The following is a 45,470-nucleotide window of genomic DNA, read 5'->3' on the forward strand; positions in this document are numbered from 1 at the left end:
ATGTCACCGCTCTTGGCGGCCCAGCCGAGCAGCGCGCCCAGGACGAGGCCGAGCAGGATCTGGGCCCAGAAGGGGACCTTGGGTATGCGGGAGGTTCTGGAGGCCTTGGGGGCCGGGGACGTCGTGGAAGACGGCGTGGACAACGGACACACTCCGGGGACAGTCAGAAGTCAAGGGGAAAGACGGCGAAAAGCGCCAGGAGGTCCGTGGGTGCTGGATCTCCGGCCGCTGCGGTGCGGACGCTTCAGCGACGGCAACAGGCCGCGGACATGCAGCGGCACAGATCGACATGCAGGCGCGCCACGAGCGGAACGCTCATGGGGAACGGGTGCGCGGCTGCTGACTTCATGTCGAACACGTTAACACTTGAACTTTGGGTTCCCCAAAGAAAATCTTTGGGACCCTGCGGGCCGGAGGGGCCGGATAGGCGCGGCGCCCCGTGGTGGAGCGGAAACTCCACCACGGGGCGCGCGGTGTATGTGAGGCGTCTGACAGATCATTTACGCCGGTTGCGGGCCGATGCGGCCCTGGAGGCCTGTCGGCCGGCGGGCTAGAGCAGCCCGTCCTCCTGGCTGCGGTTGGCCGCCAGCCGGTTCTTCTGCTGCTCGACCTTGCCCACGATCTGCTGGGACATCGCGTCGCGCTGCTTGCGCAGCAGGACGAAGCTGAGCGGCGCGGAGATCACGATCGCCAGCAGCAGCATCCACACGAGGTTGGAGTTGCCCACGCCCAGCGGGATGACGCGGAAGAAGGCGAGCACCCAGACGACCGCGAAGCAGGCGACGAAGACACCCAGGCGGTAAGCGGTGTAGCGGAGTGTGGCGTGCTTCTGGCTACTCACGGAGGGGACCTTCTTCTCAACGGCAACCGAAAGGGGTCACCGTCCAGTCAAGCACAGCTCCATACACGATCTTCTTGCCCCCTACGCCAGCGACCGCCACAGGGTGATGTCATCGCGGAAGTCGTCGGCGGCGACCCTGATGGCGCCGGGAACCCTGCCCACTTCCTTGTAGCCGCAGCGCTCGTAGAACTGCGCGGCGCCGGTCCCGCCCCGGCAGGTGAGCCGGATGCCCTCGACGCCGTCCAGGCGACGGGCGAGAGAGTCGACCGCGCCCATCAGCGCCCGGCCCGTGCCCTGTCCCTGGAGCGAGGGGTGCACCATGACCGCGTACACCCACACCCAGTGCTGCATCAGGCGGTGCGGGTTGAGGTGGACGAAGGCCATCGCCTGCGGTGTCCCGTCAACGTCCCGGCCGACGATCAGGTGGGCGCGCTCCTCGGCCATCACCACCAGGTGCCGGATCAGCTCGGGGCGTATCTCCTCCCGGGTGACGGGCGGCACGAAGCCGACGGCGCCGCCGGCGTTGGCCACGTCGGCCCACAACGAGCAGATACCGCCGCGGAGTTCAGGGGTGACAGAAGGGTCCAGGTCGAAGCGGATGCTCATGACCTGGACCCTAGTGCGTACCACTGACAGTCAGCCGGTGACTGCCGTCACACCCTTCTTCACACCCGCATCGGCTGCGGCGACTCGCGGCGCTCCGCGTCCGGGCCCGGGTACTCGCGGATGATCTCGTAGCGGGTGTTGCGCTCGACGGGGCGGAAGCCCGCGTCGCGGATCAGGTCGAGCAGGTCCTCGCGGCCCAGCTTGTTGGGGGTGCCGTAGTTGTCGGCGTCGTGCGTGATCTTGTACTCGACGACCGAGCCGTCCATGTCGTCCGCGCCGTGCTGGAGCGCCAGCTGGGCGGTCTGCACGCCGTGCATCACCCAGAAGACCTTCACGTGCGGGACGTTGTCGAACAGCAGGCGCGAGACCGCGAAGGTCTTCAGGGCCTCGGCGCCGGTGGCCATGGTCGTCCGCGCCTGGAGGCGGTTGCGGACCTTGCCGTCCTTCACGTCCACGAAGTCGTGCTGGTAGCGCAGCGGGATGAAGACCTGGAAGCCATTGGTCTCGTCCTGCAGCTCCCGCAGGCGCAGCACGTGGTCCACGCGGTGGCGCGGCTCCTCGATGTGCCCGTACAGCATCGTGCACGGGGTCTTCAGACCCTTCTCGTGCGCGAGGCGGTGGATGCGCGACCAGTCCTCCCAGTGGGTGTCGTGGTCGACGATGTGCTGCCTGACCTCCCAGTCGAAGATCTCCGCGCCGCCGCCGGTCAGCGACTCCAGACCGGCGTCGATCAGCTCGTCCAGGATCTCGGAGGCCGGCAGCCCGGAGATCTTCTCGAAGTGCTGGATCTCGGTGGCGGTGAAGCACTTCAAGGAGACGTTCGGCAGCGCCTCCTTGAGCGCGCGCAGCGAGCGGGGGTAGTAGCGCCAGGGCAGCGTGGGGTGCAGACCGTTGACGATGTGCAGCTCGGTGAGGTTCTCGTTCTCCATCGCCTTGGCGAGGCGGACGGCCTCCTCGATGCGCATCGTGTACGCGTCCTTCTCCCCCGGCTTGCGCTGGAAGGAGCAGTACGCGCACGAGGCCGTGCACACGTTGGTCATGTTCAGGTGGCGGTTGACGTTGAAGTGGACGACATCGCCGTTCTTGCGGGTGCGCACCTCGTGTGCGAGTCCGCCCAGCCAGGCCAGGTCGTCGGACTCGTACAGCGCGATGCCGTCCTCGCGGCTCAGGCGCTCACCGGAGCGGACCTTGTCCTCCAGCTCACGCTTGAAGCCCACATCCTTCACAGATGCAGTCATCCGGCCGCCTCCCATATCTCTTCCAAAACGCCGGGTTCGAGCGTACTCCCCCGCCTTCGGCGCACGTGGGGCCCCCATGGCCCCGCCGTGCCCCGGCCGCTACATCTCCTCGGGCAGCTCCCCGACGCGGTTCTCCCACTTGGTGGAGAGCACGATGGTGGTCCGCGTACGGGAGACGCCCTTGGTGCCGGACAGGCGGCGGATGGTGCGCTCCAGCCCGTCCACGTCGCCGACCCTGACCTTGAGCATGTAGGAGTCGTCGCCGGCGATGAACCAGCAGTCCTCGATCTCGGCGAGGTCGCGCAGGCGGCGCGCGACGTCCTCGTGGTCGGCCGCGTCCGAGAGCGAGATGCCGACCAGGGCGGTGACGCCCAGACCGAGGGACGTGGCGTCCACGGTCGCGCGATAGCCGGTGATCACGCCGGCCGCCTCCAGGCGGTTGATCCGGTCCGTGACGCTGGGCCCGGACAGGCCGACGAGCCGGCCGAGCTCCGCGTACGAGGCCCTGCCGTTCTCCCGCAGAGCCTGGATGAGCTGCCTATCCACCGCGTCCATGCGCCGTTGACCTTTCATTCATTCTGCAATCCGGACGTTTACATGTAGAATCTAAGGCATGCAGGGCTTCACAGCCTGCATTTCTTTCAGACGATCAAAGACGATCTTTCACAGGAGCTGTCACCGTGTACTCGATCGAGATGGCCTACGCCCGCATGCGCGAGCTGCAGGACCTGGCCAATCGTTCTCGTGCTCACAAGCCCGCCACCCCGGAGCCCAAGCGCCGTTTCGGCCGCAACGCCTCCGCCAAGAAGCGCTAGTACGGCGGGCGCAGGCGCCCGGTCGACCCGTACTCCTCGGTGGCGCCACCCCCGGCTAGCTCTGGGAGGTGCCCCCACCGAGCACCCCCTCCCACCGCCGGTACAGCCCGTGCGGCACCTGAGCCGCATCGAGCACCCGGCCCGCGACGAAGTCCACCAGATCCTGGATGTGCGTCGCTCCCGCGTAGAACGCCGGTGAGGCGGGCAGCACGATCGCGCCCGCCTCATCCAGTGCCACCAAGTGCTTGAGGGTCTGCCCGTTCAGCGGCGTCTCGCGCACGGCCACCACCAGCTTGCGCCGCTCCTTGAGCGTCACGCTCGCCGTGCGCTGCAAGAGGTCCTTGGACAGCCCCAGCGCCACCCCGGCCACACACGCCGTACTGGCCGGCACGATCAGCATCCCCTTGACCGGGTACGAGCCCGACGACGGCCCCGCCGCCAGGTCACCGGCCGCCCAGTGCCGTACGTCCGCCAGATCCTCCTGACGTACGGGAAAGGTCTCCGGCTTGCCGTCCGCGCCGCGCGCCAGCCACTCCCGCAGGTCCTCGCGCCAGTGCGCGTCGCGGTAGGAGATGCCCGTCTCGTCCAGCAGCGTCAGCCGGGAGGCCCGGCTGACCACCAGGTCCACCGCCTCCCCCGCCGCCAGCAGCCCGCGCAGTACGGACGCGGCGTACGGCGTACCGGACGCACCGGAGACCCCCACGACCCAAGGGCGTCTGGCGCCCGGACCCTGGCGGATGGCGGAATGGGTGTCGTTGTGCTGCGGCTCCACAGGTTCGAGCCTATCCGGCGGAACCACCCGGCCCTTCACGGCCGTTTCACCCAGTGACTGTGCGACGAGGGGACCCGACATGCTGACGCGCGCCAAGCCCGCCGCCCTCCTGATGCTGGGATGGGTCGCCCTGCTGTGGGTCCTGGAGGGCATCGACCAGGCGTCCGGCAACGCCCTGGACACCTTCGGCATCCAGCCGCGCGAGCCGTCCGAACTCCTCGACGTGGTCCCGGCCGCCTTCATGCACTTCGGCTTCGACCACCTGGCGGCCAACTCCCTGCCGCTGCTGGTGCTCGGCTTCCTGGCCGCCCTGCGCAGCGGGCTGCGCCGTTTCACCGGCGCGGCGCTGCTGATCATCCTCGTCAGCGGCCTGGGCGTCTGGCTGACCTCGCCCGAGGGCAGCAACACCGCGGGCGCCTCCGGTGTCGTCTTCGGCCTCTTCGGCTATCTGCTCGTACGCGGCTTCATCGACCGCAAGCTCGCCGACATCGTCCTGGGTGTGCTGGTCGCCGCGGTCTACGGCTCGATCGTGTGGGGCGCGCTGCCCACCGACAGCGGTGTGAGCTGGCAGGGGCATCTGTTCGGGCTGATCGGCGGGGTGCTGGCGGCCTTCGTGCTGCGGCAGCGCGCACCCGCGCGCGTAGCTCCCGGCAGCCCTGTCAGCCCCATCCCGTAATCTCGGCCTGCGCCGGTCAGGCCGGCGCGTTCCGCACGTGACAACAACGGGGTGAGCAGGACATGAGCAACCACCACACGCCCGGATACGGACCCGGCTACGGCCCCGGGCCCGGACCCCACTACGGCTACGGCTACGAGTCGCAGCTGCCGGGGCCCTCCAGGACCTCCGCGATGTGGTGCCACCTGGGCGCGCTGCTGACCATCACGGCCGGCAACGGCCTGTGCTGCCTGGGCATGCTCGGCGGCTGGATCGCCCCGCTGTGCATACGCGGCGGCCGCAACCAGCACGACCCCTATGTGCGCCACCACGCCACCCAGGCCCTGAACTTCGGCATCACCCAGGCCATCATGGCGGTGCTCGGCATCCTGCTGTACTTCGGCTCGGCCCTCACCTTCGCGGCCGTGGCCACTTCGGCGCAGCTCAAGGGCGCGGGCATGGCCGTCCCGGTGCTGACGGTGATCGTGATGTTCTCCGCGTACTTCGTCACCAGCTTCGTCTTCGCCGTGATCGGCACGGTCAAGGCCAACCGCGGCGAGATGTGGTCCTACCCGCGGCTGATCGCCTGGCCGCTGAGCAAGGGCTGAGGTGGGGCACAGCCCCCAGGTACCGACAAAATTCGCTGGCCAGCACAACCTTCTCTCTCCCACCCTGGTCCCCTCTAGGCGCACCCGTATCACCCATGCGCCGGACCGAACCAGGAGTACGCCATCACTACCAAGCGCAAGACGCTGGCCGCCGCCGGCTGCGTGGCCCTGATAACGGCCGCGACCGTCGCCTGCGACCCCGTCGAGAAGTTCAGCGCCGGAACCAAGATCCAGCGCGGTTTCGAGAAGCTGGGCGAGCAGAAGGCGCTGACCGTCGACATCAACATCGCCGCGGACGAGGGCCAGATCTGGGCCGCGCTGAAGGACACCGAGGACTTCGACCGGCGCGCCGCCAAGCTCCTGGCCGGCATGAAGGTCTCCTACACGGTCGCCCCCGGCAAGACGGTCGGCGACCTCTTCAAGAACCCGGGCGACAACCCGTACGTACCGGCCGCCTTCAAGATCGCCGCGGACGGCGGCAAGGCCCTGATCGAGATACGGACCGACGGCAAGAAGCTCTACCAGCGCATGGACTTCAAGGCCATGCAGCAGCTGTCGGGCTCCTCCGGCGGCCCGGCCGGCCCCATGGGCGACCCCGACAAGCTCAAGAGCCCGCTCAAGGAGATGTTCAAGGGCGACTGGTACGCCTACGACATCAAGACCTTCGAGAAGTTCGCCGAGGAGCAGGGCGGCGACCGGACCCCGCCCGGCGGCTCCTCCCAGCTCGACGCCAAGAGCCAGCAGCAGCTGATGAAAACCTTCGAGAAGGCGATCATCGAGAACGCCGACTTCAAGGACACGGGCCGGGTCAACGGCGTCGACCACGTCAGCGCCGTCATCCCCGCCAAGAAGGCCGTCGAGGACCTCGCCGCGGGTCTGAAGCCGCTGATGAAGGACAAGAACTCGCCCTTCAAGTCGCTGGACCTCAAGCGCGGCAGCGCAGGCGTCCCGGACAAGAACGTCAGCCTCGACTTCTCCATCAGGGACGGCGTGGTCTCCGCGCTGACCGTGGACGTCGCCCAGCTCGCGGGCAAGGAGGCCAAGATCCGCGGCAAGCTGCCGGTGACCTTCGGCTTCAAGGGCGGCGCCGCCTCCGTCGACGTCCCCTCGGGGGTCAAGGAGATCAAGCCCGAGGAGCTGCGGCAGGCCCTCGTCCAGGGGTCCGGCCCCGAGAAGGAGGAGGCTTCCCGGGACGGCGGCCGGGGCGGCACGTACACCTCGGCGGACGCCGAGCGGGACATCAAGGAGCTGGAGCAGTTCCAGCGCGAGAACCCCTCCGCGGAGATGGCGGAGACCCTCAAGAGCCTGCGCGAGTCGCAGCGCAAGCTCAAGGAGCTGGAGAACGGGCGCATCCCGGCCTGACGCGCACCGGCCCGTACGGCAAAGGGGCGGCGGCACCACACGGTGCCGCCGCCCCTTCTCGCGCCGTCAGCGCGAGGCCGGACGGTTCAGACGGTCAGTCCCCGCACCAGCAGGTCCAGCAGCGCGCACACGAACAGCGCGATGCCGATGAAGCTGTTGACCTGGAAGAAGGCGCGGTTGAGCCGGGTCAGGTCGTGCGGGCGCACGAGGGTGTGCTCGTACAGGAAGGCACCTGCCACGATCACCAGGCCGACCCAGAAGAAGGCACCGGCGCCGGTGGCCAGCGCGTACCAGACGAACAGGGCCGTGGTGACGGCGTGGCAGCCGCGCGCGCCCCAGATGGCGGCCGGGATCCCGAAGCGGGCCGGGACGGAGCGGACGCCGATCTCGCGGTCGGTGTCCACGTCCTGGCAGGCGTAGATCAGGTCGAAGCCGCCGATCCACACACCGACCGCGAGCCCGAGGATCACCGCGTCCCAGGACCAGGAGCCGGAGATGGCGATCCACGCGCCGACCGGGCCCATGGCCTGTGCGAGGCCCAGGATGGCCTGCGGGAAGTTGGTGAACCGCTTGCCGTACGGATAGACCACCATCGGGATCACGGCGATCGGCGCGAGCGCCAGGCACAGCGGGTTGAGCAGCGCGGCGGAGCCGAGGAAGACGACGAGCGCGATGAGCGCGCCGGTCCACGCCGAGCGCACCGACACGGCGCCGGTGACCAGCTCGCGGTGGGCGGTGCGCGGGTTGCGGGCGTCGATCTCGCGGTCGATGATCCGGTTCGCGGCCATGGCGAAGGTGCGCAGGCCGACCATGCAGACGGTGACCAGCAGCAGACGGCCCCAGTGGATGTTCTTGTCCCACTGGTACATCGCGGTCAGCGAGGCGATGTAGGCGAAGGGCAGCGCGAAGACCGAGTGCTCGATCATCACCAGGCGCAGGAAGGCCCTCACCTTGCCGGGCGGCGCGGGTTCGGGGCCGAAGAGGTCGGGGGTAGCTGAATCGGCGCTCATCTAAAGCCCGTACTCCGGAGCACCCCCGCTGAGGCGGGGACAACCCGAACCCGCACCGCTTCCCATATTGGGCTCGCAACTCACAGCCCGTACTCCTTCCAACGCCTGGTCACTCGTTCGGATGTCTCCGGGTCGGACTCGACCATGTTCGGCCAGCCGCCGTCCCGGGTGTAGCCCTCCTCGGGCAGCTTCCTCGTCGCGTCGATACCCATCTTCCCGCCCCAGAACTGCTGGTAGGAGGCGTGGTCGAGGTGGTCGACGGGACCCTCGACGACGGTCACGTCGCGGGCGTAGTCGACATTGCCCAGCGCCCGCCAGGAGACCTCGTGGAGGTTGTGCACATCGCAGTCGGCGTCGACGACCACGATCAGCTTGGTCAGCGACATCATGTGCGCGCCCCAGATGGCGTGCATCACCTTCTGCGCGTGCTTGGGGTACTTCTTGTCGATCGCGACGATCGCGCAGTTGTGGAAGCCGCCCGACTCGGGGAGGTGGTAGTCCACGATGTCCGGCACGATGATCTTGAGCAGCGGCAGGAAGAACCGCTCCGTGGCGCGGCCCAGCGGACCGTCCTCGGTCGGCGGGCGGCCCACCACGATCGACTGGAGCAGCGGCCGCCGCCGCATCGTCACGCAGTCGATCTTCAGCGCGGGGAACGGCTCCTGCGGGGTGTAGAAGCCGGTGTGGTCGCCGAAGGGGCCCTCGGGCAGCATCTCGCCCGGCTCCAGCCAGCCCTCGATGACGACCTCGGCGTTGGCCGGGACCTGCAGCGGCACGGTCTTGCAGTCGACCATCTCGATCCGCTTGCCCTGGATGAAGCCCGCGAAGAGGTATTCGTCGATGTCACCGGGCAGCGGGGCGGTGGAGGCGTACGTCACGGCCGGCGGGCAGCCGAAGGCGATGGCGACGGGCAGCTTCTCGCCGCGCTTGGCCGCGACCTGGTAGTGGTTGCGGCTGTCCTTGTGGATCTGCCAGTGCATGCCGATGGTGCGCTTGTCGTGACGCTGCAGGCGGTACAGGCCGAGGTTGCGCACGCCCGTCTCCGGGTGCTTGGTGTGCGTCAGGCCCAGGTTGAAGAACGAGCCGCCGTCCTCGGGCCAGGTGAACAGCGCCGGCAGCTTGTCGAGGTCGACGTCGTCGCCGGTGAGGACGACCTCCTGCACGGGCGCGTCCTTGACCTTCTTCGGCGGCACGTGCGTCATGTTGGCGAGCTTGCCGAACGCCTCGCGGATGCCGACGAAGCCCTGCGGCAGCTCGGGCTTGAGCAGCCCGCCGATGGTGTCGCTGATGTCCTCGTACGACTTCAGGCCCAGCGCCTTGAGCAGCCGGCGGTCCGTACCGAAGACGTTCATGGCCAGCGGCATCGCCGAGCCCTTGACGTTCTCGAAGAGCAGCGCGGGGCCGCCGGACTTCTGCACTCTGTCGACGATCTCCCCGACTTCCAGATAGGGGTCGACTTCGGCCTTGATGCGCTTGAGGTCGCCCTCACGGTCGAGCGCGCGCAGGAACGAGCGAAGATCGTCATAAGCCATACGTCCCAGTATCCGCCACGCACTACCCTGGAGTTGTCACTGGGGCCGCCCTCACCGGCCCGGCCGGCCATTCCCAGGGGGACCGACACATGCTCCGCGTACTGATGATTCTGGTGCCGCTGGCACTCAGCATCTACGCGTTCATCGACTGCATCACCACCGACGAGAAGCATGTGCGCTACCTCCCCAAGCCGCTGTGGGCGATCCTCGTGCTGCTCTTCCCGCTGGTGGGGTCCGTCTCCTGGCTGATCGTGGGCAAGGACCGGGTGGCCTCGGCGGCCGAGGGCGGCGTACGGCGCGCGGGCCCCGGCGGCCCCCGGCGCGGTGCCTGGGTGGCGCCCGACGACAACCCGGAGTTCCTGGAGACGCTGCGCAAGCGCGAGCAGGAGCAGGCGAAGTCCGATGAGGCGCTGCTCAAGGACTGGGAGGCCGATCTGCGGCGCCGCGAGGAGGAGCTGCGGCGCCAGGAGCCGCAGGACGGCCACAGCGGGCCGGACCGCACGGACAGCAAGGACAGCAAGCCGGGCAAGGGCCCCGAGGACACCCCGCCGCCCGCCAAGGGGTGATCCCCGGCGCTCGGTCTGCTCGGTCCGTGCCCGTACGGGGAAGGCTCCCGGCATGGACCAGGCGCAGGCACAGGCGATGCTGGCGACCGCGCTCGCCGAGGCGCGGGCCGGACTCGCGGAGGGCGGCGTCCCCATCGGGGCGGCGCTGTACGGCCCGGACGGGGCGCCGCTGGGGCGCGGCCGCAACCGGCGTGTGCAGGACGACGACCCCGCCACCCACGCCGAGACGGCGGCCTTCCGCGCCGCCGGGCGGCGGCGCGGCTACCAGGGCACGACGATGGTCACCACGCTCTCGCCCTGCTGGTACTGCAGCGGTCTGGTGCGGCAGTTCGGCATCTCACGGGTGGTGATCGGCGAGGACCGCACCCTGAGCGGTGGCCACGACTGGCTGGCCGCGCACGGAGTCGAGATCGTGGTGCTGGACGATCCCCGGTGCGTGGCGATGATGCGCACCTTCATCGACGCCCGGCCCGACCTGTGGAACGAGGACATCGGCGATGACTGACCGACCGGCTGCCGCGCCTCCCGCCGCCGCCCGCTCCCGTATCCCCGTCATCGACCTGGGCCCGTGGCGCTCCGGCGACCCCGCCGCCCGCCGCGCCACCGCCGAGGTCGTCGACACCGCCCTGCGCACGGCGGGCTTCCTGACCGTCACCGGCCACGGCGTCGACCCCGCCCTTGGCGACGGCATCCGCTCGGCCGCCCGCGCCTTCTTCCACCTCCCGCCGGACCACAAGCAGCCGTACGCGGTCAAGGTCGGCGGCCGCGGCTGGCTGGGGCCCGGCGCCGAGGCCAATGGCTACGCCGAGGGCACCCAGACGCCGCCCGACCTGAAGGAGTCGCTGTCCTTCGCGGCCGAGGAGCCGACCGGCGACGCGGCCGTGGACGCCGAGTGGTTCCGGCCCAACGTCTGGCCGGGCCAGGTCCCCGCGCTGCGCCCCCTGGCCGAGCGCTATCTCGCCGCCATGCGGGCCCTGTCCGACGAGCTCCTGGAGCTGCTGGCCGTCGCGCTGGGCGAGCCGGCGGACTTCTTCACCCGCCACACCACCCACCCCACCTGGGGCTTCAACATCAACTGGTACCCGGGGACGGGGAGAGTCGGCGAGCCGCGGCCGGGCCAGTTCCGCATCGGCCCGCACACCGACTTCGGCACGGTCACGGTCCTGGACCGCCAGGTGGGCAAGGGCGGTCTTCAGGTCTTCACCGACGAGGGCGGCTGGGAGGACGCCCCGTACGTACCGGGTTCGTTCACGGTCAACATCGGGGATCTGATGGCCCGTTGGACCGGTGAGCGCTGGCGCTCGGGCCGTCACCGCGTCCTGCCACCGCCCCTGGACGCCCCCGCCGAAGAGCTGATGTCCCTGGTCTACTTCTACGAGTGCGACCCGGGCACCGACGTCCGCGGCATCGACTCCCACACCCACCTGCGCGCCCAGCTGGACGCGATCACGGCGGACTGAGGCTGCTCACGCGCCCCGTCGCTCGTACTGCGCACACAGGTCCCGCCAGCGGTCCAGTGTCCACGTCGACCAGTCCTTCGGGCGGCCGTCCAGGGCGTCGGCGAGGAATTCGAAGTGGTTGTGCCAGCCGGCCAGGCAGCTGAGGCGCGCGCTGTCCGGGCCGGTGAATTCGTTGGTGAAGCGGAGCCAGGTGCCCGAGGTGCCGGGGTCGGGGACCAGGTCGAAGTGGATGCGGCCGTGGATGTCGACGGTGTATTCGGCCACGCGGGTCGGGCCCCAGCCGGTGACGTGGCCGGGGGCGACCGTGGGGTTGCCCTGGTCGTCGGTGTTGAGCCAGCGCAGGGTGATCGCGCCGCCCTCGTGCCGGGTGAAGGGGTCGGCGGCGGCCAGCCAGGTGGGCAGGCCCTCGGGGGTCGCCACGGCCGTCCAGAGCTCCTCCACAGGCTGGGGAAAGCGAAGGTCGTAGCGGAGGGTGTGGACGTCGCCGTCGGAAACGGCAGTGCCGTACGGGATCGGGTTTCTCGGGCTCGTCATGAGCCCACGATCTCGTACGGCACCGGTCGCCGCATGTGCGGCGGGGGCGGTCTAGACGCCGGAGTAGGAGTGCAGTCCGGAGAAGAAGACGTTCACCACGTAGTAGTTGAAAATGTAGGTCAGGAAGGCGAACAGGCCCAGGTAGGCGGCCTTGCGGCCCTTCCAGCCGGCCGTCGCGCGGGCGTGCAGGTAGGCGGCGTAGGCGACCCAGGTGACGAAGGACCAGATCTCCTTGGAGTCCCAGCCCCAGTAGCGGCCCCAGGCCTCGCCGGCCCAGACCGCGCCCGCCATGATCGTGAAGGTCCACAGCGGGAAGACCGTGGCGTTGATCCGGTACGCGAACTTGTCGAGGCTGGCCGCCGCGGGCAGCCGCTCCATGACCGAGGTGGCGAAGGCGCCGGGCTTCTTGCCGGAGGGGTCGGCGAGCTTGGACTCGTAACGGTCCCGGAAGAGGTAGAGCAGGGTGGAGACCGCGCCCAGGTACAGCACCGCGCCGGAGACGATCGCGCAGCTGACGTGGATCCACAGCCAGTAAGACTGCAGGGCGGGAACCAGCTGGGAGCTTTCGGTGTAGAGCCAGGTGACGGCGACACCCAGGTCCAGCAGGACCGTCACCGTCAGCAGCAGACCGATCCAGCGGACGTTCTTCTTCAGCGCGAGAAGGACGAGATAGGCGGTGACGGCCACGGACCCGAAGGTGATGGAGAACTCGTACATGTTGCCCCAGGGGGCGCGCTGCACGGACAGGGCGCGGGAGACCACCCCGCCCACGTGCAGGGCCCAGGCCAGGACGGTCAGCGAGATGGCGATCCGGCCGTAGAGGTCGCCCTTCTCGGTGCCGCCCGCGGCGCCGGGGCCGTCGGGGACGTCACGGCTGCCGTTGGCGGCCCGGGTGACGACCTTCGGGCGCTCCAGTACGGCCGTGCCGCCGCCCTTCTCGGCGGACTTCACGGTCACGGCGGGGGCGGCGGAAGCCTGGGCAGTGAGGGCCGCTGCGGTGCGGCCCACCTTGCTGCGGCTGCCGAACGCCCACTCCGCGAGGTGTGCGAGGAAGGCGAGCGTGTAGATCGCCATCGCCGAGTAGATCAGCGTGTTGCTGATATTGGCCAGATTCTCATTGGCGGCTGCGGCTGCGATGTTCACGCACGCGCTCCTTCGGACGGGTCAGCAGGCTCGGCGGGGTCGGCAGGCTCCGCGGTTTCGTCGGTCGGTGCCGGTCGGGCGGCGGGCGCTTCGGTGTGCAGCGCCACGGCCAGATCGGCGAGTTCTTCGGGCAGTCTGCCGTGCTCGTTGCGGCCCAGTCCGGCCATCTCGACCACGGTCACGCCGTCGGCGCCCTTCTCGGCCCGCACCCACACCCGGCGGCGCTGTATGAACAGCGAGGCGGCCAGGCCCAGCAGGGCGGCGACCGCGCCGAACAGGGCGGCGCCGTTGCCGGGCTGGTGGGAGACGGTGAAGGTGGCCCACTCCTTGAGGCCGGCGAACTCGACGCTGCCGTCGCCGTTGGGCAGGGCCATGGACTCGCCGGGCTTCAGCATCTTGCTGACCGGCTTGCCGCCGTCCTTGTACTGCTTCAGCTTCTTCATTTCGAGCTGGTAGACGTTCTGCGGCAGGCCGGAGGCCAGACCCAGGTCGCCGTGGAAGGGCGTCATCGCGAGCCGCGGATTCGCGGCTCCGGGAAACTGCGACCACATCTGTCCGGGGACCTTGGTGGGGATGAAGACTCCCTGGAAGCCCAGCTGATTGGGCTTGCCGTCCTTGTCCTTGGCGCCGGGCACCTTGACCACGCCGGAGGACGTGACGTTGGAGTCCTGCGGCAGGAAGGGCACCGCGCCGTTGTAGACGACCTTGCCGCGGCCGTCCTTGACCTTGATCACCGGCGAGTAGCCGTGCGAGCCGAGGTAGACCTTGGTGCCGCCGATCTCCAGCGGCTTGTTCACCTCGATCGCGCCCTTGCGGGCCGTGCCGTCGGCGCCTTCGTAGTACGTGACGTCGGCGCGGTAGGTGCGCGGGGTGCCGCGCTGCGGGCCGGAGGTCTCGTACGTACCGGTGAAGCGGTCCAGCTTGAAGGTGAACGGCTCCAGGCTCTCGGTGTCGAACAGCGGGCCCGACTTGAAGTCGTCGTACTGCACCAGGCTGTTGGAGAAGCCGCCGCCCTCGGTGATCAGAGTGCTGCCCTCGGACTTCCACAGGCTGCCGGAGGCGAAGGCGACCAGCAGCACGATCAGCGCGACATGGAAGGCCAGGTTGCCGGCCTCGCGCAGATAGCCCTTCTCGGAGCCGATGGAGCTACCGGAGGTCTGCGTACGGAAGCGGCGCTTCTTCAGCAGGCTCTGCGCGGCCTGGACGACCTGCTCGGGCTCGCGGTCGGTACGCCAGGTCGCGTACACGGGCATCCGGTTCAGGCGGCGCGGGGCGCCCGGCGGGCGGGCCCGCAGCTGCCCGACGAACTGCCAGGTGCGCGGGACGATGCAGCCGATGAGGGAGATGAACAGCAGGATGTAGATCGCCGAGAACCACACCGAGCTGTAGACGTGGAAGAGCCCGAGCTTGTCGTAGACCGGGCCGAGCGCGGGGTGGTCGACCTTGAACTTGTCGACCTTGACCGGGTCGGTGCCCTGCTGCGGGACCAGCGAGCCGGGGATCGCCCCGACCGAGAGCAGGAAGAGCAGGATCAGCGCGACCCGCATGGAGGTGAGCTGCCGCCAGAACCAGCGCGCCCAGCCGACGGGTCCCAGCGAGGGGAGGGAGACCTCCTCCTTGGGGACGGTGGAGAGCCGGTCCCCCGCGGCGCCGACATCGGGCTCGCGGGGGGAGTCGGTCTTGGTGGACATCAGTCAGATCCCAACGGTGTAGCTGCTCGTCCAGCTCTGGAGTCCGGACATCATGCCGTCCCAGATCCCGGTGACGAGGAGGATGCCGAGCGCGACCATCATGCCGCCCCCGATCCGCATGACCCATACGTAGTGGCGCTTGACCCAGCCGAACGCGCCCATCGCCTTGCGGAACGCGATCGCCGCGAGGATGAAAGGGAGGCCGAGGCCGAGGCAGTAGGCGACGGTCAGCAGGGCGCCGCGGCCGGCGCTGGCCTGGTTGATCGACAGGGTCTGGATCGCGGAGAGCGTCGGTCCCAGGCACGGGGTCCAGCCGACGCCGAAGAGGACACCGATCACCGGAGCGCCGGCCAGCCCCATGGCGGGCTTCTTGTGGATACGGAACTCACGCTGGCCGAAGCCGCGCAGCACGCCCGCGAAGAGCAGCCCCATCACGATCATGAGGACGCCGAGGACCTTGGAGAGCATCTCCTTGTGCGCCTGGAGTTCGTTGCCGATCTGGCCGAAGAGCATGCCGCCGGAGACGAAGACCGCGGTGAAGCCGAGGACGAACAGCAGCGCCCCGGCGAACATCCGGCCGCGCTTGGCCTCGGCGAGGTCCGTACCCGTGACTCCGGTGACGTACGACATGTAGCCGGGCACCAGGGGCAGCACGCAGGGAGAGAAGAAGGAGACCAGGCCGCCCAGGAGGGCGATGGGCAGGGCCAGCAGCAGCGCCCCGTTCAAAACCGTGTCATTGCCCATGTCACTTCTCGGCGATCACGGGGTCGACCATCTTGCGCAGCTCGTCCTCGCCCAGCGGGGCCAGCGAGCGCGCGGCGATGCGGCCCTTGCGGTCCAGCACGATGGTGGACGGGATGGCCTGCGGGTTCAGGCTGCCCTTGGGGAAGCGCAGCATCAGCTTCCCGGTCGGGTCGAAGAGGCTGGGGTAGGGCACCTTGTGCTCGTCCTCGAAGCCGACCGCCTGGTGCTTCTCGGCGTCGCGGGTGTTGATGCCGATGAACTGGACGCCCTGGGACTTGGTCTCGTTGGCGACCTTGGTGAAGTTGGGGGCCTCGGCGATGCACGGGCCGCACCACGAACCCCACACGTTCAGGACGACGACCTTGCCCTTGTAGTCGGCGACGTCCAGCTTGCCACCCTTGGTGGTCTCGCCGGAGAGGTCGGGTGCCGGGGTGCGCTCGTTCGCCGCGACGGTGTCGATGCCGTCCTTGCCCTGCACGAACTTCGTCTGGGCGGAGCCGCCGGAGGTGCCGTTCCCACAGGCGCTCAGGGTCAGCGCGGCGAGCGCGGCTCCTGCGGCGAGCAGGGTTGTGCGACGGCGGCCGGGCAGTCGGCGGGGGGCGCGGCAGGCACTCATGTGAAAAGTTTCGCATGGGCCTTTTGTGGATCTTCCGCGCCCCCCATGCCCGGTTCGTACGGGCACGTCAGAGGGGTTGTACGGCCCCGTCGGACGGCCGGGGAAGGGCCCTTAGGCCGCCGAGAGGTAGCCCTTCCAGTCCCCCGCCGGCTTCTGGCCCACGCTCAGCTTCTGGAGCTTGGCGATCACCTTGGGGTCCTGGACGTCCAGCCAGTCGGTGAACTGCTTGAAGGACACCAGCCGTACGTCCTTGTGCTTCTCGTTGGCGATGTGCTTGAGCGCTTCCTCGACGGCGTCCATGTAGATGCCGCCGTTCCACTGCTCGAAGTGGTTGCCGATGAAGAAGGGGGCGCGGTTGGACTCGTAGGCGCGCTGGAAGCCGGAGATGTAGGCGTCGGTGGCCTGCTTGCGCCAGCCCGGGTAGTTGGACGGCGGGGCCTTGGTGGAGTTCTTGGACTGGTTGGCGAGGATGTTGTAGTCCATGGACAGGACCTGGAAGGAGTGTCCGGGGAAAGGAATCTGCTGGAGGGGGAAGTCCCAGATTCCCCTCTTCTTCTTGGGCCACATCTGCAGGCCGCCGGGCGAGCTGGCGTCGTAGCGCCAGCCGAGCTTCTTGGCGGTGGGCAGCAGGTTGTCCTGGCCGAGCAGGCAGGGGGTGCGGCCGCCGACCAGTTCCTTCTTGTAGTCGAAGGGCAGCGGTTCCACGTCGGTGAAGCCGGTGTTCGTACGCCACTTGGTGACGAAGTCCATGGCCTGGTCGATTTCGGACTGCCACTGGGCGGGCGTCCAGTGCTTGACGGAGGTGGGGCCGTCGCCGCAGAAGTGGCCGTTGAAGTGCGTGCCGATCTCGTGGCCCTCCAGCCACGCCTCGCGCACGTTCTTGAGCGTCTCCTTGATGTGGTCGTCGGTGAGGTAGCCGATGTCGGAGGCGCCGACCTTGTTGTTCGGCGGGCGGTACAGGCTCTTCTTGGACTCGGGCAGGCAGTACAGCCCGGACAGGAAGAACGTCATCGCCGCGCCGTGGTCCTTGGCGAGCTTGCGAAAGCGCGGGAAGAGGCCGTTGCCGACCTCGCCGGCGCCGTCCCAGGAGAAGATCACGAACTGCGGCGGGGTCTGTCCCGGCTCCAACCGCTCGGGCTTCTCGGGCTGGTTGGGCTGTGGCCCGGAATCGGCGGTCGAGCCGTCGCCGATCGGCTTGGCCTTGCCCTGGACGGTGTTCTTCACCTTGTCCTTGTCGGCCTGCGAACCCGAGCCCGAACAGCCCGCGACGCCCAGCGCCGCCGCTGCCCCAACTCCCATACCCAGCAGGCTCCGCCGACTGATCGCGCGCATTGGGACCCCATCCATCTCGCCAAACTCACTGTCCATGTAAACGGACATCGGGCAAGAGGGCATGTCGAAGACCGGGGTTCCGGCACATGGCCGGAGAATTCATATTTTGCCGCGATTTGACGTGGGCGGATTCGGCCAACTTCGCCACCGGTGAGGACGGAGAAAAAGACCGGCCGGTTCCAGCCCATCGCCGGAACCGGCCGGTGCGTCGCCCCGCGGGCGAAAGATCAGGCGCCGAACGCCTTCGACTTGCCCTTCACCGGCTTGGCGCCGGCCAGCAGGTGCGCGGGCACCAAGTCCCGCGCCGGCTCGCTGTAACCCACCGAAACGATCTTGTCGCCGTGGAAGGTGAAGGAGGTCAGCGAGGCGAGCGTGCACTGCCGCCGCCGCGGGTCGTGCCACAGCCGGCGCCGCTCGGCGAAGCTGCGCACGATCCAGATCGGCAGCTGGTGGCTGACCGCGACCGCCTCGTGCCCGCGGGCCGCGTCCCGGGCCGCGCCCAGCGCGCCCATCATCCGTACGACCTGCTCGATGTACGGCTCGCCCCACGAGGGCTTGAAGGGGTTGGTCAGGTACTTCCAGTTGCCGGGCTTCTTCAGCGCGCCGTCGCCCACCCCGAAGGTCTTGCCCTCGAAGACGTTGGCCGCCTCGATCAGCCGCTCGTCGGTGGCCAGATCCAGGCCGTGCGCCTTGGCGACCGGCGTCGCCGTCTCCTGGGCGCGCTCCAGCGGGGAGGACACCACATGGGTGATGTCCCGCCCCTCCAAGTGCTCGGCCACCCGGTCGGCCATCTTCCGGCCCAGGTCGGAGAGGTGATAGCCGGGACGGCGCCCGTACAGCACGCCCTCGGGGTTGTGCACCTCGCCGTGCCGCATCAGATGCACCACGGTGATCTCTTCGCTGCTCATGCCACCCATCCTCGCTCGGCCGACTCCCGCTCCACCCGGCTCACGCCGTCGCTTCGGCCGCGGCCCGCGCGGCGGCCGGCAGGGCCGCGGCGATCCGCTCGACCGCCCGCTCGTCGTGCGCGGACGAGACGAACCACGACTCGAACGCGGACGGCGGCAGGTAGACGCCCTGGGCCAGCATCGAGTGGAAGAAGGCGGTGAAGCGGAAGGACTCCTGCGCCTTGGCCTTGTCGTAGTCGGTGACGTCCTGGTCGGTGAAGAAGACGGAGAACATGTTGCCCGCGACCTGGAGGCGGTGCGCGACGCCCTCCTTGGCCAGCGCCTCGGTCACCAGGCCGCGCACCTGCGCGGAGACGGCGTCCACCGTCCCGTACACGGCGTCGTCCAGCAGCCGCAGCTGGGTGACGCCGGCGGCGGTGGCGACGGGGTTACCGGAGAGGGTGCCCGCCTGGTAGACCGGGCCCGCCGGGGCCAGGTGCGCCATCACGTCGGCGCGGCCGCCGAAGGCCGCCGCGGGGAAGCCGCCGCCCATGACCTTGCCGAAGGTCATCAGGTCGGGCTCGACGCCGTCGATGCCGTACCAGCCCGCCTTGCTGACGCGGAAGCCGGTCATGACCTCGTCGGAGATGAACAGCGCGCCGTTCTCCTGGCAGACGTCCTTCAGGCCCTGGTTGAAGCCGGGCAGCGGCGGCACCACGCCCATGTTGCCGGGCGAGGCCTCGGTGATCACACAGGCGATCTCGCCGGGGTGCGCGGCGAAGGCGGCGCGTACGGCCTCGATGTCGTTGTACGGCAGCACGATGGTGTCGCCGGCCTGCGCGCCGGTGACGCCGGGGGTGTCGGGCAGCCCGAAGGTGGCCACCCCGGACCCGGCCGCGGCCAGCAGCGCGTCGACGTGGCCGTGGTAGCAGCCGGCGAACTTCACGACCTTGGCGCGGCCCGTGAACCCGCGCGCGAGCCGGATCGCGGACATCGTCGCCTCGGTCCCGGAGGAGACCAGCCGCACCTGCTCGACCGGCTCGATACGGGCCACGATCTCCTCGGCCAGCTCCACCTCGCCCGCGCCGGGCGTACCGAAGGAGGTGCCCCGCGCGACCGCGGCCTGCACGGCGGCCGTCACCTGCGGCTGCGCGTGGCCGAGGATCATCGGCCCCCACGAGCACACGAGGTCGACGTACTCACGGCCGTCGGCGTCGGTGAGGTACGGACCGGTACCGGACACCATGAACCGGGGCGTACCGCCCACGGCACGGAAGGCCCGCACCGGAGAGTTCACGCCGCCCGGCGTCACCGCGGACGCGCGGTCGAAGAGCGACTCGGATACTGGGGCGTCATAGTCATACGGAAAAGGCACTGTGATCCTGACCTGCGGGACGTAGGAAGGGGCGGCGGCGGGCGGTCGCGCCCCGGCTGACAGCGGTGCGGGCACCGGCGCGAGGGGTGTGCGCTCTTGCGGTTCGCTTGCTACGGGCTCTTCTCTCGCTCTCAAACTCGTTCTCGGCCGGGCGTCAGGCCCCGCTTGTCTGCGAGACTGGGGCGTCGTACGAGTAAGTCACGCAAGCAATGGTCTCAGAGGCGCACGGGGGCGCGTGGCCGGGCGTTTCACGCGCCTGTCACGGGGGAGGTCTCTGGGACGATGATCGGGTTGCGCGGCTGGGGCTGCGAGTGGTCGGGTGGAGATATGCATCGCGGTGGCGAACTGGGCGAGGGCACCGAAGACCGGGGCCCCGAGCGCGCCCAGCGGGGCCGTCACCGGCGCGAGGAGACCAAGGGCGGGGGAAACAGAGGCAGCCGCATGGGGGTGACGTACAAATACTTCGGCGCGCCGGACGGCGCGACAGCGGCCCGTGTCCCGGTCACGATGCGGCCCGAGGAGCTGGGCGGCGACGAGCTCGGCATGGGCGGCATGTTCACCAAGATCAAGCCGGAGACGATGGCCGCCATGGTCCTCACCGGCATCGAGGGCATACCCCTGCACAAGGTCCCCCCGCTGGAGCTGGTCGTCCTCCACCCCGATTACGCCGTGGTCAAACTCCCCATGACCGTCGTCGACCCCCTGCGCGGCGTCGGCGAGGAATCGGTCGGCGCCGCGGCCTTCATCTGGTCCACCGTCCCCGACCGCGGCGGCCCGCGCGACGCCTTCACCGTCTACCAACTCCTGCACGAGTGGCAGGACTTCAGCCACCGGCTCCACGAGGCGGGGCATCAGGCGTACTGCCTGGTGTGGCCCTGAAAGACACCCCCTAGAGCTTGGGTACGACCGGCTCGGGCAGGGACGCGGCCCAGGAGGTGAGGACGGAGACGGCCTCGGCCTCCGTAGGGCCGCCGGCGGGCGTGGCGGGCAGGGCGCGCCGCTCGTCCGGCAGGGCCAACTCCCGGTAGAGCCGGAGGTCTTCGAAGCCGTTGCGGGCCACTTCGCGGCTGGGGGCGCCGTACACGACGCGGGGAATGCGGGCCCAGTAGCAGGCGGTCAGGCACATGGGGCAGGGCTCACTGCTGGAGTAGAGGACGCCGTCCTCGAAGAGGTGGCGGCCCAGGGCCTGTCCTGCCGCGCGCAGGGCCATGATCTCGGCGTGTGCGGTGGGGTCGTGGAGCCGTACGACCGCGCCGGCGCCCTCGCCCACGACGGCGCCGCCGACGACCAGCAGCGCGCCGAACGGGGTGGCTCCCGGGTCCGTGAGCGAGCGCCGGGACAGGTCCACGGCGCGGCGGAGGTGGCTGAGATCTTCGGGGGCGAGGGGCTCGGGGCCGTTGTGGCGCTGCTGGGGCATGGGCACTCTCCCTCGGCGGCGCGGGCTCAGTCCCCGCGGCCGCACGGCGGTTGGTAGGGCTGCTGGGACAGGTGCTGGCGCCACTGCTGCTCGGTGAGGACGCCGCGCGTGGTGGCGCACACCCGCTCGGCGGCGTTCTCGGTGCTCAGGTCCCACATCCGTACGGTGTCGTCGCCGCTGGCGGTGATCAGGTGGCGGCCGTCGGGTCTGAAGGCCAGCGAGGTGACGGCGGTGGTGTGGCCGGTGTCCAGCAGCCGGGAGGGGGCGCCGAAGGTGGGGTCGGACAGGTCCCACAGGCGCACGGTCCGGTCGTCGCTGCCGGTGACCAGGGTCTTGCCGTCCGGGCTGAAGACGACCGCGCCGACCGGCTCGGTGTGGCCGGCCAGCGGGGCGCCCAGCGGCTTGGCGTGGGCGGGGTCGGTGACGTTCCACAGGCGCACGGTCCGGTCGTTGCCCGCCGTGGCCAGCACGGTGCCGTCGGGGCTGAAGACGGCGACGCTCACATCGGTGGTGTGGCCGGTCAGCGGGCGGCCCAGCAGGACCGGGCGGTCGGGGTTGCTGATGTTCCACAGGCGGATGGTGCGGTCGCTGCTGGCGGTGGCCAGGGTGCGGCCGTCGGGGCTGAAGGCGGCGTAGTTCACATAGCCGGTGTGGCCGGTCAGCGGGCGGCCCACGGTGGTGGGGCGCGCGGGGTCGGCGATGCTCCACAGCTGGACGCTCTGGTCGTCCCAGCCGGTGACCATGGTGCGGCCGTCGGAGCTGATGTCCAGCGGCCCGGCGTAACGGGTGTGCAGGGGCAGGGGTTTGCCCAGCGGCTTGGGTGCCGACGGGTCGGCGATGTCCCACAGGCGGGTGGCGCCGTCGCCGCCCGAGGTGGCCAGAATGCGCCCGTCGGGGGTGAATTCGGCGCCGTTGAGGTAGTTGTTGTGGCCCTCGATGGGGCGGCCGAGGCGGGTGGGGCGGGCAGGGTCGGAGGTGTCCCACAGCCGTACGGTGCGGTCGTTGCTGGAGGTGGCCAGCAGCCGTCCGCCCGGCCCGAACCGGGCGCTGGACAGCGAGGCGGTGTGCCCGGTCAGCACGCCCGCGGGCAGTGACCACAGGGACGCCGTGCCGTTGGCGGACCCGGTGGCCAGACTGCGGCCGTCGGGGCTGAAGATGGCGGTGAAGGTGCCGCCGCTGCTGGCCGCGAGCGGCTGGCCCAGCTGGGCGATACGGGCCGGGTCGGCGACGTTCCACAGCCGCGCGGTGCCGTCCGTACCGGCCGAGGCGAGCAGCCTGCCGTCGGGGCTGAAGTCGACCGACCACACCGGCGCGGTGTGCCCGGCCACCGAGGTGCCGAGCGCCTGGACGCCGTCGGGGTCGGCGACGTTCCACAGCCGGATCGACTTGTCCTCGCTGCCGGTGGCCAAAGTGCGGCTGTCGGGCGCGAAGGTGACGGAGTGGACGGTGCCGGAGTGGCCCTTCAGCGGCTCGCCCGCGCGCCGCGGTCTGCCCGGGTCGCTGACGTCCCACAGCAGGGTGGTGGTGTCGTCGCCGCCCGCGGCGAGCAGCTTCCCGTCGGGGCTGAAGGCCACCGAGCGCACCGGCGCGCTGTGGCCGGTCAGCGGCTCGCCCAGCTGCTCGGGGCGGGCGCGGTCGCCGATGTCCCACAGCCGTACGGTGCGGCCCTCCTCGGCGGCGGCCAGGGTGCGGCTGTCGGGGCTGAACGCCACCAGGTAGACGGTGCCGTTCTCGCCCGCGATCGGGTCGCCCAGCTGCTGGGGGCGGGCGGGGTCGCTCACGTCCCACAGCCGTACGGTGCGGTCGTCGCCCGCGGAGGCCAGGGTGCGCCCGTCGGGGCTGAAGACCGCCGAGGTCACCCAGCTGCGGTGGCTGGTCAGCGGACGGCCCAGCGGCTTGGGCCGGGACCGGTCGCTGATGTCCCACAGCCGTACGGTGCGGTCGTAACTGGCGGTGGCCAGCACCTTGCCGTCGGGGCTGAAGGACGTCAGGTACACCGAGCCGCCGTGCCCTCGCAGGGGCGTGGCCAGCGGGGTGTTCTGCGCCGACAGCAGCTTGTCGGCGACGTCCTGGTCGTCCGGGCGCATGCGGTGCGCCACCAGGGCGAGCTGCGCGGAGAGCGAGGGGTCGCTCTCGTGCGTACGGTCCGCCTCGGCCACCACGCTGCGGAACTCCGCGTCGGCGCGCTGGCTCACCGCGTCCGAGCGCTGCCAGATCGCTATGGCCGTGGAGACCAGCGCGAGCACGAGCAGCGCGCTGAGCGTGGCGATGGCCCGGTGGGCGCGGCGCACCCGGCGCTGCTCGCCGGCGATACCGGCCTCCAGGAAGGCGGTCTCCAGGTCGTTGAGCGCCTCGGGGTGGGTCCTGGCCCACGTACGGGCGCTCGCCAGCTGGGTGCCGCGGTACAGCGCCTCCGGGTCGCGGCCCAGGTCGTGCCAGGTGCGGGCGGCGGTGGTCAGCCGGCGGTGGGTGCGCAGCGCCTCGCGGTCGTCGCTCAGCCAGCGCCGCAACCGGGGCCAGGCGCGGATGACGGCCTCGTGGGCGACCTCGACGGTGGTGTCCTCCAGCACGATCAGGCGCGCGGCGGCCAGGCGGTGCAGCAGCAGGGCGAGGGTGTCGGGGTCGGCCAGGCCGTTCAGCTCGCTGCGCGAGACCCGGCGGCGGGTGTCCTCGGTCTCCTCGCCCAGGGCCGTCAGGCGCAGGAACAGGGCGTTCAGTACGGCCTGTTGGCGGGCCGGGGCGCTGGTGTAGAGGTGTTCGGCGGTCTGCGCGATGGCCCCCTGCATGCCGCCGCTGGCGCGGTAGTCCGCCAGCCGCAGCACGCCGTCCTTGCGGCGCAGCCAGACCTCCCGCATGGCGTGCGCGACCAGCGGCAGGGCGCCGGGCTGCCCGGCCGCCTCGGCCACCACCGCCTCGGTCAGGCCCGGTTCCACGCTCAGCCCGGCCGCCGCCGCGGGGCAGTTGATGATCTCCCGCAGCTCCTCGCGGGTGGGCGGGCCGACCGGCATCTGTACGCCCGAGCGCAGCGCCGCGACCAGTCCGGCGTGGGTGAACAGCTGGGCGTAGAAGTCGGCGCGTACGGCGAGCACGGCCCGCACCCGGGGCGTACTGGCGTGGCACAGCTCGGCCAGCGCCGACAGGAAGGCCGAGCGCTCCTGCTCGTCCTCGCACTGGATGAAGGTCTCCTCGAACTGGTCGACCACCAGCACCACGCGCTCGTCCTCCGGCCGGGAGGCGAGCCAGGTGCCCAGCGCCAGGCCCAGGGCGGCCGGGTCGCGGGCCACTTCGCGGCGCAGCGCCTCGGGCGAGCCGCCCACCAGGCCGGTGACCGCGTCGGCCAGCGCGACCAGCGGGCGGGCGCCGGGGACCAGGAGGACGGCGTGCCGCTGCGGCCCGAGGCCGGGCAGCAGGCCCGCGCGCAGCAGGGAGGACTTGCCGCAGCCGGAGGCGCCGAACACCGCCAGGAGCGGTCCCTGTTCGACGTGCCGGTGCAGTTCCTTGATCAGTTCGGCGCGGCCGAAGAAGACATCGGAGTCCTGTGCGGTGAAGGCGGCCAGGCCCGGGTAGAGGGTCCGCTCCTCGGCCTCCTCGGCGCCGGGGTGCTCGGGGTCGTCCTTGGCGTCCTTGGACACCTCCTCGGAGGCGGCCTGCCAGTGCGCCTCCCACTCGGCCGTATCGCCGCCGCACGCCTCTACGTAGGCCAGCACCACCTGCAGGGAGGGCAGCCGGTCGCCCTTGGCCGCCTCGGCGAGCGTGCTCGCGGAGTAGTGCGCACGGCGCGCCAGTGAGCGGTAGCTGGGCGCCCCGGCCCGCTCCCGCAACTGCCGCAGCTGCCACGCCAGCCGCTGCACCGGACCCGCCTGAGGGTCCACGGGCCGCTCCGGCCGTCCCAGCCGCGCCGGCCGGCGCTCCCTGCCCGTATCCGCCATGCCAAAGCCTCCGCCATATGCCCCGCCGGCGCTCGCCTCGTACGGTCTGCAACTTTGTCCGACTTGATTGTCCTGCGTGAACTGGGGTTTCGGACAAGTCCCCGGGGGTTCCAAGGTGGTATCAGCCGGAAACCAGAGGCGCCGCTGGGTCGCCTCGCCGATTCCCGGCGAGTTCGGAGGCCGGGCGCGCGGCGAGCGGGAGCGGCGCTCTCCGAGGTCCGCCCGAGCCGTCATCGGGGGAGGACGGCTCGATCGGGCCGCGCCCGGCCACGAACGATCTCACAGGCGTGAACGGCGCGGGCTCGCGGGGGAACTCCGCGCCGATTCGCGCTGTTTTCATGGGACTTCGTATGGATTCAGCGGCTTTGTTCCGCTTTCTGCGGCTCGGTGCCCTACCAAGTGGGCCGGGCCGACACCCCGCCGTCGACGACGAGATTGTGTCCCGTGAGCCAGGAGGCCATCGGTGAGGCGAGGAAGACACAGGCGTCCCCGACGTCCTGCGGCGTGCCCAGCCTGCCGGTGGGCGCCGCCCTGTGCCAGCGCTCGACGCCCTCCGGCCAGGCCTGGGCGAGCCCGTCGTGGGCGATCAGGCCCGGGGAGACAGCGTTGACGCGGATGCCGTACGCGCCGTACTCCAGCGCAGCCGAGCGGGCGTGCATCACCACCGCCGCCTTGGACGCGCAGTAGTGGGCGTGCGCGGCGGCCGGCGCCGACGCCTCGATGGAGGCGATGTGCGTGACGGTGCCGCCGCCGGCCGCGCGCAGCACGGGGACGGCGGCCTGGGTGCACGCGAACGCGCTGAGGGTGTTGACGTCGACCACCGCGCGCCAGTCGGCGACGGTCATGGAGGCGAGGTCCTGGGTCGGCTGCACGCCCGCGTTGTTGACCACGGCGGTCAGCCGGCCGCGCCACTGGGCCGCCTCGCGGACCAGGCGGTGGCACTCCTGCTCGTCGGAGAGGTCCGCGGCCAGCGCCAGCGCGCCGCCGCCCGCCTCCTCGATCCGCGCGACCACGGCGTGCGCCGCATCCGCGTTGCTGCGGTAGTGGGCGACGACCGCGGCCCCGGCGGCGGCGAAGCGCAGGGCGATACCGCGCCCGACGACGCCGCCCGCGCCGGTCACCAGGGCGACCTGGTCGGTCAGATCGGGCAGCCCGGGGTCGGTGCGCAGGCTGATCCGGGGGCTCATGAGCGGCACAGCGCGGGGATCAGCGCCGCCTCCTGGGGGTAGCGGGCCAGGAGTTGGGCCGCGTCCCCCTGCTCGTATCCCTCGTAGGTGAAGCCCGGCGCCATGGTGGTGCCGAAGAGCGTCCACGCGCCGCCGTCGGCCACCCGCGCGCCCATCCAGGTGCCCGCGGGGACCGTGAGCTGGACCTGCTGGCCGCCCAGAACGTCCGGTCCCAGTACGGCCGTTCGCGACCGCCCGTCCGGTGCCAGCAGGAGCAGGGCGAGCGGGTCGCCGAGGTAGAAGTGCCAGATCTCGTCGGTGGGCAGGCGGTGCAGGGCGGAGAAGTCGTCGGGGGCGTCGGTCAGCAGCATGACGATCGCGGTGCCCGCCGGGCGTCCGTCCTCCTCGCGTACGGGACCTGCCCAGGTCTGCCGGAAGAGGCCGCCCTCGCGCGGCAACGGCTCCAGCCCGTACAGCTCGGCCAGTTCAGCGGGGTCGGGGTGAGGTCTTTGAGCGGCTGAGCGGCGCATTCCCGTCCTTCCCGTAGAAGCGCGCCTCCCGTAGGGGCGCGGGGAGCGCCCACCCTATGCAGCCGCGGGGCACCGCCGGGAAGAATCGCGCCATGAGCGACCCACAGGAACCCTCCCGCGCCCCGGCGCCCGCCGCACCCGCCTGCCCCGCGGCCTGGGACACCGTCGAGCGACTCGCCGCCTGGCTCGACCGCGAGCGGAGCCTGCCGCCCGAACAGGAGCGGCTGTTGCGCATCCTCAAACTCTCCGAGGAGGCGGGCGAGGTCGCGCAGGCCGTCATCGGCGCCACCGGCCAGAATCCGCGCAAGGGGGTCAGCCACAGCTGGGAGGACGTGCAGAGCGAGCTGTGCGATGTGATCGTGACGGCGATGGTGGCGCTGCGCACGCTGACTCCGCAGGCCCCCGCGGTCTTCGCCGAGCATCTGGCGCGGGTGGCGGGGCGGGTTCAGGTCTGAAGGGTCTGAGGGCCTGAAGGGCCTGAAGGGCCTGAGGGTCTGAAGGGGCGGCCGGCGGGCCGCCGTTCACGGCTGGCCGACCGCCGTCGAGGGCCCGTCCGCCGTCAAGTAGCGCTGCACGGTCGGCGCCAGCCAGGCCACCACCTCGTCGTGGGTGAGGGTGACGGCGGGCGGGAAGCGCAGGACGTAGCGGCACAGCGCCATGCCCAGGATCTGGGAGGCGATCAGCGCGGCGCGGGTCGCGGCCTCCCTGGGGTGCGGGCACGCGGCCGCGACGACCGGCCGTATCTGCTCGGCGAAGATGGTGCGCATCAGCTCGGCGCCCGCCTGGTTGGTGACGCCGACCCGCATCATCGCGGTCAGCGTCTCGTCGGTCTCCCAGCGCTCGACGAAGTGGCGCACCAGGCGTACGCCCCACTCCTCGTGCGGCACCGCGGACAGGTCCGGTGCCTTCAGCTCGATCTGGGAGGCGGCGGCGAACAGGCCCTCCTTGTTGCCGTAGTAGCGCATGACCATCGACGGGTCGATGCCCGCGTCCTTGGCGATGGCGCGGATGGTCGCGCGCTCGTACCCGTCGGCGGCGAAGCGGTCGCGCGCGGCGCTCAGGATCGCGGCGCGGGTCGCGTCGGAGCGGCGGGGGCGCAGGGAGGCGGGCTCGATGTCAGCCATGCCAACGACTGTAGGCCAACAGGTGTTGACATGCCAGGGACGCGGCGCCTAGCGTTGCCAACAAGCGTTGACCAACATGCGTTGGCATAGGAGGCGGCCATGAACCGCAAGCCCGGCACCACGCACCACAGCAACGACACCCACCCCACCGCCACCAGGTCCGATGTCATCGTCGTGGGCGCGGGGCCCACCGGGCTGCTGCTCGCCGGCGACCTCGCGACCGCGGGCCTGGACGTCACCCTTCTCGAACGGCGCGGCCCGCAGATCAGCAATCTCACCCGCGCCCTGGTCGTGCACGCCCGCACCCTGGAGCAGTTCGACGCCCGCGGCCTGGCCGACGAACTCATCGCCACCGGCAGCCCCGTACGGCAGCTGCGGCTCTTCGGCCGGGCCACCCTCGACCCTGCACAACTGCCCAGCCGCTTCCCGTTCGTCCTGGTCACCCCGCAGTTCGAGGTCGAGCGGCTGCTGGAGCAGCGGGCCCGCAAGGCCGGGGTCGCCTTCGTGCACGGCAGTGAGGTGGACGGCCTGGAGCAGGACGAGAACGGGGTGCTCGTACGCGCGCACGCGAGCGACGACCCCGCCCGCCGCACCAGCCACCGCGCCGCCTACCTCGTCGGCACCGACGGGGTGCGCAGCGCCGTCCGCGAGGCGCTCGGGCTGCCCTTCCCCGGCAAGGCGGTCGTACGCTCCATCGTGCTGGCCGACGTGCGGCTCGACCGGGCGCCCGAGACCCCCTTCGCCGCCGACGCCACCGCCGACGCGCTCTCGATCATCGCCCCCTTCGGCGACGGCTGGTACCGCGTCGTCGGCTGGAACCGGCACCGGCAGCTGCCCGACAGCGCCCCCGTCGGCCTGGAGGAGGTCCGCGAGTTCACCCGGCTCGTGCACGGCACCGACTACGGCATGCGCGAGGCCCGCTGGACCTCGCGCTTCCACAGCGACGAGCGCCAGGTCCCGCACTACCGCGTGGGCCGCGCCTTCCTGGCGGGCGACGCCGCGCACGTCCACTCCCCCGCCGGCGGCATGGGCATGAACACCGGTCTGCAGGACGCCGCCAACCTCAGCTGGAAGCTGGCCGCCGTGCTCCAAGGACACGCTCCGGAGCGCCTGTTGGACACCTACCACGACGAACGGCACCCCGTCGGCCGGGCGGTGCTGCGCGCCAGCGGCGCCATCGTGCGGGCCGCCCTGCTGCACACCCCGGCGCAGCGCGCGCTGCGCGGCGCGATCGCCCTGCTCGTGGGCACCGTACCGGCGCTGACCCGCCGCGGCGTGCGCACGGTCTCCGGCATCGGCATCTCCTACCCGGCCGGGCCCGGCGCCCACCCGCTGGCGGGCAAGCGCGCCCCCGACCTGCGGCTGGCCGGGGGCGGGCGGCTGTACGAGGCGCTGCGCGAGGGGCATTTCGTGCTCGTCGCGCCCGCCCGGGACGCCGTGGACCTCGGCGGCCGCGGGGACCGGGTCGTGCGCGCCACCTGGGCCGGCGCGCGGGGCACCATGCTGCTGGTCCGCCCGGACGGCTATATCGCCTGGGCGACCGACGAGAGCGCCCCGGCCCGGCGCGCCGAGGCCCTGCGCGGCGCCCTGCGGGACTGGACGGGCCCGGAGGGGGACACCGACGCCCCCTCCGCTACCCGGTGATGTGCCTCAAGTAGGTCCGGGGGTCGGCGAGATAGCGGCGCCAGTGGTCGACGAGGGCCAGTTCCTCCCACTGCGCCCGGCGCATGCCGTGCTCGCCGACCTCGACTATCTCCGCGCCGGGCAGGGCCGTGAGCAGCGGGGAGTGCGTGGCGCACACGATCTGGGCGCCGCGCTCGGCCAACTCCTTCATCAGCCCGACCAGTTCGAGGCAGGAGGTGAAGGAGAGCGCGGCCTCCGGCTCGTCCATCACATACAGCCCGCGGTCGCGGAACTTCTCCCGGAAGGTCATCAGAAAGCTCTCGCCGTGGCTCATCTCGTCCGGCACCCCGGACAGCTGGGTGCGGCCGAGCGCCTCGATCGCGGTCTCCGCCCGCAGGAAGAACCCCTTGCGCCGGGTGCGCGCCCCGCGCAGCATCCCCCGCCCCTCCAGTGTGGCGTCGAAGCGCAGCACCGAGCCGAGGTCGGAGGGCTCGCGCGGGCTCGCGTACTTCTGGCCCGCCCGGCCGCCGTACGAATCCAGGCCGTACGCCTCCGCCAATGCCTCGACGACCGTGGACTTGCCCGAGCCGTTCTCCCCCACCAGGAAGGTGACGGGCGCGGTGAACTTCAGCCCGTCCTCGGCCAGCTGCCGCACGCACGGCACCGTCCAGGGCCAGGCGCCCCGCCCGGCACCGCCCCCTGGTGGGAGATCCACATACGCACGTTCGATGAGCATGCTCCGAAGCTCTCACACGCCACTGACAATCGCCCGCGACAGCCGCCCCACCAGCACCGATGACGTCAAACGGCCCGCCGTGGCCCGTCCCGCCTACCCTTTGATCATGCTCGTCGCCCGCTCCGTCGCCCTGTTCGCCCTCGCCGCCCTCTTCGAGATCGGCGGCGCCTGGCTCGTCTGGCAAGGGGTGCGGGAACACCGCGGCTGGGCCTGGATCGGCGCCGGCGTCCTGGCGCTCGGCGTGTACGGGTTCGTCGCCACCCTCCAGCCCGACGCGGACTTCGGGCGCATCCTCGCCGCGTACGGCGGGGTCTTCGTGGCCGGCTCGATCGCCTGGGGCATGGTCGCCGACGGCTACCGCCCCGACCGCTGGGACGTCGTCGGCGCGCTGATCTGCCTGGCCGGCATGGCCGTGATCATGTACGCGCCCCGGGGGCGCTGACTTCGGCCCACCGGGGCCCGTACCTCGCATTCCCCCCGGAACCTCATCCGCCCCCCTACCCCCCGTCGTCCGTCATCGCCCGCCCGGCCGCCTCAACGCACCATCACCCGCCCGCTCTTGGCCGACGGCGCTCCGGCGGCGCACGACGACTTCTCCGCGGCCGTCATCCTGCGCGTCTTGACGACCACCGCGTTGTGGCTGCCGTCGGTGCCGTTGGCCGCGGGGCCGGTGACGGTGTCCGGCACGAACCAGTAGTAGTGCCCCCACTTGGGGCTGTCGTAGTGCGTCTGCCAGGTGCCCGACACCTTCTGCATCACCTGCGCGCGGGCGATCCAGCCCACCTCGCCGGGCTGCACCGTCATGCCCAGCGCGCTGCTCTCGGTGTGCGAACTGGTCCATGTGTGGCTGTAGTTGGCGGTCACGCTCACATCGATGATGCCCGCTATCTTGCCGCCCGCGGTCACCGAGACACCCGCCGAGTCGGTGGAGCCCACCGTGTCCGACCAGGTCATCGTCTGGGTCGCGGGGGACGTCGTGCAGTTGTAGACCGCGTCGGAGACCCGGCGGAACTCGCCGAGGTAGGCCTTGCCGAGCACCGGCTCGTTGAAGCTGCACTTGCCCAGGCCCGAGGCGCAGTCGGCCATGATCTCCTTACGGGTCGGCCCGTCGGCCGCCGCCGCGGGCAGCGTCATCGCCGACACCGCCCCCATCAGGGTCGCCCCCACTGCCAGCGCGCGGCCCCCACACCGCAGCGCACGGTTGATCGCCATCTCGCATCCCCTTCGTCTCGTACAGGCGACGTCCCGAGCGCGCCGCATGTTGCGCATGAGACTGATGCATCGAACGACCTCAACTACACCAAAGATCAGTAAAGTTGTAGTTAATCGCTAAACATCAACTCTGTCCGTATTGCCGAGATGACGAGCGGATGACATCGCGGTGTGCACCGCCCGAAGACGCCGCGCGCAGCGGGCGAAATCCGCCCGGCGACAGCGCCCGGCCTGCGCTTATCCTGCGTAGGCGCACAGGTCTGCGTACGGATCTGTGTACGGATTCGCGTACGGCCCCGGCATCCAGCACGGGACCGGCCCACCGCCCCAAGGAGACGCACCATGACCGCCGCCGCACTCCCCCAGCCCTCCGCCGACAGCGCTTCCGCGGAAGCCGCCGCCCGCGTCGCCGTCGTCACCGGAGCGAGCAGCGGCATCGGTGCCGCGACCGCGCGCCAACTGGCCGCGGCCGGCTACCGTGTGGTCCTCACCGCGCGCCGCAAGGACCGCATCGAGGCGCTGGCCGCCGAGCTCGCGCAGAGCGGCCCCGGCGCGGAGGCGTACGCGCTCGACGTCACCGACCGCCCCGCCGTCGACGCCTTCGCCGCCCACCTCACCGACCGGTACGGCCGCGTGCACGTCCTGGTCAACAACGCGGGCGGCGCGCTCGGCGCCGACCCGGTGGCCAGCGCCGACCCCGCCGACTGGCGCACGATGTACGAGGTCAACGTCCTGGGCACGCTCCACACCACCCAGGCCCTGCTCCCCGCCCTGACCGCCTCGGGCGACGCCACCGTCCTCGTGCTCTCCTCCACCGCCGGGCACGGCACGTACGAAGGCGGCGGTGGCTATGTCGCCGCCAAGCACGGCGCGCACGTCCTCGCCGAGACGCTCCGCCTGGAGCTGTGCGGACAGCCCGTACGCGTCATCGAGATCGCCCCCGGCATGGTCAGGACCGACGAGTTCGCCCTCACCCGCTTCCGCGGCGACCAGGCCAAGGCCGCCAAGGTCTACGAGGGCGTCGCCGAGCCCCTGACCGCCGACGACGTCGCCGACACCATCACCTGGGCCATCACCCGCCCCTCCCACGTCAACATCGACCTCCTGGTCGTCCGCCCCCGCGCCCAGGCCTCCAACACCAAGGTGCACCGCGCCGGTTGACGATTCCGGCAGCTCCGGCAGAGGGCTGACGCACACCGGACCGGAAAGAGGGGGCCTGGCACCACCCCCGGCCCGGTACCCAGCCCTCCTGCCCGCCGCGCGCACCGTCGCGGCCGTCACCGGCCTCGCGCAGCTGTGGCCCTGGCTGCGCCGCCACCCCGTCCCGCACCGCTGGACCGGCCGCGCCTACTTCTTCGCCGGCGCCTTCCCCTCGGCGCTCGTGGGCATTGCGGTGCTCTTCCGACGAAGCTTTCGACAGCCCGTGACGGCTCCCGGCAGCCCTGCTCCTCAACATCATCGTCGCCGAGGCATGGATCCAGCACCGCTACGGCAAGCGGCGGACCCCCGTACCGCCGCCCGCCGCCGTCAGCCCTTCACACACACGACCTGCTTGAGCTTGGCCACGACCTCGACGAGATCCCGCTGCTGGTCGATGACCTTCTCGATCGGCTTGTACGCGCCCGGGATCTCGTCCACGACACCGGAGTCCTTGCGGCACTCCACGCCCCGTGTCTGCTCCTCCAGATCCCGCGTGGAGAACCGCTTCTTGGCGGCGTTGCGGCTCATCTTGCGGCCCGCGCCGTGCGAGGCGGAGTTGAAGGACGCCGCGTTGCCCAGGCCCTTGACGATGTACGAGCCGGTGCCCATCGAGCCCGGGATGATCCCGTAGTCGCCGGAGCCCGCGCGGATCGCGCCCTTGCGTGTGACCAGCAGGTCCATGCCGTCGTACCGCTCCTCCGCCACATAGTTGTGGTGGCAGGAGATCACCGGCTCGAAGGTCGGCTTGGCCTTCTTGAACTCCTTGCGGACGACGTCCTGGAAGAGCGCCATCATGATCGCGCGGTTGTACTTCGCGTACTCCTGCGCCCAGAACAGATCGTTTCGGTACGCCGCCATCTGCGGGGTGTCCGCGATGAAGACGGCGAGGTCCCGGTCGACCAGGCCCTGGTTGTGCGGCAGCTTCTGCGCCTGGCCGATGTGGAAGTCCGCCAGCTCCTTGCCGATGTTCCGGGAGCCGGAGTGCAGCATCAGCCAGACCGTTCCCGACTCGTCGAGACAAAATTCAATGAAATGGTTTCCGCTTCCAAGCGTTCCCATCTGCTTCGTGGCACGTTCCTGACGGAACTTGACCGCTTCCGCGATCCCCTCGAAACGCGTCCAGAAGTCCTCCCACCCCGACGTCGGGAAGCCGTGCAGCCGGCCCGGGTCCACCACGTCCTCGTGCATCCCGCGACCCACCGGAATGGCCTGTTCGATCTTCGAGCGGAGCCGGGAGAGGTCACCCGGAAGGTCGTTCGCGGTGAGTGACGTCTTGACGGCGCTCATGCCGCAGCCGATGTCGACGCCGACCGCCGCCGGGCAGACCGCGCCGTGCATCGCGATCACCGATCCCACCGTCGCGCCCTTGCCGTAGTGGACGTCCGGCATCACGGCCAGACCCTTGATCCACGGCAGGGTGGCGACATTGCGCAGCTGCTGCATGGCGACGTCCTCGACCGTGGACGGGTCCGCCCACATCCGGATCGGGACCTTCGCACCGGGCACTTCGACGTACGACATATCTTCCTCATTCCCCCGAAAAGCGATAAAGCGCAAAAGCCAGACAAAACACCCGATCAACGACAAGGGACCGGCGTGCGCGGCGATGCGTGCGGTAGACATTGTGTCCATCGGCCGCCCTTCGGCGGCAACCAGATTTCGTACCGGAAGGAGCCGGAGACGGTGCAGCGGAAGTCGTTCGTACCCGGTGCCGCGCTGGCGACAGCAGCCGTACTGGCCGCCACGCTCACCGCCTGCACCGGCGGCTCCGGCTCCGACAGCGGCAGCGAGGACCCCCAGAACGGCGACTCCTCCGCCGCGTCGCACACCGCCGAGCCGGGGAAGTTCAGCACGCTCCCCGAGCCCTGCCGCCTCCCGGCCCGCGGGACGCTGCGCGCCATGCTGCCCGGCGAGGACTCCGACAGCGCCTCGCCGGAGGACGCCGACGCGGTGTACGAGGGCACGCCCGCCACCACCTTCGACACCGACCGCAGCGTCGGCTGCCGCTGGAAGCGCGAGACCGCCGCCGGCACCCGCCACCTGAACATCGACCTGGAGCGGGTGGTCTCCTACGACGCCGCCGTCAGCGACGACGACAAGGCGCAGGAGATCTACAGCAGGAAGGAGCTGGCGGCGAAAATACCGTCCGGCTCGCCCTCCCCGTCCGCCTCCGCGCACCAGACACAGGAGCAGGACCAGAACCGGACGAAGGACGACCAGGACGGCGACGGCGCCAACGACGGCAAGGGCGCCGACGACGGCAAGGACAACAAGGACGGCGACGACGCCGGCAAGGGCGCGCAGGGCCGGGTCAAGGGCCAGGCCAAGGGCGGCGACGACACCGCGGCGCCGTCCCCCTCCGGCTCCCCCACCCCGAGCGCGGGCACCGGCACCGAGCCCCCTGCGGCCTCCACCGCCCCGCGCCTGCTGGACGACCTGGGTGACGCCGCCTTCCTCAACGACCGGCTCGTGACCGCCGACTCCGGCGTGCACCGCGACATCACCATCGTCTTCCGGTCCTCCAACGTCGTGGTGACCATCGAGTACGACCAGTGGTCCGCCGACAAAACGGGCCGCCCCGGCAGCCAGGAGCTCCAGGAGAAGGCCCAGAAGCTGGCCCGCGAGCTCGCGGAGAGCATCAGCGATTAGCCCGAATTGTCCGGCGAGTAACGTCACGAATCGACCGCTGGCCGCCATCCGCCGCGTACCGTGCCGACTAGTCCCGCGCGCGAGAGCCGCCCGTACGACGCCGTACGGGCCCCGGCTCTCCCGCCCCACCCGACGCACGACGATCGACGAACGACGACGAACAGCGAAGGAACCATGCACCGTTCAGCCAAGCGACTCGCCAGCCTTCTCGCCTGCGCAGCCGTACCGGTGATGCTCGTCGCCGGCTGCTCCTCCGACTCCGACAAGAAGGACAGCGGCGACTCCGGGAAGTCCGCCGCGCCCAGCGCCAGTGCCAGCGCGAGCGGCAGCGGAGCGAGCCCGTCACCCAGCGTCGCGCCCGCGAAGTTCAAGAAGCTGCCCGACCCCTGCCAGTCCGTGTCCAAGGACACCATCAACAAGCTGCTGCCCAAGGCGGACGAGAAGGGCAAGGCGGGCAAGACCTCGGACGCCGCGGCCCGCGCGTACTGCTCCTGGACCAGCTCCGAGGACCAGGGCGTGGACGGCACCCAGTACCGCTGGCTGGACATCGGATTCCAGCGCTACGACTCCAGCGTGGGCCTGGGCACCGGCGACAAGCGCGCCACCGACGCGTACAACCGCCAGGTCGACACGGAGAAGGGTGTCGAGGGCGCCAAGAACGTCAAGGCCGACAAGACCGGCGGCATCGGCGACGAGGCCACCTCGATCACCTTCGACTCCAAGGAGAACAAGAACGACTTCAAGAACCAGACGGTGGTGGCCCGTACCGCCAACGTCGTGGTCACCGTGCACTTCAAGGGCTCGGGCCTGGCCGGCGGCGACAGCCCGGACGCGGAGAAGATGCTCAAGGACGCGCAGAACACCGCCAAGGAGGCCGTGGCCTCCGTCGCCAAGGCGAACCAGTGACGGCGCGGCGCTAGCCGCCTTTCAGCTCACCTGCCCGGGTCGGAGAACTCCGCCCGGGCGGGCGCCGTCCGGGCGCCTCAGGCGCTCCGGCGGTTCCTGCGCTTGCGGTCCGCGTCGCCCCACCAGGCCAGGGCCGCACCGGCGAGGAGAATGCCGAGGTAGGCCGCCGACGGCAGGTCGAACCAGTGGGGCAGCAGGCCCCAGGCCTTGTCGGAGAAGGTCTGGCCGAAAAAGCCGAGCGCTCCTTGGATGATGGCGATGACGCCGATGATTTCCCTCATGGCTCCACCATCACGCGCTCGGCCCCGGGGATCGTCGTCCCCGGGGCCGAACCCGTACTCCGCCTAAAGTCGCAGCGCCGACCTCAGGCTCTCGTTCTCACGCCTTCGCAGCTCAGGCGCCCAGCAGCTTGCGCACCCGGTCCGCGCCGACGGCCAGCAGCAGCGTGGGCAGCCGCGGCCCGGTGTCCCGGCCGACCAGGAGGTGGTAGAGCAGCGCGAAGAAGGACCGCTGGGCGACCTTGAGCTCCGGCGTCGGCTTGGCGTCCGGCGTCAGCCCGGCCTGCACCTTGGGCACGCCGTAGACCAGCGTCGTCAGGCCGTCCAGCGACCAGTGCTCGTCCAGGCCCTCCAGCAGCAGCCGCAGCGACTCGCGCGCCTGCTCGTCCAGCTCGCCGAGCACGGCGGTGTCCGGCTCCTCGCGCACGATGGTGCGCTGCTCGGCCGGGACCTGGGTGTTGATCCAGTGCTCGGCCTTGTCGAGCCGGGGCCGGGTCTCCTCCAGGGAGGTGACCGGGTTGCCCGGGTCCAGTTCGCTCAGGATGCGCAGGGTCTGGTCCTCGGCGCCCGCGGTGATGTCCGCGACCGAGGCGAGCGTGCGGTACGGCAGCGGGCGCGGGGTGCGGGGCAGCTCGCCGGCGGCGGTGCGCACCGCGCGGGAGTGCGCGGCGGCGTCCGCGGGGAGCACGGAGCCGTCGGCGACCTTGGACTCCAGCTTGTCCCACTCGTCGTAGAGCCGCTGGATCTCCTGGTCGAAGGCGATCTTGAAGGACTGGTTGGGCCTGCGGCGCGCGTACAGCCAGCGCAGCAGCGGCGCCTCCATGATCTTCAGGGCGTCGCCGGGGGTGGGCACGCCGCCCTTGGAGGAGGACATCTTGGCCATGCCGCTGATGCCGACGAAGGCGTACATCGGGCCGATGGGCTGCTGCCCGTCGAAGATCTCGCGCACGATCTGGCCGCCGACCACGAAGGACGAGCCGGGCGAGGAGTGGTCCACGCCGGAGGGCTCGAAGATCACGCCCTCGTAGGCCCAGCGCATCGGCCAGTCGACCTTCCAGACCAGCTTGCCGCGGTTGAACTCGCTCAGGCTGACCGTCTCGCCGAAGCCGCAGGCCGTGCAGGTGTAGGCCAGCTCGGTGGTCTCCTCGTCGTAGGAGGTGACCTGGGTCAGGTCCTTCTCGCACTGCCCGCAGTAGGGCTTGTACGGGAAGTAGCCGGCCGAGCCGCTGCTGCCGTCGTCCTCGCTGGCGGCGCCGGAGCCCTCGGCGGCCTCCAGCTCGGCCGCGTCGACGGGCTTCTGCGACTTCTTCGCGGGGGCCTTCTTGGTGCGGTACTGGTCGAGGATCGCGTCGATCTTCGCCCGGTTCCTCATCGCGTGCAGGACCTGCTCGCGGTAGACACCGGAGGTGTACTGCTCGGTCTGGCTGATGCCGTCGTACTGAACGCCCAGCTCGGCCAGCGCCTGGACCATGGCGGCCTTGAAGTGCTCGGCCCAGTTCGGGTACGCGGAGCCCGCGGGGGCGGGCACCGAGGTCAGGGGCTTGCCGATGTGCTCGGCCCAGCTCTCGTCCACGCCCGCGACGCCGGCCGGGACCTTGCGGTACCGGTCGTAGTCGTCCCAGGAGATCAGGTGGCGGACCTCGTGGCCCCGGCGGCGGATCTCGTCCGCGACCAGGTGGGGGGTCATGACCTCACGGAGGTTGCCGAGGTGGATGGGGCCGGACGGGCTGAGGCCCGAGGCGCAGACGATCGGTTTGCCGGGGGCGCGACGCTCCGCCTCGGCAATGACCTCGTCCGCGAACCTGGAGACCCAGTCGGTCTCGGTGCTCTGCTGAGCCACGATCGGCCCTTCCTTTTCTCGTATCTCCGGAAAGCTTCCCGCCTCGACGTCCGGAAGCCTGAGCCTCCCATTGTCCCAGACGCAAAACTGATGGAACCGCCGTGGGATACTCGTCCGCAAACCCTTTCCACCACAACGGAACGGCCACCCTTCATGACTTCGGTCCCTTCCCTCGCAGCCACGGTCAACCAGCGCGTCGCGGACGCCCTCTCGGCAGCCCTGCCGGAGGCCGGCGCCGCGGACCCGCTGCTGCGACGAAGTGACCGGGCCGACTTCCAGGCCAACGGCATGCTGGCGCTGGCCAAGAAGCTCAAGGGCAACCCGCGCGAGCTGGCCGCCAAGGTCGTCGAGGGCCTGCCCGCCGATGACCTGTTCCAGGAGATCGAGGTCTCCGGGCCCGGCTTCCTGAACATCACGCTCACCGACCGGGCGATCACCGAGACGCTCGCGGCCCGCGCCGCCGACAGTGACCGGCTCGGCGTGCCGCTGAACCCGCACGCGGGCACCACCGTCATCGACTACGCCCAGCCCAATGTGGCCAAGGAGATGCACGTGGGCCACCTGCGCTCCGCCGTCATCGGCGACGCGCTGCGCCACATGCTGGACTTCACCGGCGAGAAGACCATCGGCCGCCACCACATCGGCGACTGGGGCACCCAGTTCGGCATGCTCATCCAGTACCTCATCGAGAACCCGGGCGAGCTCGCCCCGGCCGCCGAGGTCGACGGCGAGCAGGCCATGTCCAACCTGAACCGGGTCTACAAGGCCTCGCGGGCCGTCTTCGACGCCGACGAGGACTTCAAGGAGCGGGCCCGCAAGCGGGTCGTCGCCCTGCAGTCCGGCGACAAGGAGACCCTGGAGCTGTGGCAGCAGTTCGTGGACGAGTCGAAGGTCTACTTCTACTCCGTCTTCGAGAAGCTGGACATGGAGGTGCGGGACGACGAGATCGTCGGCGAGTCCGCGTACAACGACCTGATGCCGGAGACGGCGCGGCTCCTGGAGGAATCGGGCGTCGCGGTCCGCTCCGAGGGCGCGCTCGTCGTCTTCTTCGACGACATCAAGGGCAAGGACGACCAGCCGGTCCCGCTGATCGTGCAGAAGGCGGACGGCGGCTTCGGTTACGCGGCCTCCGACCTCTCGGCGATCCGGAACCGGGTCACCGACCTGAACGCGACGTCGCTGATCTACGTCGTCGACGTACGCCAGTCCCTGCACTTCAAGATGGTCTTCGAGACGGCCCGGCGCATGGGCTGGCTCAACGACCAGGTCAAGGCCCACAACATGGGTTACGGCACGGTGCTCGGCGCGGACGGCAAGCCGTTCAAGACGCGTGCGGGCGAGACGGTCCGCCTGGAGGACCTGCTGGACGAGGCCGCGCAGCGCGCCGCCGAGGTGGTGCGCGAGAAGGCGCGGGACCTCACCGAGGAGGAGATCCAGGAGCGCGGCGCCCAGGTCGGCATCGGCGCGGTGAAGTACGCGGACCTGTCGACGTCGGCGAACCGCGACTACAAGTTCGACCTGGACCAGATGGTGTCGCTCAACGGCGACACCAGCGTGTACCTCCAGTACGCCTACGCCCGTATCCAGTCGATCCTGCGCAAGGTGGACGAGACGAAGCCCGCCGCGCACCCTGAGCTCGAACTCGCCCCGGCGGAGCGGGCGTTGGGCCTGCACCTGGACGCGTTCGGCGCCACCGTCGCGGAGGCGGCGGCGGAGTACGCCCCGCACAAGCTCGCCGCGTACCTCTACCAGCTCGCCTCCCTCTACACGACCTTCTACGACCAGTGCCCGGTCCTGAAGGCCGAGGACGCCGACACGGTCGCCAACCGGCTCTTCCTGTGCGACCTGACCGGCCGCACCCTGCGCCAGGGCATGGCGCTGCTGGGCATCCGTACCCCCGAGCGCCTGTAGTCCGCGGGAAACCCCTGCGCGGTGGCCGTCATCCGATCCGGGTGACGGCCACCGCCGCTTTGAGCTCGGCCCAGAAGCCGGGGCCCGGGGTGATGCGCGGGCCGAGGCGGTAGACGACGGTCCGGTGGCGCCCGCGGACCTCAAGGCGCACTTCGCTGCGGCCGGGGTGGGCGGCCAGGATCTCCTTGAGGCGGGCCACCGCCTCGGCCGTCACGCCCGCCTCGGGGATCTGCAGCCGTACGGGCGCCTCCCGGCCCGCGGTACTGAGATCGGGGACGGTCAGCTCCATGGCCATCACCCGCGGTACGTCCTCCCGGCGGTCAAGGCGCCCTTTGACGAACACCACGGCGTCCTCGGCCAGTTGGGGCGCCGCCAGCCGGTAGGCGGCGGGGAAGAACATGCAGTCGATGGAGCCGGCCAGGTCCTCGACGGTGGCGATCGCCCAGGGGTTTCCCTGTTTGGTGACCTTGCGGGTCAGGGTGGAGACGACGCCGCCGAGGGTGATGACCGCGCCGTCGGCGAATTCCCCGCCGGTAAGCTGGGAGATCGCGGCGTCGGCCGTCTCGCCGAGGAGGTGTTCGAGGCCTTCGAGGGGGTGTGCGGAGACGTACAGGCCAAGCATGTCGCGCTCGTTGGCGAGCAGGGAGGTGCGGTCCCACTCCTGCGTGGAGAATTCCACGTCGAGCCCGAATCCCGGACCGTCGCCTTCGGCCTCGGCGTCCATGTCGGCGAAGAGGTCGAACTGCCCTTCCGCTTCCCTGCGTTTGACCGCGAGGACAGTGTCGATCAGTGACTCGTAGTGCTCGGTGAGCCCTTTGCGGGTGTGCCCCATCGCGTCGAACGCGCCCGCCTTGATGAGGGATTCGGTGGTGCGTTTGTTGCAGGCGGCGGCCGCCACCTTGTCGAGATAGTCGGGGAAGGACCGGTAGGCCCCCTTCGCCTCGCGTGCGCGCACAACACAGTCCACGACATTGCGGCCCACATTGCGTACCGCGGTGAGACCGAAGCGGATACGGTCCGTGCCCCGCGGGGTGAAGTCCGCGTCCGATTCATTGACATCGGGCGGCAGCACCGTGATGCCCATCCTGCGGCACTCGCTGAGATAGAGCGCCATCTTGTCCTTGTCGTCGCGTACGGAGGTCAGGAGCCCGGACATGTACTCCGCCGGGTGGTGCGCCTTGAGGTAGGCCGTCCAGTACGAGACCAGGGCGTACGCGGCGGCGTGCGCCTTGTTGAACGCGTATCCGGCGAAGGGGACCAGCACGTCCCACACCGCCTGAACGGCCTCGTCCGAGTAGCCGCGCTCCCTGCAGCCGGAGCGGAAGGGCACGAATTCCTTGTCGAGGACCTCTTTCTTCTTCTTGCCCATGGCGCGGCGCAGCAGATCGGCCTGGCCCAGCGAATATCCGGCGAGGATCTGGGCGGCCTTCTGCACCTGTTCCTGATAGACGATCAAGCCGTAGGTCAGGCCGAGGACTTCCTTCAGCGGCTCGGCCAGCTCCGGGTGGATCGGGGTGATGTCCTGCTGGCCGGTCTTGCGCAGCGCGTAATTGGTGTGGGAGTTCATGGCCATCGGGCCCGGCCGGTACAGGGCGGTGACCGCCGTGATGTCCTCGAAGTGGTCGGGCTTCATCAGCCGGAAGAGCGCGCGCATGGCGTTGCTGTCGAACTGGAAGACGCCGAGGGTGTCGCCGCGCGCGAAGAGCTCGAAGGTCGCGGGATCGTCCAGCGGCAGGTCCAGCAGCCGCAGTTCCTCACCCGTGTTCTGCCGGATGAGCCGGACCGCGTCGTCCATGATCGTGAGGTTGCGCAGCCCGAGGAAATCCATCTTCAGCAGGCCGAGGGATTCACAACTGGGGTAGTCCCACTGCGTGATGGTGACGTTGTCGGTGTGCCGCACCCACACCGGTACGTGATCGGTGATCGCCTCGCTCGACATGATGACTCCGGCCGCGTGCACCCCCATCTGCCGCACCAGGCCCTCCACGCCCTTCGCGGTGTCGATGACCTTCTTCGCGTCCGGCTCGCTCTCGTACATCTCCCGGATCTGCCCCGCCTCGCCGTACCGCGGGTGCTCCGGGTCCGTGATCCCGCTGAGTTCGATGCCCTTTCCGCCGGCGTCCGGTGGCATGGCCTTGGTGAGCCGGTCGCCCATCGCATAGGGATAGCCGAGCACCCGCGCGGAGTCCTTGATGGCGTTCTTCGCTTTGATCGTGCCGTACGTGCCGATCATCGCGACCTTGTCGGCGCCGTATTTCTCGGTGACGTACCGGATCACTTCCCCGCGCCGCCGCTCGTCGAAATCGATGTCGACATCGGGCATCGAGACGCGCTCCGGATTGAGGAACCGCTCGAAGATCAGGCCGTGTTCGATCGGATCGAGGTCGGTGATCCCCAGGGCGTACGAGACGAGCGAACCGGCCGCCGAGCCGCGCCCGGGGCCCACCGCGATGCCGTTGTCCTTGGCCCACATGATGAAGTCGGCGACCACGAGAAAGTATCCGGGGAAGCCCATCTGGACGATGACGTCCATCTCGTACGCGGCCTGCCGCCGATAGCGCTCCTCCACACCCTGTGGGAAACGCTTCCGGAGCCCTCGGCCCACTTCCTCCCGGAACCAGCTCACCTCCGTGTGCCCCTCGGGCACGGCGAATCTCGGCATCAGGTCGCGCTTGGCGAACATGCCGCCGGTGTCGATCTGCTCCGCGACCAGAAGGGTGTTGCGGCAGCCCTCCTGCCAGGCGTCGGAGGAGTCGACGGCGTACATCTCCTCGGCCGACTTCAGGTGATAGCCGGTGCCCTCGAAGCGGAAGCGGTCCGGGTCGGAGAGATTCTTTCCGGTCTGGATGCACAGCAGCGCGTCGTGCGCGGAGGCCTCGTGGGCGTAGGTGTAGTGCGAGTCGTTGGTGACCAGCGGCGGGATGCCGAGCTTGTTTCCGATCTCCAACAGGCCGTCCCGCACCCGGCGTTCGATCTCGATGCCGTGGTCCATCAGCTCCAGGAAATACCGGCCCGCGCCGAAGATGTCCCGGTATTCGCCCGCCGCCCGCAGCGCCTCGTCGAACTGCCCCAGCCGCAATCGCGTCTGCACCTCTCCCGAGGGGCAGCCGGTCGAGGCGATCAGCCCTTTCGACCAGCGCGCGAGGGTCTCCTTGTCCATCCGCGGCCATTTGGTCAGCCAGCCCTCGGCGTACGCGTCCGAGGACAGCCGGAAGAGGTGGTGCAGCCCGGTTTTGTCCGCCGCCCAGATCGTCTTGTGCGTATAGCCGCCGGAGCCCGAGACATCGTCCCGCTTCTGGTGCGGCTGCCCCCACTGGACTTTGCGCTTGCTGCGCCGCGACGTTGGCGCCACGTACGCCTCGATGCCGACGATCGGTGTCACGCCCGCGCTCTTCGCCTGGTGGAAGAAGTCGTACGCGCCGTGCAGATTGCCGTGATCGGTCATGGCGATATGCGTCATGCCCATCGCGTTGCAGGCGTGGAACAGGTCCTTCAGCCGCGCGGCACCGTCCAGCAGGGAGTACTGGGTGTGCACATGCAGGTGCGTGAACGGCCGGGAAGGGGGAGTGCTGTTGACCATCGTCCTCCTCCCCCTTTCTCACTCGGCCCGGGCGGTGATGCTCTCCGCGATCGCCCGCAGCCCCGCGGCCACGTCCTGCGCCGAGGGCGCGTGCTCGGGGTCCACCAGCCACTGCTGGCTCAGGCCGGCGACCAGCGCCATGTGCACCGAGCCGACCGCCCGCGCCAGCTGCGGGTCCGCCTCGGCGTCGATGCCGTGCAGTTCGGCGGCCATCCGGGGCCGCGAGCGCTCCATCGCGTCGGCGATCTGCTGCCGTACCTCGGGCGAGCGCTCGGCCTGCGCGAAGGCCTCGACCGTGGAGACCAGCATCGGGCGGTGGCTGCTGTTCGCCGCGATGACCTGCTCCCACATCTCCCGCAGCCGCCCGAGCGCGTCGGCGCGCTCCGCCCCGCCGTCGTCGGCGGCCGTCGCCACCGCCTTGTCCCCCCACTCCATGACCGTCTCCATCAGCGCGGCGTTCAGCAGCCCTTCCTTCGACCCGTAGTGGTAATTGATCGAACCGAGCGGGGCCCCGGCCGCCGCCGCGAGGTCCCGCGAGGTGGTACGCGCATACCCGCGCTCCTGTAGGCATCGCTTGGCCCCGGCCATCAACTGTTCACGGTGTCCCATGGCGGCAGACCCTACCCCATCCTTGAACGATCGTTCAGAACGACCGTTCAAGCCGGGTGTTTCGGCACGTCACAGCGCCACCCCGCTTGACCCTCACACCGATGTGAGCCTCTACCGTCCTTTCCATGAGCACTCAGCAAGCACTTCCCGCCCCCCGTTTCGACACCTTCGTCCAGGGCAGCGGCCCCGCCCTCCTCCTGGCGCACGGCGCCGGCGGCGGCATCGAGGGCAACTTCGGCTACGTCCTGGAGGATCTGTCCCGGGATCACGCCCTCGTCGGCCCGCACTACCCGGGCGCGGGCAGCACGCCCGTGGACGACGCTCCGCTCCAAATAGACGATCTCGCCGACCAGTTGGTGGCCTCCGCCGTCGCCGCCGGGCACGAGTCCTTCACCGTCGTCGGCGAATCCCTCGGTACGGCCGTGTCGATACGCATCGCCGCCCGCCACCCCGAGCGCGTACGGGCCCTCGTCCTGACCGCGGGCTTCGCCAAGGCGGACCCCAGCCTCGGACTGACCGCCGAGCTGATCAAGGTCCTGACGGCGGCGGGGGAACGGCGCAGTGCGGCGCGGGTGGCCCTGGTGGGCGTCTCGACTGAGGACGAGCTGGCGCGGCTGTCTGACGCGGACCTCGAGCAGGCCGTCGATGCCGTACAGGCCGGAATGCCCCCGGGCATGGCCGACCATTTCGATCTGGTCTCCCGCGTGGACGTACGCGAGGACCTGGCCGGCATCGCCGTACCCACCCTGGTCCTCTCCCCGGCCGAGGACCGCATGGTCCTGCCGGAGAGCTCCCGGCGCCTGGCCCGCGGCATCGTGGGCGCCGAACTGATCGACATCCCGGGTGGCGGGCATGTGCTGAGCGAGGAGCGCCGGGCGGTGTGGCTGGGCCACGTACGGGAGTTCCTGGCGCGCGTGGGGGTGTGAGTGCGGGGGCCGGGCGGGGGGGGGGGGGGGGGGGGGGGGGGGGGGGG

The 45,470-nt window shown here is 70.5% G+C and carries 43 protein-coding genes and 1 pseudogene; 16 read left to right on the forward strand and 28 right to left on the reverse strand.

The window, feature by feature from the left end; genetic code table 11:
* The 5 genes and pseudogenes from AC4IJH_RS33375 to AC4IJH_RS33395 all read right to left on the reverse strand — a co-directional run.
* A pseudogene (locus AC4IJH_RS33375) lies at positions 1-143 on the reverse strand (dicarboxylate/amino acid:cation symporter); the annotation flags it as partial.
* Between the two features lie 407 nt (positions 144-550).
* Positions 551-841 carry a DUF4229 domain-containing protein gene (locus AC4IJH_RS33380; RefSeq protein WP_490855684.1) on the reverse strand — a complete coding sequence of 97 codons (291 nt, stop codon included), beginning with the start codon at positions 839-841 and terminating at the stop codon, positions 551-553.
* Positions 842-922: 81 nt separating this feature from the next.
* Entirely contained in the window at positions 923-1,447 is a 525-nt protein-coding gene (locus tag AC4IJH_RS33385) for a GNAT family N-acetyltransferase (protein ID WP_490855685.1), read from the reverse strand.
* A gap of 59 nt (positions 1,448-1,506) precedes the next feature.
* Complete coding sequence (gene mqnE / locus AC4IJH_RS33390; protein WP_490855686.1) at positions 1,507-2,685, reverse strand: aminofutalosine synthase MqnE; 1,179 nt, start codon at positions 2,683-2,685, stop codon at positions 1,507-1,509.
* A 99-nt stretch (positions 2,686-2,784) separates the two neighbouring features.
* Positions 2,785-3,240, reverse strand: a complete 456-nt coding sequence (locus AC4IJH_RS33395) for an Lrp/AsnC family transcriptional regulator (protein WP_242583514.1) — start codon at positions 3,238-3,240, stop codon at positions 2,785-2,787.
* Between the two features lie 125 nt (positions 3,241-3,365).
* On the opposite strand from AC4IJH_RS33395, the gene AC4IJH_RS33400 reads away from it, so the two are divergent.
* Positions 3,366-3,500: a hypothetical protein gene (locus tag AC4IJH_RS33400; protein ID WP_490855687.1), complete on the forward strand. Its 135-nt coding sequence runs from the start codon at positions 3,366-3,368 to the stop codon at positions 3,498-3,500.
* A gap of 55 nt (positions 3,501-3,555) precedes the next feature.
* Here the strand turns inward: AC4IJH_RS33400 and AC4IJH_RS33405 are convergent, their stop codons facing one another.
* Positions 3,556-4,272, reverse strand: coding sequence for a UbiX family flavin prenyltransferase (locus tag AC4IJH_RS33405; RefSeq protein WP_490855688.1), 717 nt, complete (start codon positions 4,270-4,272; stop codon positions 3,556-3,558).
* 79 nt (positions 4,273-4,351) lie between these two features.
* Between AC4IJH_RS33405 and AC4IJH_RS33410 the strand changes: the two genes are divergently transcribed.
* The 3 genes from AC4IJH_RS33410 (at position 4,352) to AC4IJH_RS33420 (ending at position 6,897) form a co-directional block, all read left to right on the forward strand.
* Positions 4,352-4,948, forward strand: coding sequence for a rhomboid family intramembrane serine protease (locus tag AC4IJH_RS33410; RefSeq protein ID WP_490855689.1), 597 nt, complete (start codon positions 4,352-4,354; stop codon positions 4,946-4,948).
* Positions 4,949-5,010: 62 nt separating this feature from the next.
* A complete protein-coding gene (locus AC4IJH_RS33415; protein WP_490855690.1) occupies positions 5,011-5,535 on the forward strand; it encodes a DUF4870 domain-containing protein in 525 nt (174 codons plus the stop codon).
* Positions 5,536-5,697: 162 nt separating this feature from the next.
* Entirely contained in the window at positions 5,698-6,897 is a 1,200-nt protein-coding gene (locus AC4IJH_RS33420) for a hypothetical protein (protein WP_490855691.1), read from the forward strand.
* A gap of 86 nt (positions 6,898-6,983) precedes the next feature.
* Here the strand turns inward: AC4IJH_RS33420 and mqnP are convergent, their stop codons facing one another.
* Both mqnP and AC4IJH_RS33430 read right to left on the reverse strand, forming a co-directional pair.
* Positions 6,984-7,907: a menaquinone biosynthesis prenyltransferase MqnP gene (mqnP, locus tag AC4IJH_RS33425; protein WP_490855692.1), complete on the reverse strand. Its 924-nt coding sequence runs from the start codon at positions 7,905-7,907 to the stop codon at positions 6,984-6,986.
* An 80-nt stretch (positions 7,908-7,987) separates the two neighbouring features.
* Positions 7,988-9,439 (reverse strand): menaquinone biosynthesis decarboxylase, encoded by a 1,452-nt coding sequence (locus AC4IJH_RS33430; RefSeq protein ID WP_490855693.1) that lies wholly within the window; start codon positions 9,437-9,439, stop codon positions 7,988-7,990.
* An 89-nt stretch (positions 9,440-9,528) separates the two neighbouring features.
* Here AC4IJH_RS33430 and AC4IJH_RS33435 point away from each other — a divergent pair, with 89 nt between their 5' ends.
* The 3 genes from AC4IJH_RS33435 to AC4IJH_RS33445 are packed head-to-tail and all read left to right on the forward strand — an operon-like array spanning position 9,529 to position 11,465.
* A complete protein-coding gene (locus AC4IJH_RS33435) occupies positions 9,529-10,005 on the forward strand; it encodes a PLD nuclease N-terminal domain-containing protein (RefSeq protein ID WP_490855694.1) in 477 nt (158 codons plus the stop codon).
* 52 nt (positions 10,006-10,057) lie between these two features.
* The gene (locus AC4IJH_RS33440) at positions 10,058-10,510 is read left to right on the forward strand and encodes a nucleoside deaminase (protein WP_490855695.1); all 453 of its coding nucleotides are present in this window, start codon (positions 10,058-10,060) and stop codon (positions 10,508-10,510) included.
* The gene (locus AC4IJH_RS33445) at positions 10,503-11,465 is read left to right on the forward strand and encodes an isopenicillin N synthase family dioxygenase (RefSeq protein ID WP_490855696.1); all 963 of its coding nucleotides are present in this window, start codon (positions 10,503-10,505) and stop codon (positions 11,463-11,465) included. Before AC4IJH_RS33440 ends, AC4IJH_RS33445 begins: the two co-directional genes overlap by 8 nt.
* Positions 11,466-11,471: 6 nt before the next feature.
* On the opposite strand, the gene AC4IJH_RS33450 is transcribed toward AC4IJH_RS33445, so the two are convergent.
* From AC4IJH_RS33450 to hemL, 8 genes are all read right to left on the reverse strand, one after another.
* Positions 11,472-11,999: an SRPBCC domain-containing protein gene (locus tag AC4IJH_RS33450; protein ID WP_490855697.1), complete on the reverse strand. Its 528-nt coding sequence runs from the start codon at positions 11,997-11,999 to the stop codon at positions 11,472-11,474.
* Positions 12,000-12,050: 51 nt separating this feature from the next.
* Entirely contained in the window at positions 12,051-13,142 is a 1,092-nt protein-coding gene (ccsB, locus tag AC4IJH_RS33455) for a c-type cytochrome biogenesis protein CcsB (protein ID WP_490855698.1), read from the reverse strand.
* Positions 13,139-14,833 (reverse strand): cytochrome c biogenesis protein ResB, encoded by a 1,695-nt coding sequence (resB, locus tag AC4IJH_RS33460; RefSeq protein WP_490855699.1) that lies wholly within the window; start codon positions 14,831-14,833, stop codon positions 13,139-13,141. The genes ccsB and resB overlap by 4 nt, the downstream gene beginning before the upstream one ends.
* 3 nt (positions 14,834-14,836) lie before the next feature.
* Positions 14,837-15,577: a cytochrome c biogenesis CcdA family protein gene (locus AC4IJH_RS33465; protein ID WP_490855700.1), complete on the reverse strand. Its 741-nt coding sequence runs from the start codon at positions 15,575-15,577 to the stop codon at positions 14,837-14,839.
* A gap of 1 nt (position 15,578) precedes the next feature.
* Positions 15,579-16,193: a TlpA family protein disulfide reductase gene (locus AC4IJH_RS33470; RefSeq protein WP_490855701.1), complete on the reverse strand. Its 615-nt coding sequence runs from the start codon at positions 16,191-16,193 to the stop codon at positions 15,579-15,581.
* A 111-nt stretch (positions 16,194-16,304) separates the two neighbouring features.
* Complete coding sequence (locus AC4IJH_RS33475; RefSeq protein WP_490855702.1) at positions 16,305-17,525, reverse strand: polysaccharide deacetylase family protein; 1,221 nt, start codon at positions 17,523-17,525, stop codon at positions 16,305-16,307.
* Positions 17,526-17,752: 227 nt separating this feature from the next.
* The gene (locus AC4IJH_RS33480) at positions 17,753-18,433 is read right to left on the reverse strand and encodes a histidine phosphatase family protein (RefSeq protein WP_490855703.1); all 681 of its coding nucleotides are present in this window, start codon (positions 18,431-18,433) and stop codon (positions 17,753-17,755) included.
* 40 nt (positions 18,434-18,473) lie between these two features.
* A complete protein-coding gene (gene hemL, locus AC4IJH_RS33485; protein WP_490855724.1) occupies positions 18,474-19,793 on the reverse strand; it encodes a glutamate-1-semialdehyde 2,1-aminomutase in 1,320 nt (439 codons plus the stop codon).
* Between the two features lie 435 nt (positions 19,794-20,228).
* On the opposite strand from hemL, the gene AC4IJH_RS33490 reads away from it, so the two are divergent.
* A complete protein-coding gene (locus tag AC4IJH_RS33490) occupies positions 20,229-20,666 on the forward strand; it encodes a hypothetical protein (RefSeq protein WP_490855725.1) in 438 nt (145 codons plus the stop codon).
* Between the two features lie 10 nt (positions 20,667-20,676).
* Here the strand turns inward: AC4IJH_RS33490 and AC4IJH_RS33495 are convergent, their stop codons facing one another.
* From AC4IJH_RS33495 to AC4IJH_RS33510, 4 genes are all read right to left on the reverse strand, one after another.
* Complete coding sequence (locus AC4IJH_RS33495; protein WP_490855704.1) at positions 20,677-21,204, reverse strand: nucleoside deaminase; 528 nt, start codon at positions 21,202-21,204, stop codon at positions 20,677-20,679.
* A 26-nt stretch (positions 21,205-21,230) separates the two neighbouring features.
* Positions 21,231-25,076 (reverse strand): nSTAND1 domain-containing NTPase, encoded by a 3,846-nt coding sequence (locus tag AC4IJH_RS33500; RefSeq protein ID WP_490855705.1) that lies wholly within the window; start codon positions 25,074-25,076, stop codon positions 21,231-21,233.
* A 449-nt stretch (positions 25,077-25,525) separates the two neighbouring features.
* Positions 25,526-26,320 (reverse strand): SDR family NAD(P)-dependent oxidoreductase, encoded by a 795-nt coding sequence (locus AC4IJH_RS33505; RefSeq protein ID WP_490855706.1) that lies wholly within the window; start codon positions 26,318-26,320, stop codon positions 25,526-25,528.
* Positions 26,317-26,829, reverse strand: a complete 513-nt coding sequence (locus AC4IJH_RS33510) for a cupin domain-containing protein (protein ID WP_490855707.1) — start codon at positions 26,827-26,829, stop codon at positions 26,317-26,319. Before AC4IJH_RS33510 ends, AC4IJH_RS33505 begins: the two co-directional genes overlap by 4 nt.
* A gap of 92 nt (positions 26,830-26,921) precedes the next feature.
* Here AC4IJH_RS33510 and AC4IJH_RS33515 point away from each other — a divergent pair, with 92 nt between their 5' ends.
* Positions 26,922-27,284, forward strand: coding sequence for a MazG-like family protein (locus AC4IJH_RS33515; RefSeq protein ID WP_490855708.1), 363 nt, complete (start codon positions 26,922-26,924; stop codon positions 27,282-27,284).
* 66 nt (positions 27,285-27,350) lie between these two features.
* Here the strand turns inward: AC4IJH_RS33515 and AC4IJH_RS33520 are convergent, their stop codons facing one another.
* Positions 27,351-27,953: a TetR/AcrR family transcriptional regulator gene (locus tag AC4IJH_RS33520; protein WP_490855709.1), complete on the reverse strand. Its 603-nt coding sequence runs from the start codon at positions 27,951-27,953 to the stop codon at positions 27,351-27,353.
* A 99-nt stretch (positions 27,954-28,052) separates the two neighbouring features.
* On the opposite strand from AC4IJH_RS33520, the gene AC4IJH_RS33525 reads away from it, so the two are divergent.
* The gene (locus AC4IJH_RS33525; RefSeq protein WP_490855710.1) at positions 28,053-29,597 is read left to right on the forward strand and encodes an FAD-dependent monooxygenase; all 1,545 of its coding nucleotides are present in this window, start codon (positions 28,053-28,055) and stop codon (positions 29,595-29,597) included.
* Here AC4IJH_RS33525 and AC4IJH_RS33530 read toward each other — a convergent pair.
* The gene (locus AC4IJH_RS33530; protein ID WP_490855711.1) at positions 29,587-30,312 is read right to left on the reverse strand and encodes an AAA family ATPase; all 726 of its coding nucleotides are present in this window, start codon (positions 30,310-30,312) and stop codon (positions 29,587-29,589) included. The two genes, AC4IJH_RS33525 and AC4IJH_RS33530, sit on opposite strands and share 11 nt — an antisense overlap.
* A 106-nt stretch (positions 30,313-30,418) precedes the next feature.
* Here AC4IJH_RS33530 and AC4IJH_RS33535 point away from each other — a divergent pair, with 106 nt between their 5' ends.
* Entirely contained in the window at positions 30,419-30,754 is a 336-nt protein-coding gene (locus AC4IJH_RS33535; RefSeq protein WP_490855712.1) for a YnfA family protein, read from the forward strand.
* 92 nt (positions 30,755-30,846) lie between these two features.
* Here the strand turns inward: AC4IJH_RS33535 and AC4IJH_RS33540 are convergent, their stop codons facing one another.
* Positions 30,847-31,524 (reverse strand): hypothetical protein, encoded by a 678-nt coding sequence (locus tag AC4IJH_RS33540; protein ID WP_490855713.1) that lies wholly within the window; start codon positions 31,522-31,524, stop codon positions 30,847-30,849.
* A 342-nt stretch (positions 31,525-31,866) separates the two neighbouring features.
* Between AC4IJH_RS33540 and AC4IJH_RS33545 the strand changes: the two genes are divergently transcribed.
* Entirely contained in the window at positions 31,867-32,685 is an 819-nt protein-coding gene (locus AC4IJH_RS33545; protein WP_490855714.1) for an SDR family NAD(P)-dependent oxidoreductase, read from the forward strand.
* Between the two features lie 366 nt (positions 32,686-33,051).
* Here AC4IJH_RS33545 and AC4IJH_RS33550 read toward each other — a convergent pair whose 3' ends face one another.
* Positions 33,052-34,245: an RtcB family protein gene (locus AC4IJH_RS33550; protein ID WP_490855715.1), complete on the reverse strand. Its 1,194-nt coding sequence runs from the start codon at positions 34,243-34,245 to the stop codon at positions 33,052-33,054.
* 162 nt (positions 34,246-34,407) lie between these two features.
* Between AC4IJH_RS33550 and AC4IJH_RS33555 the strand changes: the two genes are divergently transcribed.
* Together AC4IJH_RS33555 and AC4IJH_RS33560 are read left to right on the forward strand one after the other, a co-directional pair.
* A complete protein-coding gene (locus AC4IJH_RS33555) occupies positions 34,408-35,373 on the forward strand; it encodes a hypothetical protein (protein WP_490855716.1) in 966 nt (321 codons plus the stop codon).
* Positions 35,374-35,547: 174 nt separating this feature from the next.
* Entirely contained in the window at positions 35,548-36,279 is a 732-nt protein-coding gene (locus AC4IJH_RS33560; protein WP_490855717.1) for a DUF3558 family protein, read from the forward strand.
* 77 nt (positions 36,280-36,356) lie between these two features.
* Here the strand turns inward: AC4IJH_RS33560 and AC4IJH_RS33565 are convergent, their stop codons facing one another.
* A complete protein-coding gene (locus AC4IJH_RS33565; RefSeq protein ID WP_490855718.1) occupies positions 36,357-36,560 on the reverse strand; it encodes a hypothetical protein in 204 nt (67 codons plus the stop codon).
* A gap of 112 nt (positions 36,561-36,672) precedes the next feature.
* Positions 36,673-38,397 carry a lysine--tRNA ligase gene (gene lysS, locus AC4IJH_RS33570; RefSeq protein ID WP_490855719.1) on the reverse strand — a complete coding sequence of 575 codons (1,725 nt, stop codon included), beginning with the start codon at positions 38,395-38,397 and terminating at the stop codon, positions 36,673-36,675.
* Positions 38,398-38,550: 153 nt separating this feature from the next.
* Here lysS and argS point away from each other — a divergent pair, with 153 nt between their 5' ends.
* Entirely contained in the window at positions 38,551-40,308 is a 1,758-nt protein-coding gene (argS, locus tag AC4IJH_RS33575) for an arginine--tRNA ligase (protein WP_490855720.1), read from the forward strand.
* A gap of 28 nt (positions 40,309-40,336) precedes the next feature.
* Here argS and dnaE read toward each other — a convergent pair whose 3' ends face one another.
* Both dnaE and AC4IJH_RS33585 read right to left on the reverse strand, forming a co-directional pair.
* Positions 40,337-43,888, reverse strand: a complete 3,552-nt coding sequence (dnaE, locus tag AC4IJH_RS33580) for a DNA polymerase III subunit alpha (protein ID WP_490855721.1) — start codon at positions 43,886-43,888, stop codon at positions 40,337-40,339.
* A gap of 18 nt (positions 43,889-43,906) precedes the next feature.
* Positions 43,907-44,497 (reverse strand): TetR/AcrR family transcriptional regulator, encoded by a 591-nt coding sequence (locus AC4IJH_RS33585; protein ID WP_490855722.1) that lies wholly within the window; start codon positions 44,495-44,497, stop codon positions 43,907-43,909.
* 125 nt (positions 44,498-44,622) lie between these two features.
* Here AC4IJH_RS33585 and AC4IJH_RS33590 point away from each other — a divergent pair, with 125 nt between their 5' ends.
* Positions 44,623-45,423, forward strand: a complete 801-nt coding sequence (locus AC4IJH_RS33590; protein WP_490855723.1) for an alpha/beta fold hydrolase — start codon at positions 44,623-44,625, stop codon at positions 45,421-45,423.
* The last annotated feature ends 47 nt before the right edge of the window (positions 45,424-45,470 follow it).

Source organism: Streptomyces sp. UF-297, from assembly GCF_058245575.1.

Bases quoted from the DNA above. Each gene is read 5' to 3' on its own strand.
- AC4IJH_RS33505 (WP_490855706.1), bottom strand. From the start codon at position 26,320: ATGAGCCCCCGGATCAGCCTGCGCACCGACCCCGGGCTGCCCGATCTG.
- mqnP (WP_490855692.1), bottom strand. From the start codon at position 7,907: ATGAGCGCCGATTCAGCTACCCCCGACCTCTTCGGCCCCGAACCCGCG.
- AC4IJH_RS33445 (WP_490855696.1), top strand. From the start codon at position 10,503: ATGACTGACCGACCGGCTGCCGCGCCTCCCGCCGCCGCCCGCTCCCGT.
- AC4IJH_RS33535 (WP_490855712.1), top strand. From the start codon at position 30,419: ATGCTCGTCGCCCGCTCCGTCGCCCTGTTCGCCCTCGCCGCCCTCTTC.
- AC4IJH_RS33385 (WP_490855685.1), bottom strand. From the start codon at position 1,447: ATGAGCATCCGCTTCGACCTGGACCCTTCTGTCACCCCTGAACTCCGC.
- AC4IJH_RS33490 (WP_490855725.1), top strand. From the start codon at position 20,229: ATGGGGGTGACGTACAAATACTTCGGCGCGCCGGACGGCGCGACAGCG.
- AC4IJH_RS33465 (WP_490855700.1), bottom strand. From the start codon at position 15,577: ATGGGCAATGACACGGTTTTGAACGGGGCGCTGCTGCTGGCCCTGCCC.
- AC4IJH_RS33525 (WP_490855710.1), top strand. From the start codon at position 28,053: ATGAACCGCAAGCCCGGCACCACGCACCACAGCAACGACACCCACCCC.
- mqnE (WP_490855686.1), bottom strand. From the start codon at position 2,685: ATGACTGCATCTGTGAAGGATGTGGGCTTCAAGCGTGAGCTGGAGGAC.
- AC4IJH_RS33415 (WP_490855690.1), top strand. From the start codon at position 5,011: ATGAGCAACCACCACACGCCCGGATACGGACCCGGCTACGGCCCCGGG.
- AC4IJH_RS33510 (WP_490855707.1), bottom strand. From the start codon at position 26,829: ATGCGCCGCTCAGCCGCTCAAAGACCTCACCCCGACCCCGCTGAACTG.
- AC4IJH_RS33590 (WP_490855723.1), top strand. From the start codon at position 44,623: ATGAGCACTCAGCAAGCACTTCCCGCCCCCCGTTTCGACACCTTCGTC.
- resB (WP_490855699.1), bottom strand. From the start codon at position 14,833: ATGTCCACCAAGACCGACTCCCCCCGCGAGCCCGATGTCGGCGCCGCG.
- AC4IJH_RS33450 (WP_490855697.1), bottom strand. From the start codon at position 11,999: ATGACGAGCCCGAGAAACCCGATCCCGTACGGCACTGCCGTTTCCGAC.
- AC4IJH_RS33480 (WP_490855703.1), bottom strand. From the start codon at position 18,433: ATGAGCAGCGAAGAGATCACCGTGGTGCATCTGATGCGGCACGGCGAG.
- AC4IJH_RS33440 (WP_490855695.1), top strand. From the start codon at position 10,058: ATGGACCAGGCGCAGGCACAGGCGATGCTGGCGACCGCGCTCGCCGAG.
- AC4IJH_RS33550 (WP_490855715.1), bottom strand. From the start codon at position 34,245: ATGTCGTACGTCGAAGTGCCCGGTGCGAAGGTCCCGATCCGGATGTGG.
- AC4IJH_RS33430 (WP_490855693.1), bottom strand. From the start codon at position 9,439: ATGGCTTATGACGATCTTCGCTCGTTCCTGCGCGCGCTCGACCGTGAG.
- dnaE (WP_490855721.1), bottom strand. From the start codon at position 43,888: ATGGTCAACAGCACTCCCCCTTCCCGGCCGTTCACGCACCTGCATGTG.
- AC4IJH_RS33410 (WP_490855689.1), top strand. From the start codon at position 4,352: ATGCTGACGCGCGCCAAGCCCGCCGCCCTCCTGATGCTGGGATGGGTC.
- AC4IJH_RS33560 (WP_490855717.1), top strand. From the start codon at position 35,548: ATGCACCGTTCAGCCAAGCGACTCGCCAGCCTTCTCGCCTGCGCAGCC.
- AC4IJH_RS33585 (WP_490855722.1), bottom strand. From the start codon at position 44,497: ATGGGACACCGTGAACAGTTGATGGCCGGGGCCAAGCGATGCCTACAG.
- argS (WP_490855720.1), top strand. From the start codon at position 38,551: ATGACTTCGGTCCCTTCCCTCGCAGCCACGGTCAACCAGCGCGTCGCG.
- AC4IJH_RS33395 (WP_242583514.1), bottom strand. From the start codon at position 3,240: ATGGACGCGGTGGATAGGCAGCTCATCCAGGCTCTGCGGGAGAACGGC.
- AC4IJH_RS33435 (WP_490855694.1), top strand. From the start codon at position 9,529: ATGCTCCGCGTACTGATGATTCTGGTGCCGCTGGCACTCAGCATCTAC.
- AC4IJH_RS33475 (WP_490855702.1), bottom strand. From the start codon at position 17,525: ATGCGCGCGATCAGTCGGCGGAGCCTGCTGGGTATGGGAGTTGGGGCA.
- AC4IJH_RS33540 (WP_490855713.1), bottom strand. From the start codon at position 31,524: ATGGCGATCAACCGTGCGCTGCGGTGTGGGGGCCGCGCGCTGGCAGTG.
- AC4IJH_RS33495 (WP_490855704.1), bottom strand. From the start codon at position 21,204: ATGCCCCAGCAGCGCCACAACGGCCCCGAGCCCCTCGCCCCCGAAGAT.
- AC4IJH_RS33470 (WP_490855701.1), bottom strand. From the start codon at position 16,193: ATGAGTGCCTGCCGCGCCCCCCGCCGACTGCCCGGCCGCCGTCGCACA.
- AC4IJH_RS33530 (WP_490855711.1), bottom strand. From the start codon at position 30,312: ATGCTCATCGAACGTGCGTATGTGGATCTCCCACCAGGGGGCGGTGCC.
- AC4IJH_RS33545 (WP_490855714.1), top strand. From the start codon at position 31,867: ATGACCGCCGCCGCACTCCCCCAGCCCTCCGCCGACAGCGCTTCCGCG.
- AC4IJH_RS33520 (WP_490855709.1), bottom strand. From the start codon at position 27,953: ATGGCTGACATCGAGCCCGCCTCCCTGCGCCCCCGCCGCTCCGACGCG.
- AC4IJH_RS33565 (WP_490855718.1), bottom strand. From the start codon at position 36,560: ATGAGGGAAATCATCGGCGTCATCGCCATCATCCAAGGAGCGCTCGGC.
- AC4IJH_RS33515 (WP_490855708.1), top strand. From the start codon at position 26,922: ATGAGCGACCCACAGGAACCCTCCCGCGCCCCGGCGCCCGCCGCACCC.